At 64.0% G+C, this 54471-nt stretch carries 57 protein-coding genes and 3 pseudogenes (2 of these 60 cut by a window edge); 40 read left to right on the forward strand and 20 right to left on the reverse strand.

Annotated elements, in window-relative coordinates:
• Positions 1 to 163 carry the final stretch of a tyrosine-type recombinase/integrase gene (locus ACVMIM_RS15390; RefSeq protein ID WP_476112963.1) on the forward strand. Its footprint begins 914 nt before the window's first position, so the window shows 163 of its 1077 coding nt (coding positions 915-1077); the start codon falls outside the window, past its left edge; the stop codon is at positions 161 to 163.
• Between the two features lie 77 nt (positions 164 to 240).
• On the opposite strand, the gene ACVMIM_RS15395 is transcribed toward ACVMIM_RS15390, so the two are convergent.
• Together ACVMIM_RS15395 and ACVMIM_RS15400 are read right to left on the reverse strand one after the other, a co-directional pair.
• On the reverse strand, positions 241 to 1137 hold the full coding sequence (locus tag ACVMIM_RS15395; protein ID WP_476112965.1) for an alpha/beta fold hydrolase: 897 nt from the start codon (positions 1135 to 1137) through the stop codon (positions 241 to 243).
• A gap of 231 nt (positions 1138 to 1368) precedes the next feature.
• Positions 1369 to 3402 (reverse strand): lytic transglycosylase domain-containing protein, encoded by a 2034-nt coding sequence (locus tag ACVMIM_RS15400; RefSeq protein WP_476112966.1) that lies wholly within the window; start codon positions 3400 to 3402, stop codon positions 1369 to 1371.
• A 293-nt stretch (positions 3403 to 3695) separates the two neighbouring features.
• On the opposite strand from ACVMIM_RS15400, the gene dapA reads away from it, so the two are divergent.
• From dapA to ACVMIM_RS15415, 3 genes are all read left to right on the forward strand, one after another.
• On the forward strand, positions 3696 to 4577 hold the full coding sequence (gene dapA / locus ACVMIM_RS15405; protein ID WP_476112967.1) for a 4-hydroxy-tetrahydrodipicolinate synthase: 882 nt from the start codon (positions 3696 to 3698) through the stop codon (positions 4575 to 4577).
• Between the two features lie 25 nt (positions 4578 to 4602).
• Positions 4603 to 5082 carry an SsrA-binding protein SmpB gene (smpB, locus tag ACVMIM_RS15410; RefSeq protein WP_041002108.1) on the forward strand — a complete coding sequence of 160 codons (480 nt, stop codon included), beginning with the start codon at positions 4603 to 4605 and terminating at the stop codon, positions 5080 to 5082.
• An 85-nt stretch (positions 5083 to 5167) separates the two neighbouring features.
• On the forward strand, positions 5168 to 5911 hold the full coding sequence (locus ACVMIM_RS15415; RefSeq protein WP_476112971.1) for a glycoside hydrolase family 25 protein: 744 nt from the start codon (positions 5168 to 5170) through the stop codon (positions 5909 to 5911).
• Here the strand turns inward: ACVMIM_RS15415 and ACVMIM_RS15420 are convergent.
• Both ACVMIM_RS15420 and ACVMIM_RS15425 read right to left on the reverse strand, forming a co-directional pair.
• Positions 5880 to 6536, reverse strand: coding sequence for a uracil-DNA glycosylase (locus ACVMIM_RS15420; protein WP_476112973.1), 657 nt, complete (start codon positions 6534 to 6536; stop codon positions 5880 to 5882). The genes ACVMIM_RS15415 and ACVMIM_RS15420 overlap by 32 nt on opposite strands.
• 12 nt (positions 6537 to 6548) lie before the next feature.
• On the reverse strand, positions 6549 to 7130 hold the full coding sequence (locus ACVMIM_RS15425; RefSeq protein ID WP_040984251.1) for a LabA-like NYN domain-containing protein: 582 nt from the start codon (positions 7128 to 7130) through the stop codon (positions 6549 to 6551).
• A 303-nt stretch (positions 7131 to 7433) separates the two neighbouring features.
• Between ACVMIM_RS15425 and rpoZ the strand changes: the two genes are divergently transcribed.
• The 4 genes from rpoZ (at position 7434) to ACVMIM_RS15445 (ending at position 11368) form a co-directional block, all read left to right on the forward strand.
• Entirely contained in the window at positions 7434 to 7835 is a 402-nt protein-coding gene (gene rpoZ / locus ACVMIM_RS15430) for a DNA-directed RNA polymerase subunit omega (protein ID WP_041002102.1), read from the forward strand.
• Positions 7836 to 8002: 167 nt separating this feature from the next.
• Positions 8003 to 10237 carry a RelA/SpoT family protein gene (locus tag ACVMIM_RS15435; RefSeq protein ID WP_278052374.1) on the forward strand — a complete coding sequence of 745 codons (2235 nt, stop codon included), beginning with the start codon at positions 8003 to 8005 and terminating at the stop codon, positions 10235 to 10237.
• 99 nt (positions 10238 to 10336) lie between these two features.
• Positions 10337 to 10915 carry an orotate phosphoribosyltransferase gene (gene pyrE, locus ACVMIM_RS15440; RefSeq protein ID WP_476112974.1) on the forward strand — a complete coding sequence of 193 codons (579 nt, stop codon included), beginning with the start codon at positions 10337 to 10339 and terminating at the stop codon, positions 10913 to 10915.
• 69 nt (positions 10916 to 10984) lie between these two features.
• Entirely contained in the window at positions 10985 to 11368 is a 384-nt protein-coding gene (locus ACVMIM_RS15445) for a VOC family protein (RefSeq protein ID WP_476112975.1), read from the forward strand.
• On the opposite strand, the gene ACVMIM_RS15450 is transcribed toward ACVMIM_RS15445, so the two are convergent.
• Positions 11361 to 11876 carry a GNAT family N-acetyltransferase gene (locus tag ACVMIM_RS15450; protein ID WP_476112977.1) on the reverse strand — a complete coding sequence of 172 codons (516 nt, stop codon included), beginning with the start codon at positions 11874 to 11876 and terminating at the stop codon, positions 11361 to 11363. The genes ACVMIM_RS15445 and ACVMIM_RS15450 overlap by 8 nt on opposite strands.
• A 216-nt stretch (positions 11877 to 12092) precedes the next feature.
• On the opposite strand from ACVMIM_RS15450, the gene ACVMIM_RS15455 reads away from it, so the two are divergent.
• From ACVMIM_RS15455 to recO, 7 genes and pseudogenes are all read left to right on the forward strand, one after another.
• The gene (locus ACVMIM_RS15455) at positions 12093 to 12680 is read left to right on the forward strand and encodes a DUF2062 domain-containing protein (protein WP_476112979.1); all 588 of its coding nucleotides are present in this window, start codon (positions 12093 to 12095) and stop codon (positions 12678 to 12680) included.
• Entirely contained in the window at positions 12677 to 13090 is a 414-nt protein-coding gene (gene acpS / locus ACVMIM_RS15460; RefSeq protein WP_041002090.1) for a holo-ACP synthase, read from the forward strand. The genes ACVMIM_RS15455 and acpS overlap by 4 nt, the downstream gene beginning before the upstream one ends.
• A 79-nt stretch (positions 13091 to 13169) precedes the next feature.
• The gene (gene lepB / locus ACVMIM_RS15465) at positions 13170 to 13919 is read left to right on the forward strand and encodes a signal peptidase I (protein ID WP_041002088.1); all 750 of its coding nucleotides are present in this window, start codon (positions 13170 to 13172) and stop codon (positions 13917 to 13919) included.
• Positions 13906 to 14640, forward strand: coding sequence for a ribonuclease III (rnc, locus tag ACVMIM_RS15470; RefSeq protein WP_442920280.1), 735 nt, complete (start codon positions 13906 to 13908; stop codon positions 14638 to 14640). Before lepB ends, rnc begins: the two co-directional genes overlap by 14 nt.
• A complete protein-coding gene (gene era, locus ACVMIM_RS15475; protein ID WP_476112981.1) occupies positions 14625 to 15557 on the forward strand; it encodes a GTPase Era in 933 nt (310 codons plus the stop codon). Before rnc ends, era begins: the two co-directional genes overlap by 16 nt.
• A gap of 42 nt (positions 15558 to 15599) precedes the next feature.
• Positions 15600 to 16493: pseudogene (locus ACVMIM_RS15480) on the forward strand (aminoglycoside phosphotransferase family protein).
• 85 nt (positions 16494 to 16578) lie between these two features.
• Positions 16579 to 17337 (forward strand): DNA repair protein RecO, encoded by a 759-nt coding sequence (recO, locus tag ACVMIM_RS15485; RefSeq protein WP_476112982.1) that lies wholly within the window; start codon positions 16579 to 16581, stop codon positions 17335 to 17337.
• Positions 17338 to 17352: 15 nt separating this feature from the next.
• Here the strand turns inward: recO and ACVMIM_RS15490 are convergent, their stop codons facing one another.
• A complete protein-coding gene (locus ACVMIM_RS15490) occupies positions 17353 to 17817 on the reverse strand; it encodes an NUDIX hydrolase (protein ID WP_476112984.1) in 465 nt (154 codons plus the stop codon).
• Positions 17818 to 18061: 244 nt separating this feature from the next.
• Between ACVMIM_RS15490 and ACVMIM_RS15495 the strand changes: the two genes are divergently transcribed.
• From ACVMIM_RS15495 to ACVMIM_RS15530, 8 genes and pseudogenes are all read left to right on the forward strand, one after another.
• A complete protein-coding gene (locus tag ACVMIM_RS15495) occupies positions 18062 to 20848 on the forward strand; it encodes a DUF2339 domain-containing protein (RefSeq protein ID WP_476112986.1) in 2787 nt (928 codons plus the stop codon).
• A 49-nt stretch (positions 20849 to 20897) separates the two neighbouring features.
• Positions 20898 to 21140 (forward strand): type II toxin-antitoxin system VapB family antitoxin, encoded by a 243-nt coding sequence (locus tag ACVMIM_RS15500; RefSeq protein ID WP_041002074.1) that lies wholly within the window; start codon positions 20898 to 20900, stop codon positions 21138 to 21140.
• Positions 21140 to 21553, forward strand: a complete 414-nt coding sequence (locus ACVMIM_RS15505) for a type II toxin-antitoxin system VapC family toxin (protein WP_041002072.1) — start codon at positions 21140 to 21142, stop codon at positions 21551 to 21553. Before ACVMIM_RS15500 ends, ACVMIM_RS15505 begins: the two co-directional genes overlap by 1 nt.
• 158 nt (positions 21554 to 21711) lie before the next feature.
• Positions 21712 to 22230, forward strand: a complete 519-nt coding sequence (locus ACVMIM_RS15510) for an RNA polymerase sigma factor (protein WP_040984221.1) — start codon at positions 21712 to 21714, stop codon at positions 22228 to 22230.
• Entirely contained in the window at positions 22227 to 23018 is a 792-nt protein-coding gene (locus ACVMIM_RS15515; protein WP_476112989.1) for an anti-sigma factor family protein, read from the forward strand. The genes ACVMIM_RS15510 and ACVMIM_RS15515 overlap by 4 nt, the downstream gene beginning before the upstream one ends.
• 208 nt (positions 23019 to 23226) lie before the next feature.
• Positions 23227 to 24324: a peptidase C39 family protein gene (locus ACVMIM_RS15520; RefSeq protein WP_476112991.1), complete on the forward strand. Its 1098-nt coding sequence runs from the start codon at positions 23227 to 23229 to the stop codon at positions 24322 to 24324.
• A 4-nt stretch (positions 24325 to 24328) separates the two neighbouring features.
• Entirely contained in the window at positions 24329 to 25792 is a 1464-nt protein-coding gene (locus tag ACVMIM_RS15525; RefSeq protein ID WP_476112993.1) for a RimK family protein, read from the forward strand.
• A gap of 186 nt (positions 25793 to 25978) precedes the next feature.
• Positions 25979 to 26251, forward strand: a pseudogene (locus ACVMIM_RS15530) (DUF3303 domain-containing protein).
• A gap of 34 nt (positions 26252 to 26285) precedes the next feature.
• Here ACVMIM_RS15530 and ACVMIM_RS15535 read toward each other — a convergent pair.
• Both ACVMIM_RS15535 and ACVMIM_RS15540 read right to left on the reverse strand, forming a co-directional pair.
• Positions 26286 to 26678 carry a RidA family protein gene (locus tag ACVMIM_RS15535; RefSeq protein WP_476112995.1) on the reverse strand — a complete coding sequence of 131 codons (393 nt, stop codon included), beginning with the start codon at positions 26676 to 26678 and terminating at the stop codon, positions 26286 to 26288.
• A gap of 83 nt (positions 26679 to 26761) precedes the next feature.
• The gene (locus tag ACVMIM_RS15540) at positions 26762 to 27691 is read right to left on the reverse strand and encodes a LysR substrate-binding domain-containing protein (protein ID WP_476112997.1); all 930 of its coding nucleotides are present in this window, start codon (positions 27689 to 27691) and stop codon (positions 26762 to 26764) included.
• Between the two features lie 84 nt (positions 27692 to 27775).
• On the opposite strand from ACVMIM_RS15540, the gene ACVMIM_RS15545 reads away from it, so the two are divergent.
• On the forward strand, positions 27776 to 28693 hold the full coding sequence (locus tag ACVMIM_RS15545) for a fatty acid desaturase family protein (protein WP_476112998.1): 918 nt from the start codon (positions 27776 to 27778) through the stop codon (positions 28691 to 28693).
• A gap of 13 nt (positions 28694 to 28706) precedes the next feature.
• Here ACVMIM_RS15545 and ACVMIM_RS15550 read toward each other — a convergent pair whose 3' ends face one another.
• The 3 genes from ACVMIM_RS15550 to ygfZ all read right to left on the reverse strand — a co-directional run bounded on the left by ACVMIM_RS15550 (position 28707) and on the right by ygfZ (position 32413).
• A complete protein-coding gene (locus ACVMIM_RS15550; protein ID WP_476113000.1) occupies positions 28707 to 30848 on the reverse strand; it encodes a putative bifunctional diguanylate cyclase/phosphodiesterase in 2142 nt (713 codons plus the stop codon).
• Positions 30849 to 30911: 63 nt separating this feature from the next.
• The gene (locus ACVMIM_RS15555; protein ID WP_476113002.1) at positions 30912 to 31550 is read right to left on the reverse strand and encodes a YfbR-like 5'-deoxynucleotidase; all 639 of its coding nucleotides are present in this window, start codon (positions 31548 to 31550) and stop codon (positions 30912 to 30914) included.
• Positions 31550 to 32413, reverse strand: coding sequence for a CAF17-like 4Fe-4S cluster assembly/insertion protein YgfZ (ygfZ, locus tag ACVMIM_RS15560; RefSeq protein WP_476113004.1), 864 nt, complete (start codon positions 32411 to 32413; stop codon positions 31550 to 31552). The genes ACVMIM_RS15555 and ygfZ overlap by 1 nt, the downstream gene beginning before the upstream one ends.
• A gap of 85 nt (positions 32414 to 32498) precedes the next feature.
• Here ygfZ and ACVMIM_RS15565 point away from each other — a divergent pair, with 85 nt between their 5' ends.
• The 3 genes from ACVMIM_RS15565 (at position 32499) to ACVMIM_RS15575 (ending at position 34887) form a co-directional block, all read left to right on the forward strand.
• On the forward strand, positions 32499 to 33830 hold the full coding sequence (locus tag ACVMIM_RS15565; protein ID WP_476113006.1) for a dihydroorotase: 1332 nt from the start codon (positions 32499 to 32501) through the stop codon (positions 33828 to 33830).
• Positions 33831 to 33881: 51 nt separating this feature from the next.
• A complete protein-coding gene (locus ACVMIM_RS15570; RefSeq protein WP_476113007.1) occupies positions 33882 to 34106 on the forward strand; it encodes a hypothetical protein in 225 nt (74 codons plus the stop codon).
• A gap of 121 nt (positions 34107 to 34227) precedes the next feature.
• Complete coding sequence (locus tag ACVMIM_RS15575; RefSeq protein WP_476117242.1) at positions 34228 to 34887, forward strand: nucleotidyl transferase AbiEii/AbiGii toxin family protein; 660 nt, start codon at positions 34228 to 34230, stop codon at positions 34885 to 34887.
• Between the two features lie 10 nt (positions 34888 to 34897).
• Here the strand turns inward: ACVMIM_RS15575 and ACVMIM_RS15580 are convergent, their stop codons facing one another.
• From ACVMIM_RS15580 to ACVMIM_RS15595, 4 genes are all read right to left on the reverse strand, one after another.
• Positions 34898 to 35689 (reverse strand): hypothetical protein, encoded by a 792-nt coding sequence (locus ACVMIM_RS15580; RefSeq protein WP_476113009.1) that lies wholly within the window; start codon positions 35687 to 35689, stop codon positions 34898 to 34900.
• A gap of 132 nt (positions 35690 to 35821) precedes the next feature.
• A complete protein-coding gene (locus tag ACVMIM_RS15585; protein ID WP_041002042.1) occupies positions 35822 to 36079 on the reverse strand; it encodes a hypothetical protein in 258 nt (85 codons plus the stop codon).
• A 376-nt stretch (positions 36080 to 36455) separates the two neighbouring features.
• Positions 36456 to 36833 carry a TIGR02301 family protein gene (locus tag ACVMIM_RS15590; RefSeq protein WP_278052417.1) on the reverse strand — a complete coding sequence of 126 codons (378 nt, stop codon included), beginning with the start codon at positions 36831 to 36833 and terminating at the stop codon, positions 36456 to 36458.
• A gap of 71 nt (positions 36834 to 36904) precedes the next feature.
• Positions 36905 to 37330: an NUDIX hydrolase gene (locus ACVMIM_RS15595; protein ID WP_476113011.1), complete on the reverse strand. Its 426-nt coding sequence runs from the start codon at positions 37328 to 37330 to the stop codon at positions 36905 to 36907.
• A gap of 117 nt (positions 37331 to 37447) precedes the next feature.
• On the opposite strand from ACVMIM_RS15595, the gene ACVMIM_RS15600 reads away from it, so the two are divergent.
• Entirely contained in the window at positions 37448 to 38209 is a 762-nt protein-coding gene (locus ACVMIM_RS15600; RefSeq protein WP_476113012.1) for an SOS response-associated peptidase, read from the forward strand.
• A 111-nt stretch (positions 38210 to 38320) separates the two neighbouring features.
• Here the strand turns inward: ACVMIM_RS15600 and ACVMIM_RS15605 are convergent, their stop codons facing one another.
• Positions 38321 to 38476 (reverse strand): hypothetical protein, encoded by a 156-nt coding sequence (locus tag ACVMIM_RS15605; RefSeq protein ID WP_476113014.1) that lies wholly within the window; start codon positions 38474 to 38476, stop codon positions 38321 to 38323.
• Between the two features lie 391 nt (positions 38477 to 38867).
• On the opposite strand from ACVMIM_RS15605, the gene cysS reads away from it, so the two are divergent.
• From cysS to ACVMIM_RS15650, 9 genes and pseudogenes are all read left to right on the forward strand, one after another.
• On the forward strand, positions 38868 to 40319 hold the full coding sequence (gene cysS, locus ACVMIM_RS15610; RefSeq protein ID WP_476113016.1) for a cysteine--tRNA ligase: 1452 nt from the start codon (positions 38868 to 38870) through the stop codon (positions 40317 to 40319).
• Positions 40316 to 40435: pseudogene (locus ACVMIM_RS15615) on the forward strand (endonuclease domain-containing protein); the annotation flags it as partial. The gene cysS and the pseudogene ACVMIM_RS15615, both read left to right, overlap by 4 nt.
• Complete coding sequence (locus ACVMIM_RS15620; RefSeq protein WP_278052408.1) at positions 40432 to 40818, forward strand: VOC family protein; 387 nt, start codon at positions 40432 to 40434, stop codon at positions 40816 to 40818. The pseudogene ACVMIM_RS15615 and the gene ACVMIM_RS15620, both read left to right, overlap by 4 nt.
• 21 nt (positions 40819 to 40839) lie before the next feature.
• Positions 40840 to 41331 (forward strand): GFA family protein, encoded by a 492-nt coding sequence (locus ACVMIM_RS15625; RefSeq protein ID WP_476113018.1) that lies wholly within the window; start codon positions 40840 to 40842, stop codon positions 41329 to 41331.
• The gene (locus ACVMIM_RS15630; protein ID WP_278052411.1) at positions 41328 to 41804 is read left to right on the forward strand and encodes a GFA family protein; all 477 of its coding nucleotides are present in this window, start codon (positions 41328 to 41330) and stop codon (positions 41802 to 41804) included. The genes ACVMIM_RS15625 and ACVMIM_RS15630 overlap by 4 nt, the downstream gene beginning before the upstream one ends.
• Complete coding sequence (gene pip / locus ACVMIM_RS15635; protein WP_476113021.1) at positions 41801 to 42766, forward strand: prolyl aminopeptidase; 966 nt, start codon at positions 41801 to 41803, stop codon at positions 42764 to 42766. Before ACVMIM_RS15630 ends, pip begins: the two co-directional genes overlap by 4 nt.
• Before the next feature lie 53 nt (positions 42767 to 42819).
• Positions 42820 to 44436, forward strand: a complete 1617-nt coding sequence (cimA, locus tag ACVMIM_RS15640) for a citramalate synthase (RefSeq protein ID WP_476113023.1) — start codon at positions 42820 to 42822, stop codon at positions 44434 to 44436.
• Positions 44437 to 44889: 453 nt separating this feature from the next.
• A complete protein-coding gene (gene rarD, locus ACVMIM_RS15645; protein WP_476113025.1) occupies positions 44890 to 45819 on the forward strand; it encodes an EamA family transporter RarD in 930 nt (309 codons plus the stop codon).
• Between the two features lie 56 nt (positions 45820 to 45875).
• Positions 45876 to 46562 carry a glutathione S-transferase gene (locus ACVMIM_RS15650; RefSeq protein WP_476113027.1) on the forward strand — a complete coding sequence of 229 codons (687 nt, stop codon included), beginning with the start codon at positions 45876 to 45878 and terminating at the stop codon, positions 46560 to 46562.
• Between the two features lie 3 nt (positions 46563 to 46565).
• Here the strand turns inward: ACVMIM_RS15650 and ACVMIM_RS15655 are convergent, their stop codons facing one another.
• Both ACVMIM_RS15655 and ACVMIM_RS15660 read right to left on the reverse strand, forming a co-directional pair.
• On the reverse strand, positions 46566 to 47561 hold the full coding sequence (locus tag ACVMIM_RS15655; RefSeq protein ID WP_476113029.1) for a transporter: 996 nt from the start codon (positions 47559 to 47561) through the stop codon (positions 46566 to 46568).
• A 148-nt stretch (positions 47562 to 47709) separates the two neighbouring features.
• Positions 47710 to 50343 (reverse strand): bifunctional diguanylate cyclase/phosphodiesterase, encoded by a 2634-nt coding sequence (locus ACVMIM_RS15660; RefSeq protein ID WP_476113031.1) that lies wholly within the window; start codon positions 50341 to 50343, stop codon positions 47710 to 47712.
• 339 nt (positions 50344 to 50682) lie between these two features.
• Between ACVMIM_RS15660 and ACVMIM_RS15665 the strand changes: the two genes are divergently transcribed.
• The 3 genes from ACVMIM_RS15665 (at position 50683) to ACVMIM_RS15675 (ending at position 52887) form a co-directional block, all read left to right on the forward strand.
• Complete coding sequence (locus ACVMIM_RS15665; protein ID WP_476113033.1) at positions 50683 to 51654, forward strand: MBL fold metallo-hydrolase; 972 nt, start codon at positions 50683 to 50685, stop codon at positions 51652 to 51654.
• A 37-nt stretch (positions 51655 to 51691) separates the two neighbouring features.
• Positions 51692 to 52153 (forward strand): tetratricopeptide repeat protein, encoded by a 462-nt coding sequence (locus tag ACVMIM_RS15670; RefSeq protein WP_476113035.1) that lies wholly within the window; start codon positions 51692 to 51694, stop codon positions 52151 to 52153.
• 251 nt (positions 52154 to 52404) lie between these two features.
• Positions 52405 to 52887 carry a DoxX family protein gene (locus tag ACVMIM_RS15675; protein ID WP_476113037.1) on the forward strand — a complete coding sequence of 161 codons (483 nt, stop codon included), beginning with the start codon at positions 52405 to 52407 and terminating at the stop codon, positions 52885 to 52887.
• 28 nt (positions 52888 to 52915) lie between these two features.
• Here ACVMIM_RS15675 and ACVMIM_RS15680 read toward each other — a convergent pair whose 3' ends face one another.
• Positions 52916 to 53698 (reverse strand): glucose 1-dehydrogenase, encoded by a 783-nt coding sequence (locus ACVMIM_RS15680; RefSeq protein ID WP_476113039.1) that lies wholly within the window; start codon positions 53696 to 53698, stop codon positions 52916 to 52918.
• Positions 53699 to 53879: 181 nt separating this feature from the next.
• Positions 53880 to 54471, reverse strand: partial view of an isopenicillin N synthase family dioxygenase gene (locus tag ACVMIM_RS15685; RefSeq protein ID WP_476113041.1) — the 3' portion only. Its footprint extends 437 nt past the window's final position; only the last 592 of its 1029 coding nucleotides appear in the window; its start codon lies beyond the right edge, outside the window; it ends in the stop codon at positions 53880 to 53882.

Here is a 54471-nt window from a genome sequence, read left to right on the forward strand (position 1 = left end):
CGTCGTTCTGGAGAAGCCGCGCGGCGATGAAGCCCCGCCGCGGCCGGCGGAGAACTCCGTGTTCGCGTCGCCCCTGACCACGCCGACCCCCGCCCGATCGTCTCGGAAAGCGAAAGGATCGGAACCGGTCAAGGTGTCCCGCAAGCGCTCGAAAGGCGAATAGGCCGGTCGCATCCGCCTCGCCGGCCGGCAGAAATCTATATTTCGTGATAAAGCTCGAGGCCGATATAGTCTCGGGCTTTACTTTTGTTTGACTTGATTTTCTTCCCGATCGAGAAATACGGCGATCTTCTCGGGCAGGTCTCCGATTTCGAGGAAAGGGGCGTGGCCCTGGCCTTCGGCGGTGATCGATTGCATACCAGGATGCCGCTCCTGCATCTCCTTGAGCGTCGCCGTGGAAAGCAGTTTCGAGTTTGCGCCGCGAATGGCAAGCAGCGGGATGGGGGTAAGAGCGTCGAACTGCGGCCACAGGTCCGGCAGCGGCTTGCCGAAGTCGATGCCGGCCAGCGTGTCGATCAGGGCCGGATCGAAATCCGGCACCCAGCCGGCCTCCGTCTGGCGGCAGATCGCCCGGACCATCCGCGCCAAGTCGGCATCGGTGAGTGCCCGAAAGTCGGCGCCATGCACACGGCGCTGAGCATCCACCGCCTCGGTGAAAGTCTTCGCTTTCGGCGCGCGGTCGAGATAGGAGCGGATATGGGCGAGGCCCTCCGCTTCGATCACCGGGCCGATGTCGTTCAGCACGATGGCTTTCAGTGCGGCCGGCTTCAATGCCCCGAGCACATGAATGATCAGGCCGCCGCGCGAGGTGCCGATGAAGGCGGCCTGCTCGATGCCGAGCGCAGACAGTCCGGCAAGCACATCGCCGGCTTCGACCCCGACATTATAGTGGCCGATATCGGGGTCGTGGTCGGATTGTCCGCGGCCGCGATAGTCGAAGGCGATGATCTTGCGCCGGCTCTTCGTCTTGCTTGAAAGGTAGAGGGCCAGTTCATGGAAGTCGCGGGCATTGCGGGTGAGGCCAGGCAGGCAGACGACCGGCCAGCCGCTGTTGCCCTCGCCATAGATCCGGGCATGGAGCTTCAGGCCGTCAGGTGCGGCGTAGAAAAAGTCGGAAAAGCCTTCGTCGCTCGCCATCGGAATACTGCTCCTCGCTTGGGGGTGGCCGACAGCTACAGGCGAGGGCAGGGATCGTCAAATGGGAGGCTCTTTTCCTTCTCCCCTTGTGGGAGAAGGTGTCGCCGAACGGATGAGGGGTGTTCCAGCGGAGTGAGACGTTGGTGTTCCCTGGAACACCCCTCATCCGTCTCGGCGCTACGCGCCGATCCATGCTTCTCCCACAACAACGGGAGAAGAGAAGGACGCTGCTCAGTTCCGTCCGTTCACAAGGTCCCCCACGATGTCGTATTTCCCCGAAATACGCATCTTGTAGACCTCGTAATTTTCCATCACGCGTTGCACGTAACTTCTTGTTTCTGTGTAGGGAATCCGCTCGATCCAATCGACGACCGCGTCCACGTCCTTGCCGCGCGGGTCGCCGTATTTCGCCACCCATTGGGCGGCGCGGTTCGGGCCGGCATTGTAGCCGGCGAAGGTCAGCACATAGGAGCCGCTGAAGCGGTCGAGCTGCTCGCCGAGAAAGGCCGAGCCCAGCGTCGCGTTGTAGCCGGCGTCGGTGGTCAGCCGCGCCTGCGAGAAGGTCATGCCGGCCTTCTTCGCCAACTGCTTGGCGGTGCCCGGCATCAGTTGCAGCAGGCCGCGCGCGCCGGCGCTGGAGACGGCGCTGACGTTGAACTCGCTTTCCTGGCGGGCGATGGCATAGGCAAGCGCCTTGCCGGACCCCGAAACATTGGCCGAATCGGGAATGACACCCAGCGGGTGCGACAGCGCACCGACATCGATGCCGCGCTGCGCGGCGATCTTGCCGACCTTCAGCGCCATGAAATGGTTCCCCTGCTTTTCGGCCAGCAGCGCAAGCAGCGCCAGTTCGCCCGGGCTGGTCAGTTGCCCGGCAAGGTCGCGGTAGAGCGTTTCGGCGTAGCGGTCATAGCCCGCCTCCTGCAGCCGCTTGATCGCGTTCACCGCCTCGCGGCCGTCGAAGCTCTGGCGGTCGGCCGCACTCGGTTTCGGATAGGCGATGTTGAGCGTCCTCAAGCCCACGCGCTCGCCCGCGAGCTGGCCGTAGAAGGTCGTGCCGTAGCTGGCCGCGCGTGTGAAATAGTCCTTGGCGCTGCCTGGGCCGCCGACTTCCGCCGCGCGGCCGAGCCAATAATAGGCGCGCGACAGCGACACCGGTCCCTGCGCGAGCTCGGCGATGCGCGAAAAATGTTTGGCCGCCGTCGCCGGGTCGTTGAGGCCGCGCAGCGCATACCAGCCAGCGTGGAACTCGGCCTCGGCGGCATTGGCCGGGCTTTCGGCCGCATGCATGGAGACGATTTTGTAGGCGGTCTTCATGTCCCCCTGGTCGACCAGCTCGCGCGACAGCACGCGGCGCTCGACCCACCAGGCATCGGGGTCGACCAGCGAATCGCGGTTCGTCGGCGCCTTCATCACGACAGCAGCGGCATCGGCGAATTTCCGCTGCTTGCGCAGATATTCCGCCTCGGCGAAGAAATAGCCCGCCGAGCGCTGCGCCGCGGGCACCGCCTTCAACAGCTTGGCGGCGTTCTTGTCGCCCTTGCCGGCGGCCGCCCAGGCATCCGCCAGCGGCTGTGCCCCAGCGAGGCCGGCGACCCGCAGCGCCGAGGCTGGCCGGTCGGCATAGAACATGCGCTCCATGCGGTAGCGATGGTCGGCCGCCGGAATCAGCGTGCCGAACTCTTTGATAATGGCATTCTCATCCTTGGCTTCCAGCTTTTCGCTGCGCCAGAACGGCACCAGCACTGCGCGCGCCGCCGCCTGGTTGCCAAGCGCCACCTGCGAGCGGGCAAGGATGATGACGCCCTCCGGCGTCAGTGGCTGGCTGCGGCCGAAGGCCTGCACCACCACTTGCGGCGGCGGGTTCTCGCGATAGAGCGCGCGCTCGCTGTTCTTGCGTAGCGCGATCGTACCCGGCCATCCGGGAAGCATCTTGGCGGCATCGGCGATCTCGCCGCTCGGCACCTGGTCGCCGCCGTAGAGAGCGATCGCCCAGGCCAGGATGTGCCGGGCGAGCGAAATGGCGGGCAGTGTGTCGCGCGCATTGCGCGCGCCGGCAATGTTGTTGGCTGCAAGCGCGTCGAGGCCGCTCTTGAGGTGCGCTATGTCGGTTGACGGCGCGGCGGGGCCGGGCGGTTGCGGGGACTTGGGAGCCGGGATCGAGGCCGTCATGCGCGCGTCGACGCTGCCGCCGATCGCCATGCCTGGCGTCAGCGCGACGATCGCGCCCAAAAGCGCGAAGAGATGAGGCCGCCTCGTCGGCATTTTACGATCCTAGCACATTGTCAGCAGGCGCGGGCACTTGAGAACCCGATGCGAAGCCTAAACTTAGGTCGTGAAGGGCTCGTAAACAAAAGGTTATCGAGGCCGTTCGAATTGCGCGTGCTGGCACCATGGTGATCCTTGCCGCTGAACAATGTCGAGACTATGGTGCGCGGCTTCGCTTTCGGTTAAAAGGCGCGCAAATAAGATGCCGACGCATGTCGCCCAAAACTGGGGAACCGGCTTGGGGGTAACGACTTGCACAAACGAACAAAGTTCCAAGGAGTTTGGACGATATGCTGAGAGGCTCGCTCACCGCGCTCGTGACACCGTTCGAAAAGAGCGGGCGCTTCGACGAGAAAGCCTTTCGCGCTTTCGTCGAATGGCAGATCGCCGAGGGCACCAAGGGTCTCGTTCCCGTCGGCACCACCGGCGAGTCGCCGACGCTCTCGCATGAGGAGCACCGCCATGTCGTGAAGGTCACCATCGAGGTGGCCAAGGGCAGGGTGCCGGTCGTGGCCGGCGCAGGCTCCAACAACACCGAGGAAGCGGTCGGCTTGGTGAAGTATGCCGAACAGGCCGGCGCCGACGCCGCCCTTGTAGTGACGCCTTATTACAACAAGCCCACGCAGCGCGGCCTTTATGAGCATTTCGCCGCCGTTGCCCGCGCGACCAGCCTGCCGATCATCATCTACAATATCCCGCCGCGCTCGGTGATCGACATGACGCCCGAGACGATGGGCAGGCTGCGCCACGACTTCAAGAACATCGCCGGCGTCAAGGACGCCACCGGCAAGGTCGAACGTGTTTCCGAGCAGCGCATGACCTGCGGCAAGGATTTCATCCAGCTCTCCGGCGAGGATGCTTCCGCGCTTGGCTTCAACGCCCATGGCGGTGTCGGCTGCATCTCGGTGACGTCCAACGTCGCGCCGCGGCTCTGCGCCGAGTTCCAGGAAGCGACGCTCTCGGGCGACAGTGCCAAGGCGCTCGAGCTGCAGGATCGTCTCCTGCCGCTGCACAAGGCGATCTTCATGGAGCCTGGCGTGTCCGGCGCCAAATACGCGCTGTCGAAGCTGGGCAAGATCGAGAACGTGGTCCGCTCGCCGCTGGTGACGGTCGAAGCTTCGACCGCCGAGAGGCTCGACGCGGCGCTGAAGCACGCCGGCTTGATTAATTAGGGATGAGGCGCCACCTCTCCGCATTATGAATCAAGTCAAGAAAGCCGACCCCAACAACAGGACGGTCGCCGAAAACCGCAAGGCGCGCTTTTCCTATGAGGTGCTCGACACGATCGAGACCGGCTTGGTGCTGACCGGCACCGAGGTCAAGTCGCTGCGCCAGGGCCAGGCCAACATCCAGGAGAGCTACGCTTCGGCCGAGGGCGGCGAGATCTGGCTGATCAATTCCTATCTGCCGGAGTATCTGCAGGCCAACCGCTTCAACCACGAGCCGCGCCGGCGCCGCAAATTGCTGGTCTCCAAGCGCGAGATGGCCAAACTCTCGCAAAGCGTCGAGCGCGAGGGCATGACGCTGGTGCCGCTGAAAATCTACTTCAACGATCGCGGCCGCGCCAAGCTGCTGCTCGCGATTGCCCGGGGCAAGAAACTGCACGACAAGCGCGAGACCGAAAAGCAGCGCGACTGGTCGCGCGAAAAGGGTCGGCTGCTGAAGGAGCGCGGCTGAGCTTCCGAGCTCGCCGCACCCGATCGCCTGAAAAAAGCCGCCGGCCGGTTCTCCGGTCCGGCGCGTACGCGCCTTCCGACGGGGGATGGTCTTGGGCAAGCGGATTGTGTTCTGGGGCCTCGCCGGCGTGGTTGTCGCCTGTGCAGTGGCGGCGGGTGCCTTCTTCTGGTTCCGTGGCTTTTCGCCCGATCGCGAGGAATTCCCGATCCGGGGCATCGACGTCTCCCACCATCAGGGAAAGATCGATTGGCCGCGCGTCGCGGCCGACGATGTCGCCTTCGCCATCATCAAGGCGACCGAAGGCGGCACCCATGTCGACACCCTGTTCGCGACGAACCTGCGCGAGGCGCGCGCCGCGGGCCTCGCGGTCGGCGCCTATCACTTCTTCACCTTCTGCCGCCCAGGCGCCGATCAGGCGAGGAACTTCATTGCGGTGGTGCCGCGCGGCGAGCCGCTCTTGCCGCCGGTGGTCGACATCGAATTCGGCGGCAATTGTCCGCAGCGTCCATCGCCCGAGCAGTTGAACGCCGAGCTTGCCGCTTTCCTCGGCCCGGTCGAGGCAGCATTCGGCAAACAGGCGATCTTCTATTTGACCGACGAAGCGGCCGTTGCCTATTCCGGCAGCATCATGACCCGTCAGCGCTGGCTGCGTTCGCTGGCGATGAGGCCACGCGAGAACGGCTGGGTTTACTGGCAGTATCACAATATGGGCCGCGTCGACGGTATCGAAGGCGATGTCGACCTGAACGTTCTGAAGGGCAGCCGCGAGACGCTGGCCGAATTGTTCGCGCCTGAATCTAGCTCTTCAGGAACGCCGCGATCTCCCTGAACACGTTGACGAACATTTCCTCCGTCAGCACGCCCGTATTGGTGTTGTAGCGCGAGCAGTGATAGCTGGAAAACAGCGCGACGCCGCCGGCTTCCTGCCGCCCGCCATGGCGGAACGGAAAGGCTGCGACGCGCTCGCCCAGCGCCCGCACTGTCGACTGGTGCGCGATCGAACCCAGCGTCAGTATGGCGCGAAGGTTAGAGAAGCGCGCGATGGTGGGTTTCAAAAAAGTCCTGCAGGTCGCGATTTCGGCGCCCACCGGCTTGTTCTCCGGCGGCACGCAGCGCACCGCGTTGGTGATCGCCGTGCCGACAAGCTCGAGCCCGTCATCCGGCCTTGCCTTGAACTCGCCGCGCGCCAGGCCATGCGCGATCATCGTGCCGTAGAGCAGGTCGCCGGCATAGTCGCCGGTGAAGGGGCGTCCCGTGCGGTTGGCGCCACGCAGGCCGGGCGCCAACCCGACGATCAGGAGTTTGACGGAATTCTCCCCTTCCGGTGGCAGGAATGTCGGCACCGGCGCGTTGAACCAGCCCGGCTCACGCTCGCGCCATGCGGCGATAAAATCATGCAGCCGGGGACAGAGCGGGCAGTCACGGCTGGGTTCCGGGGAGGGAGCGGCGCTCAAGGCCGCAGTCCGTCAATAATCGTCCTCGTCGACTTCGGCGGGTTCCGGCCGGCGCACCGGCCGCTCGGACGGATCGCGGCCGACCTCGCTCTTCAGCGTCATCAGGTCGATGAAATGATCGGCCTGGCGGCGCAGATCGTCGGAGATCATCGGCGGCTGGGAAGCCATGGTCGAAATGATCGACACTTTGCGGCCGCGCCGCTGCAGCGCCTCGACAAGCGTGCGGAAGTCGCCGTCGCCGGAGAAGATCACATAATGGTCGACGACATCGGCGAGCTCCAGCGCATCGACGGTCAGCTCGATGTCCATATTGCCCTTGATCTTGCGGCGGCCGGTCGAGTCGGTGAATTCCTTGGCGGGCTTCGTCACCACCTTGAAGCCATTGTAGTCCAGCCAGTCGATCAACGGCCGGATCGAGGAATATTCCTGATCCTCGACCAGCGCGGTGTAGTAGTAAGCGCGCAGCAGATAGCCGCGCTTTTGGAAGCTCGAAAGAAGCTTGCGGTAGTCTATGTCGAAGCCCAGCGCGCGGGACGTGGCGTAGAGGTTGGCGCCGTCGATGAAAAGAGCGATCTTTTCACGGGGATCGAACATTGAAAAACATCCCTTTCGAAAATTTCTGTCGTCTAAAAGCGTGTGACGAATAGGTCCGACAAATGGACCTCGCTGCCGTCACATTCGAGATAACGCGCAATTTGTGGATATCCAAGGGCAGGGCCGGCATTGCAAGCAATTGTGATCGCGACTATGTGAGCGCCATCATCGCGCGCTCCGATGGTGAGCCGGGCAACAGGCCGCAAAGCCGGCGCCGGCGCCATAAAGCTTGTATTTCGCCCGCGCCCGCGTTATGGAGCGCGTCAGCTTTCCATCAAATCCATCGCATGAAAGGGGCAGTCCATGGCCCGCGTAACCGTTGAAGATTGCATCGACAAGGTCGACAACCGTTTTGAACTCGTGCTGCTCGCCGGCCATCGCGCCCGCCAGATCAGCCAGGGCGCGCAGATCACCGTTCCGCGCGACAATGACAAAAACCCGGTCATCGCACTGCGCGAGATCGCCGAAGAGACGCTGTCGCCCGACGACCTCAAGGAAGACCTGATCCACTCGCTGCAGAAGCATGTCGAGGTCGACGAGCCGGAGGCCGAGGGCGAGGCGATCACCGACCAGACCGGCGCGACCGCTGTCGCGGCCGACGCCGACGACGCCGAGGAAAACATCGCTTTCGATCGCATGAGCGAGGAAGACCTGCTCGCGGGCATCGAAGGTCTGGTGCCGCCGGAAAAGAGCGACGACTACTAAGAGCTTTTGACAATTCTGCTCAGCTGGTTGTTGAGCGGTTCTGAAAAGCTTCCGGGTTCGCCTGGATCAAGCATCCGGTACTTCCGTCTCGTAACTTTCGTGGCTATCTATGGGATGCGTCGCACGTCGGTGCGGCGCAATCATTTCAGCACCGCGAGATCCCGCCCATGATGCGTCAGTATGAGCTTGTCGAGCGCGTGCAGCGCTACAAGCCTGACGTCAACGAGGCGCTGCTTAACAAGGCTTACGTCTATGCCATGCAGAAGCATGGCCATCAGAAGCGCGCCTCGGGCGATCCCTATTTCTCGCATCCCCTCGAAGTCGCTGCCATCCTCACCGACATGCACATGGACGAGGCGACCATTGCCGTTGCCCTGCTGCACGACACGATCGAGGACACGACGGCGACCCGTGCCGAGATCGACGAGCTGTTCGGCCCCGAAATGGGCAAGCTGGTCGAGGGCCTCACCAAGCTGAAGAAGCTCGATCTGGTCTCCAAGAAGGCCGAGCAGGCGGAGAATTTGCGCAAGCTTCTGCTCGCGATCTCCGAGGATATTCGCGTTCTTCTGGTCAAGCTCGCCGACCGCCTGCACAACATGCGCACGCTCGACCATATGCCGGAATCCAAGCGCCTGCGCATTGCCGAGGAGACGATGGATATCTATGCGCCGCTGGCCGGGCGCATGGGCATGCAAGGCATGCGCGAGGAGCTGGAGGAAATCGCCTTCCGCTACATCAATCCGGAGGCTTATCGTGCCGTCACCGCAAGGCTTGCCGAGATTTTCGAGCGCAACAAGGGCGTCCTGCAGGAGATCGAGACGGCGCTGTCCGGCCTGTTCGAAAAACATGCCATCAAGGCGAGCGTGAAGAGCAGGCAGAAGAAGCCCTGGTCGGTGTTCCGCAAGATGGAGGCCAAGGCGCTCTCCTTCGAGCAGCTCTCCGACATTTTCGGCTTCCGTGTCGTCGTCGATACGGTCGACGACTGCTACCGCGCGCTTGGGGCCATCCACACCACCTGGTCGATGGTGCCCGGCCGCTTCAAGGACTACATCTCGACGCCGAAGCAGAACGACTACCGTTCCATCCACACCACCATCGTCGGCCCGTCGCGCCAGCGCGTCGAATTGCAGATCCGCACCAAGGAGATGAACAAGATAGCCGAATATGGCGTCGCAGCGCATTCGATCTACAAGGATACCGGCGGCAAGATGAACGGCACGGCCCATGCGATCTCGCGGGAGACCAACGCCTATGCCTGGCTGCGGCGCACCATCGAGCAACTGGCCGAAGGCGACAATCCGGAGGATTTCCTCGAGAACACCAAGCTGGAGCTTTTCCAGGACCAGGTGTTCTGCTTCACGCCCAAGGGCATGCTGATCGCGCTGCCGCGCGGCGCCACCCCGATCGATTTCGCCTACGCCGTCCACACCGATGTCGGCGACACCTGCGTCGGCGCCAAGGTCAATGGCCGCATCATGCCGCTGATGACGGAACTGAAGAATGGCGACGAGGTCGAGATCATCCGCTCCAAGGCGCAGGTGCCCCCCGCCGCCTGGGAGTCGGTCGTGGTCACCGGCAAGGCGCGCGCCGCCATCCGCCGCGCCACCAAGAATGCGATCCGCAAGCAATATTCCGGCCTCGGCGCCCGCATCCTCGAACGCGCCTTCGAGCGCGCCGGCAAGACGTTCGCCAAGGAGAGCCTGAAGCCGGTGCTGCACCGGCTGGCGCGCAAGGACATCGAGGACGTGCTGGCTTCCGTCGGCCGCGGCGAGCTGAGCTCGACCGATGTCATGAAGGCGGTCTTCCCCGACTATAAGGACGAGCGCGTCACCGTCGCCCCGCCCAAGCCGCGCGAGGAAGGCTGGTCGAAGATCCGCAACGCCGCCGGCATGCTGTTCCAGATGCCCGGCACCCGCGCCGCGCGCAAGGACAGCAAGAACCAGCAACGCGACGGCGCGGTGCCGATCCGCGGCGTGCGCGGCGACCTGCCGGTGCGTTTCGCGCCGGAGGGCGCCGTGCCCGGCGACCGCATCGTCGGCATTATCCAGCCGGGGACCGGCATCACCATCTACCCGATCCAGTCGCCGGCCCTGCAGGCCTTCGACGACCAGCCCGAGCGCTGGATCGACGTGCGCTGGGACATCGACGAGCGCACCAAGGAGCGGTTCCCGGCGCGCATCTCGGTCACCGCCATCAATGCGCCGGGTTCGCTGGCCGACATCGCCCAGGTGGTGGCATCCAACGACGCCAATATCCACACGCTGTCGATGGTGCGCACCGCGCCCGATTTCACCGAGATGCTGATCGACCTCGAGGTCTGGGATTTGAAGCACCTCAACCGGCTGCTGTCGCAGCTCAAGGACAATTCGAGCGTCAGCGATGCGCGGCGCGTCAACGGGTGAAGTGAATAGTGAATAGTGAATAGCGAATAGCGAATAGTGAAAGAAGGCGCTCTCACCACCATTCACCATTCACCACTCGCCAAAGGCATGGAGCGAACAATGAACACCGACGAAGTGCTGGGCATTTTCCGCGAGGCCGGCGCCGTTCTCGAAGGTCATTTCATTCTGACGTCGGGCCTGCGCAGTCCGGTCTTCCTTCAGAAGGCGCGGGTCTTCATGCATGCCGACAAGACCGAGCGCCTCTGCAAAGCGCTGGCCGAGAAGATTCGCAAGGAGGTGCCCGGCAGGATCGACTATGTCGTCGGCCCGGCCATCGGTGGCCTGATCCCGGCCTATGAAACATCGCGCCATCTCGGTGCCCCGGCGATCTGGGTCGAGCGGGAAGGGGGCGAATTCAGGCTGCGTCGCTTCGAGATCGCCAAGGGCGCGCGTGTCGTTATCGTCGAGGACATCGTCACCACGGGCCTGTCGATCCGCGAGACCATCGATTGCTTGCGCGAGCTTGGCGCCGAAGTCGTGGCTGCGGCCTGCATCATCGACCGCTCGGCCGGCAAGACCGATGTCGGCGTGCCGCTGATCGCCCTTGCCGAATATGAAGTGCCCGCCTATCCCGCCGACCGCCTGCCGCCGGAACTTGCCGGCATTCCAGCCGTTAAGCCGGGAAGCCGCAACATCTGACTCTCTAATGCAGGAAAACAAGCGCTTGGGCGCGTCGCTTGAATCTCTCCGGCAGCCGCTGGGGTTGCAATGATCGCCGGCATCGACCATTTCGTGCTGACGGTCCGCTCGGTCGAGGCGACCTGCGAGTTCTACCAGCGCGTGCTAGGCATGCGGCGGCTGGATGAGCCAAACCGGCCGACCGCACTGTTGTTCGGCTCGCAGAAGATCAACCTGCACGAATCCGGCCGCACTTTCGAGCCGAAGGCGAAGGCGCCGACTCCGGGCTCCGGCGATTTCTGCCTCGTGGCGGCGGTGCCGCTTGCGGAAGTCCAGGCGAGCCTCGAAGCCAATAACGTGACGATCGAGGTCGGTCCGGTCGGGCGCACCGGCGCGCGGGGCGCGATGATGTCAGTCTATTTCCGCGATCCGGACGGCAATCTGGTCGAGGTCAGCGAGTATCCGCTCACCTGAGATCGAGCCGCATGGCACAGCGCTGGTCCAAAGCCATGCCGTGCTCGGCCTCATCGCCGAGCAGGCTGTCCAGCCGTCCATCGATCTCGGCATCTTCCAGAATGCGAAATCCGAACTTGCGGTAGAAGGGCGCGTTCCAGTGCACGGTGCGAAACGTGGTCAGCGTCACCGCAGCCAGGCCGCGCCGCCTGGCGTCCGCGACCGCCCGTTCGAGCAACGCGCGGCCGATGCCCTGCCCCTGCCGATCGAGGTGCACGTCCAACTCCCAGACATGCAGCGCATCGCCCTCCATCCCGGCGCTCAGGAATCCGACCGGCCGGTCCTTCTCGTCTGCGGCAACCCAGCATGCGCCCGCGGCGATCAGCACGCTGTGTCGCTCGACGCTGACATTGTCTCCATCGGCGAGCCACGCCAGTTCCGCGATGGCGCGGAACGCCAGTCCGGCGGACTGTTCGATCTGCGGCAGTGCCTCGGCGTCCTCGGCCCGCGCCGGTCGAATGGTGATCATTTGGCTCCGCATCCCGATTGTCTTCCTCAGTTTCGCCAGAATGACGGCCTTGTTACAGCCTGCGGCAGACGATCGCGGCGGCGTTTCGTTGTCGCGCGGCTCAGTCGTCGCTATATCAAAGTTTTGTTGCCTTTCTGCGCCCTCGGAGCGCAAGATAGTTTGGCGCGACCCGGTGGTGGCAGGGGCAGCGCGTGTTGGACCGGGAACTGGAACAGAGTGCTTTTTCGACGCCGAGAGCCTGATGGCCTCCTTGAGCGGGTGCGTACTTATCTATGGCCGCGCCGCTCGTTCTCACGTTCCGTGCAGTATTTCTCCAAACGCATCCTGCGGCTGAAGGCGACGCCGCATTCGGTCGCCGCCGGCGTCGCCGCGGGTGTTTTTGCTTCCTTCTTCCCGCTTGGCTTCCACTTCATCGTCGCCGCTGTGCTGTGCTGGATCATCGCCGGCAATCTGGTCGCGGCGGCGCTCGGCGCCGTGTTTTTCGGCAATCCGCTGACATTCCCGCTTTTGTGGGGCGCATCCTGGGAAACCGGCAAGCTGCTCCTGCATGAGCATCTCCCGAGGCACGGGCCGCCCGAGCATCTGGGCGAGATGATGCACAAGCTCTCCTTCGCCAAGCTCTGGCACCCTGTTCTGGAGCCGATGTTGGTTGGCGCGGTGCCGCTCGGCCTCGTCTTCGGGCTCGTGTTTTACGGCATCACGCGCTGGGGCATGATCGCGTTTCGCGCGCAGCGCAGGAAGCGCATGGCCGAGCGCGCCGCGAAGAAGTCGCGGCAGGGCGGACGGGAAGTGCCGGCGGAATGATCATCGGCATCGGCAGCGACCTGATCGACATCAGACGCATCGAAAAATCGCTGGAGCGGCACGGCCAGCGCTTCGTCCAGCGCATCTACACGGAGGTCGAGCAGGCCAAGTCGGAAATGCGCGCGGCACGCGCGGCTTCCTACGCCAAGCGCTTCGCCGCCAAGGAGGCCTGCGCCAAGGCGTTGGGCACCGGCATGGCCGAGGGCGTGTTCTGGCGTGACATGGGCGTGGTCAACCTGCCGAGCGGCGCGCCGACCATGGCGCTGACCGGCGGCGCCGCGGCCAGGCTGGAGAAAATCCTGCCGAAAGGCCACCGCGCGGTGATCCATCTCACCATCACCGACGATTTCCCGCTTGCTCAAGCCTTTGTGATCATCGAGGCGGTGCCCGCCGAACAAGCGCCACATTGATTCCATCTGACCACCAGCGGCATGACGTTGCCCAGCGCGCGCCAAGACTCTATACCAACATCGCACAATCGAGGACGACATGAGCGTGGCTGAAAAATCGCAGAAGAAATCCGGCGGGCTTGGTGAAACCTTCTCCGTCATCATCCAGGCTCTGCTGCTCGCGCTCGTAATCCGCACGTTGCTCTTCCAGCCCTTCTCCATTCCGTCCGGCTCGATGCGGCCGACGCTGCTCGAAGGCGATTATCTCTTCGTCACCAAATGGGCCTATGGCTATTCGCGCTACTCGCTGCCTTTCGGTCCCGATCTCTTCTCCGGCCGCATCTGGGGCTCGGAGCCCAAGCGCGGCGACGTGGTGGTGTTCAAGTTCCCGCCGGATCCGTCGATCGACTACATCAAGCGTGTCGTCGGCCTGCCCGGCGACAAGATCCAGATGAAGAACGGCCAGCTTTTCATTAATGACGTCGGCGTGCCGCGTGTGAAGACCGGCCAGATCGACAATCCCGACGTCACCGAGGAAAACCGGCCGATCGACGTCTATCGTGAAACGCTGCCGAACGGTGTCAGTTACGACACGCTCGACATCAATTCCGATTCGATCGGCGACAACACACGCGAATTCGTCGTGCCGCCTGGCCACTATTTCATGATGGGCGACAATCGCGACAATTCTTCCGACAGCCGCTTCGCCGTCGGCTATGTGCCGGCCGAGAACCTTGTCGGCCGCGCCAACCTCATCTTCTTCTCGATCGCCGGCAAGGCAAGCCCGCTCGAGATCTGGAAGTGGCCGTCGCTGATGCGCGCCGGACGCCTGTTCCATTTCGTCCACTAGAGCGATGGCGGCCAGCAAGCGTTTGACCGCCGATGCTCTGGCCGAAGCGCTTGTCGAGCGTACCGGCCACGCCTTCGCCGACCGCCAGCGCCTGCAGCGGGCGCTGACCCATGCCAGCGCCCGTTCGACCCATGCCGGCGTCGACTACGAGCGCTTCGAGTTCCTGGGCGACCGTGTTCTCGGCCTCGTCGTCGCCGACATGCTGCTCGCGACCTTTCCCGATGCCGCCGAGGGCGAGCTGTCGCTGCGCCTCAACGCGCTGGTCAATGCCGAGGCGCTGTCCGAGATCGCCGAGGAGATCGGGCTGCCGGAGCTGATCCGCGCCGGCTCCGACGTGCGCAATCTCGACGGGCGCAAGCGCACCAATCTGCGCGCCGATGCGCTGGAATCGCTGATTGCCGTGCTTTACCTGGATGGTGGCCTTGAGGCTGCCCGCGCATTCATCCACCGTTATTGGCAGCCGCGCTCGCAAGCGATCGGCGCTGCGCGGCGCGACGCCAAGACCGAATTGCAGGAATGGGCGCACCAGGCGGCCGCCGGCGCCGTGCCGGCCTACCGCGTAGACGGCCGCGAGGGGCCGGATCACGATCCGCTGTTCACCGTCAGCGTCAAGGTCGGCTCTTTCGCGCCGGCGACCGGCAGCGGCCGCTCCAAACGCGAGGCCGAGCAGGCTGCCGCGGCTACTCTTTTGCTGCGCGAAGGCGTATGGAGCGCGGCATGAGCGATACGCAAACCCCTGAAGCCTCCGCGACGCGCTCCGGCTTCGTCGCGCTGATCGGCGCGCCCAATGCCGGCAAGTCGACCTTGGTCAACCAGCTGGTCGGCGCCAAGGTATCGATCGTCACGCACAAGGTGCAGACCACCCGCGCCATCGTGCGCGGCATCGCCACGCATGACAACGCGCAGATCGTCTTCGTCGACACGCCCGGCATCTTCAAGCCGAAGCGGCGGCTGGACACCGCTATGGTGGCGACCGCCTGGGGCGGCGCCAAGGATGCCGATGTCGTCGTGCTTTTGATCGACGCGGAGCGCGGCATCAAGGGCGACGCCGATGCCATCCTCGACCGGCTGAAGGACGTTAAGCAGCCGATGCTGCTCGTCCTCAACAAGGTCGATCGCGTCAAGCCGGAGACGCTTCTCGCCCTGGCAGCGACCGCGAACGAACGCGTGCCGTTCAAGCGCACTTTCATGGTGTCGGCGCTCACCGGTTCCGGCTGCAAGGACCTGCTCGATTATCTCGCCGAGACGTTGCCCTTGGGTCCCTGGTACTATCCGGAAGACCAGATCTCCGACCTGCCGATGCGCCAGCTCGCGGCCGAGATCACGCGCGAAAAACTTTATCTGCGGCTGCATCAGGAGCTTCCCTATTCCTCGCATATCGAAACCGAGAAATGGGAGGAGAAGAAGGACGGCTCGGTACGCATCGAGCAGGTGATCTATGTCGAGCGCGACAGCCAGAAGAAGATCGTGCTCGGCCACAAGGGCGAGACGATCCGCGCCATAGGCCAAGCCGCGCGGACCGAGATCGCCGAAATCCTCGAGCAGAAGGTGCACCTCTTCCTGTTCGTGAAGGTGCGCGAGAACTGGGGCGACGACCCCGAGCGCTACCGCGAGATGGGACTGGAGTTTCCCCATTGATGTTTGCCGCCCAAAAGCGCTTATCGGCTTTGGGACGACGGCATGGATGACCCGCAACCGACCATCGATACCGATCTCGTGCGCCGGCTGGTCGGCGCGCAGTTTCCGCGATGGCGGCATCTGCCGGTGAGCCCGGTCGCGTCCGGCGGCTGGGACAACCGCACTTTTCATCTTGGCGACGAGATGACCGTCAGGCTGCCGAGTGCCGCTCACTACTCGCTGCAGGTTGAAAAGGAACATCGCTGGCTGCCGAAGCTCGCCCCGCATTTGCCGCTGCCGATCCCGGAGCCGCTCGCCATGGGCGAGCCCGCTGAAGGCTATCCTTGGCACTGGTCCGTCTACCGCTGGATCGAAGGCGAGACGGCGAAAACCGCACGCATCGCCGACCTTCGCACGTTCGCGGTCACACTCGCCGGGTTCCTCGTCGCTTAGAAGCAGATCGATCCGACCGGCGGGCCTGCGCCCGGCCAGCACAATTTCTATCGCGGCGGGCTGCTGACCGTCTATGACGGCGAGGCGAGGCAAGCGATCGCAGCACTCGACGGTAAGATCGATACACAGGCCGCCAGCGCGGTCTGGGAAGCAGCCCTGGCCGCCACCTGGTCTGGCTCGCCCGTCTGGTTCCACGGCGATGTCGCGTCGGGCAATCTGCTGGTCGAGGACGGTCGCCTGAGCGCTGTCATCGATCTCGGCACCTCCGGCGTCGGCGACCCGTCCTGCGATCTGGCGATCGCCTGGACCTTCTTCGAAGGCGCCAGCCGCGAGGCCTTCCGCGCCCGCATCGCCGTCGACGACGCCACCTGGGCGCGCGGCCGCGGCTGGGCTTTGTGGAAGGCGCTGATCACCGTCGCCGGCCACGACGCCAATCAGACGGAGGTGGAAAGGCAGCGCCGCGTGATCGACGAGGTGCTTGCCGATCATCAAAGATGGGCGTGAAACGACGCCTGCGAATGTCAGTACAGATCGAGCACAGCGTGCCGTAATCTTGATTTCGCCATCCAACAGGTGAAAAGCTCTGGCTATGGAATGGCGCGACGAGGGAATCGTTCTCGGCACCCGCAAGCATGGCGAAACCAGCGCCATCCTCGAGGTGATGACCCGCGCGCATGGCCGCCATCTCGGCCTGGTGCGGGGAGGGCGCTCGCGCAAGCAGCAGCCGGTGCTGCAGCCTGGCAACCGTGTCGATCTTTTGTGGCGGGCGCGGCTCGACGAGCATCTCGGTGTCTTCCAGGCCGAGGCGATCGAGATGAACGCCGCGCGGCTCATGGACAGCGCCGTCGCGGTCTACGGCCTGCAGACCATGGCCGCGCATCTAAGGCTCCTGCCAGAACGCGATGCCCATGGCGGGCTTTACGAGGCGCTTGCCGTGATGATCTCGCATCTCAGCGACGCCGATGCGGCGGGCGAGCTGGTGGCGCGCTTCGAGCTGCTCATCCTCGATGAACTGGGCTTCGGCCTCGATCTCAGCCAATGCGCGGCAACCGGCACCAGGCAGGATCTCGCCTATGTCTCGCCGAAATCCGGACGTGCCGTCTCGCGCGCGGCCGGCGCGCCCTGGCACGACAAGATGCTGGCGCTACCCGCTTTCCTTCAGCGCGGCTCCGGCCTGCGCGCCGATGCGGCAGCGCTTGAGGACGCCTTCCGGCTGAGCGGCTTCTTCTTCACCCGCCATGTCTATGAGCCGCGCGGCCTCGAGCCGCCCGACGCTCGCGCCGGCTTCCTCGCCGCGCTGCGCCGGCATCATGCGGCGGTGAAGGCGGTTGCGGGCGGGGCAGGATAGCAAAGGCGAGCGCGCCTAATCCGCGCTCCGCTGCTCCAGGAAATCATCGAGCATGGCGCGCTGGCCCTTGAGGATTTTGAGCCCCGCTTCGGGCAGCGAAAACCAGCCGGCCTTGTCGACTTCCGGAAACTCCTTCATGCGTCCCGATTTCGGCGGCCATTCCATGGTGAACATATTGCTCCTGACGGCATCCGCGTCGATGTCCGCTTCGACGCTCCACGCGATGACGATCTTGCCGCTCGGTTGCTTGTAGCTGCCGAGCGGCCGGAAATCGCCTTCGATGGCGACGCCGAGTTCCTCTTCGGCTTCCCGTTTGGCGGCCTGGAGCTCGTCTTCAGTGTCGCCGATCAGTCCCTTCGGGATCGACCACGCGCCTTCATCCTTGCTGGCCCAGAACGGGCCGCCCGGGTGGACGAGCAGGAATTCGAACACACCAGCGATGCGCCTGTGGATCAGCAGGCCCGCGCTCTTCTGCGGCATCGGTCACCTCGCGACATTTTCTTCGCCGCACGAGAATAGCACGAGTATTTCGCGGCAGAGGTCACGCAATGTCGCCGGCAAAAGTGGCGGCGCAGCCGGCCAGGCTTGGGAAAAACCGGCAAGTTGCTGGCAATCGGCGATGAAACATGCTCGATCTTGTTAGCCGGCGAGCCGCTGATTTCGACCAGCCGTCTCATTGCCGCATTTATTGGCCACGACTGGTCTGGTTTTGAGGGAAACCGCCATGTTTTTCAGCCTGATCGCCATTGCCGCCGTCATAGCTCTTTTCGTCATCGTTTCACGACAACAGAACCGTATCGCGCTGGTCGAGCGCGAGCTCGGAGTCCTTCGCGCGCTGGTGCAATCGGGCGCTTCGGTGTCCGCGGCCGAGCCGGACGCCGAGCAGGAACGTCTTCCCGAGGAGGTCAAGGCAGCCGCGGCGCCTGCCGCGCCATTGGCTGACGGCACGACTGTGGCCGAGGAGGTCGTCGCGACGCCCGAGGACGCCGAGGGCGAGGCCGTGGCCGGTCCCTGGACGAGGACCCAGGCGGCCGCGGTGCAATCCGCCGGGCCGTCCGAACCGGCGCAACCCGCTGCCGTGGCCGAGACGCCTGCGGCAGGCTCGCCGGCGCCTGCAATGGCGGCGCGCCAAACCGATGTCGAGACGGCGCTGGGAACGCGCTGGGCGGTCTGGGTCGGCGGCATCGCGTTGGCGCTAGGCGGCCTGTTCCTGATCCGCTACACCATCGAGGCTGGTATTTTCGGTCCGGGCGTGCGCCTGACGATGGCCGGCATCCTCGGCCTGGCTCTGATTGCCGGTGCCGAATTCATCCGCCGCACCGGCTTCAAGGTGCCCGTGCAGGGCGCCGCCGGCGCCTATATCCCATCGATCCTAACGGCGGCCGGCGCCTTCATCCTGTTCGGCACGGTCTATGCGGCGCACGGCATCTATGGCTTCATCGGTGCGGCGGCGGCCTTTGTGCTGCTGGGCGTCATCGGCGTTGCGACCATTGGCGCTTCGCTGGCGCACGGCCTGGCGCTGGCCGGCATCGGCCTTGTCGGCGCGATGGTCACGCCGGCGCTGGTCGCCTCGCAGGCGCCCAATCCCTGGGCCTTGTTCGTCTATCTGGCGATCGTGCTTGCGGCGACCGCGGCAACCGCCCGCATCCGCGACTGGAAGGCGCTCGTGGCGGCTGCCTTCGCCGGCACCGGCATCTGGACCGTTCTCTACATGGTCGACGCGCCGGAGGTGAACCTCGCCGCCGTCCTGTTCATCAGCCTGGCGACGCTTGCCGTGCTTGCCTTCGTCTGGCTCGGCCTTTTCTCGGCCGATGGCCGCGACGCACAGGCGCGCGGCTTCGACTGGCCATCGATCGTGCCCGGCTTCTTCATCGCCCTGAGCGCGCTGGGCCTGTCCGTCGATCCGGCTTTTGCCAGCGCCGGCGATGCTCTGCATGGCGCCGTCCTGCTGGTTGCGCTGGTCGCGGCGGCGCTCTATCGGCCGAGCGCGCTTCCGCTGGTCTTTGCCGCCGGCATCGCGACCGTGCTGATCTATCTCGGCATCATTCCGCCCGCCACGATCGGCGCCAATGCGCTCGATGTCGGGTTGGACGCCCAGCCCTTGGCGTCACCCGACACGCCGACTTTCCGCATCGGCATCGCGCTTGGCCTGATCTTCATCGCCGCCGGCTTCTGGGCCGCGCGCCGCTTTGCCGCGACCGCTCCGCTGCGCGCGGCCTGCGGGGCGGCCTGGGGTGTCATCGTCCCGCTGGTGGTGCTCACCGCGCTGTGGCTCACCTTCGGCGATATCGACCGCGACCTCGGCTACGCGCTGCCGGCGCTGTTGCTGGCGCTCGCCTTTGCCGCCGGCGGCGAATGGATCGCACGCGCCGAGCAGCCGCCGATGGTGGGCCGCCCGGCCGTGTCCTTCGCGCTGGGCGGCGCCGGCGTCGCCGGCCTGCTGATGCTGCATATGGCGTTCGGTTCAGGCTGGACGACAGTGCTGCTGGGCGCCGCCGCAATCGTCCCGGCGCTGGCGACGCGCTGGCGGTCGTATCCCGTGCTGGGCTGGATCGCGGTGGGCGCGGCGGTCGCCGTGCTCTGCCGTATCGCCTTCGATCCGACCATCGTCGGCGCGGCGTTTCTCGCCAGGACACCGGTCTTCAACTGGCTGCTGCCTGGCTATGGCGTGCCGGCACTCGCCTTCGGCTTCTCCGCCTGGCAGCTCGCCCGCACCACCGACGGCAGGCCGCGCCTTGCCATGGAGGCGGCCTCGGCGCTGTTCGCGCTGCTCACCATTGCCATGCTGGTGCGCCACGCCATGCATGGCGGCGTGATCGACACCGGCACGGTGACGCTTGCCGAACAGGCGATCTACACGCTGGTCGCGCTCGGCGGCGGCGCGATCCTCGTCGCCATCGACATACGCTCGCCAAGCTCGGTGCTGCGCTATGGCTCGATGGCCGCCGGCGTGGTTTCGGCGGCCATGATCGCCGTCCAGCATTTCGTCGTGCTGAACCCGCTGCTAACGGATGAGTCGACCGGCACGATCCCGGTCTTCAACCTTCTCTTCCTTGCCTATCTGTTGCCGGCAGTCGCAGCCGGCGCGTTGGCGCTCTATGTCCGCAATAAGCGCCCGCGATGGTATGCGGCGATGCTGGCGCTGATCGCTGCCTTGCTTGCCTTCGCCTACGCCACGCTGTCGGTGCGGCGCCTGTTCAAAGGCGAGTTCATCGCCTTGTGGAGCGGGCTCGGCCAGTTCGAGACCTACACGTACTCGGCGCTCTGGCTGGTCATCGGCGTGGCGCTGCTCACCGCCGGCGTCCGGCTGAAATCGCAGGTGCTGCGCATCGCCTCCGCGGTGCTGATCGCGATCGCGGTCGTGAAGGTCTTCCTCTTCGACATGTCGGAGCTGGAAGGCGTGTTGCGCGCGCTCTCCTTCATCGGCCTCGGCGCCGTGCTGATCGGCATCGGCTTGTTCTATCAGCGGCTGCTGACGCGGGCAGCGAGAGCAGTGAAGGAGGCTTCTTGAAGGAATATCCAATCTGGGATATCTGGAATATTCATAAAGGGATATTTCAATGCCGCTCTACATACGTGACGATGAAGTGGACGCGCTGGCCGCCAAATTGCAGCGCGAGACGAACGCGCCCAGCAAGACCGAAGCGGTGCGGACAGCTCTTATGCACGAACTGGAACGCAATCGTGCCAAGGTGCCGCTGCGCGATCGGATCGTCAGGCTTCAAGCGGAGGCGAAGAAGATCGGTCTGCCCAATCCCGACTTCGATATGAAGAAATTCACTGACGAGATGTGGGAAGACTGATGTTTGTCGACGCTTCGGTGATCGTCGCAATTCTCAACCAGGAACCGGGCTGGGAGGAATTGTCCAAACAACTCTCCCGATCTGTCGACTTCCACATCTCTGCCATGGTCCGTTTTGAGGCGACGCAGGCTCTGGCGCGAGCCGGCGCACGTTCCCGCAAGCCGACCGCCGAAGCGCTCCTCAAAGCTCGCGATCTGGTAGATCAACTCATTGTGGAAATTGGCGGGGAAAATGTCCCGATCGGCGACGAGATCGGTTCGCGCGCTATCGATGCCAGCGCTCATTATGGCAAGGCCGTTGGTCATCAAGCCGACCTGAACTTGGGTGACTGTTTTGCCTATGCTTGCGCGAAAGCTCTCGGCACTCCGCTGCTCTACAAAGGCAATGATTTCCTGCTCACCGATTTGAGATAGTTAGGCTTTCCCGCCGATTGCCAGGAATAAACCGGCCCGCGCCATCGTTTTGCATGTGCTTGGGTAACGCAGCGGTTCGGCCGCTCGCGCTGACTGCTTGCACCGCGCCCGCAACGCGCGTTCTATCGGGATGGAAAGCGACCTCGAAACAAGCGGTCATGGACGACAAGAAGGCAGCGATCCTGAGCGAAATACCGCGGCTGCGGCGCTATGCGCGCTCGCTGCTGCGCGAGCGCGATTCCGCCGACGATCTCGTCCAGGATTGCCTGGAGCGGGCGCTTGTGCGGCTCGACAACTGGCAGACTGGAGAGAGCCCCCGGAGGTGGCTGTTTACGATCATGCATCACTTGTTCATCGACCAGATGCGCAAGGTCAACCGGCGCGGCGAGGCGGCGATGCTGCCTCTCGAAGCCGGTGAGGCCCAAGCCGCGCCCGCCGATCAGGTCGAGACCATCGCCTCGCGCGAGATCATGGATGCCTTGCAGGCGATCAGCCCCGATCGCCGCGCGGCATTGGTGATGGTCGCCATCGAGGGCTTTTCCTATGCCGAGGCCGCCAACATCCTTGGCGTGCCGGCCGGTACGCTGATGTCGCGTATCGCACGCGGCCGCGAGGAACTGCGAGGATTGCTCGACGACACATCGCGCCGCCGCTCGATAAGGATCGTCGAGAAATGACCCGCCGCGATTTTTCCGAACGCGATATCCATATGGCCCTCGATGGCGAACTGCCGGGCGAGGAGCGCATGGCTTACGACGCCTGGCTCGAGGCCAATCCCGAGATGAAGGCGAAGTCCGCGCGCTACATTGCCGACCGCGCCGCCATGCGCGCCGCCTTGGCAGGGGTGATGGACGAGCCGGTGCCGGCGAGGCTGCGGCAGGTCGTGCTTGGCGAGGCACCTGCAAAAGCGTCGGCCTGGCGCTCGCGCTGGTGGCTGTCGGCTGCCGCGGCCGTGATGCTCGCGCTCGGCGGGCTCGGCGGCTATGTCGCGGGCATCGACGGCATTGCCCGCGGCGACGGCGACGACCAGCTCGCCGAGCAGGCGATCGCCGCCCATGTCATCTACGCCGCCGAGAAGCGCCATGCCGTCGAGGTTCCCGCAAGCGACAAGGATCATCTCCAGACCTGGCTGTCGAACCGTGTCGGACTGAAGTTGGTCGCGCCCGATCTGGCGGCCGAGGGCTTCGATCTCGTCGGCGGCCGGCTGCTGCCGGCCGGTGGGCAGGGCAAGGCGGCGATGCTGCTTTATGAAGACGCCAAGGGCGAGCGCATCTCGCTCTACGTCACCGCCGAATCGTCGGAGACGTCCAAAGGCACCTACACGGCCGCGGCGGGCGGGCCTGAGGCTGTCTACTGGCTGGACAAAGGCTATGCCTGCGCGGTCGTCGGCTCGTTGCCGCCGGAGCGGCTGTCTGACGTTGCAAAGAGCGCTTACGGTCAGCTCGTCGCCGGCATATCGAGCTGAACCGGCTGCATTTTTTCGGCAACCGGCAGTCCTTTGAACGGCAATTCTGTTCAAGTGCTCGGCCCTTTTCTGCCATGGCGGAAACTGTCACAATTCGGCCCTAATCAAGGAGCGATAGCGCTTGATGAATACTGGCGCTTCGGCCAGTATTCGCGACGCATCCACCGGGGCCGTTTCTTAAACCCAATCGAGGTTCTCCCAAGCCCGCATGCCTGCCGAGATCCGCAAGGCCCGCGCGTCAGACGTCGATGACCTCGCCGCCATCGAGAAGGCTGTTTTTCCGGGCGACAGGCTCTCGCGCCGCTCCTTCCGCCAGTTCATCGAGCGGGAAACCGCCGAGATGCTGGTGGCCGAGAACGAGGGCCGCGTCGCCGGCTATGCAGTGGTGCTGTTTCGCAAGGGCAGCGGCGTCGCGCGGCTTTATTCCATCGCCGTCGGACCTTTCTTCGGCCATCTCGGCATTGGCCGGCTTCTGCTGGCGGCTGCCGAGGAGGCGGCCTTCGAGCACGAACGGCTGCTGCTGCGCCTCGAAGTGCGCGAGGACAATCAGCGCGCCATCCGCATCTACGAACAGGCCGGCTATCGGAAATTGGGCCGCGAGCCCGACTATTACGAGGATGGCGCGACCGCGCTGCGCTATGAAAAGACGCTGCGCGGCGACACGCCGACCGCGACCAAGGTGCCGTTCTACCAGCAGACCTGCGAGTTCACCTGCGGCCCTTGCTGCCTGATGATGGCGATGGCCAATTTCGACGGTGGCTTCGTGCCCGATCCGGTCATGGAAATCCGCCTGTGGCGCGAGGCGACCACGGTCTTCATGATGTCGGGTCCCGGCGGCTGCGAGCCCTTCGGTCTGGCGGTCGCCGGATATGAGAGCGGGCTCGCCGCCGAAATATTCGTCTCCTTCTATGGCGCGCTGTTCCTGCAGTCGGTGCGAAGCGAGGACAAGCGCCGGGTGATGGAGCTCGCCCAGGTCGATTTCCGCCGTCGCGCCGAGCTATACGGCATTCCCGTCAATTACCGTCCGTTCGGCATCGGCGACATCCGTGACGCCCTAGCCGAGGGGAAGCTGGTTATCGTGCTGGTCAGCGGCTTCCTGATGTTCGGCAAGAAGGTGCCGCATTGGGTGCTGGCCATCGGCGACGATGGCGACCATATCCTCATCCACGACCCTTGGGTCGAGGATGAAAGGCAGGAAACGATCCTTGATGCCGCTAACATTCCGGTGCCCTACGATATCTTCATGAACATGGCGCAGTTCGGCCGCGACGGCTTGCGCGCGGCCATCACTCTGGGAAAACGCTGAGACAATGACCTGGGTTATCCTGACAGGCAGGCAGAACGACATCGATCAGGTGGCCACACCCCACAAGATCATCACCAACCGCGACTATCTCGCGCATCCGGCGCTGTTCCGGGGCCAGCGGCCGAAGGTGATCAACCTGTCGAACAATTACGGCTACCAGAGCCGCGGCTACTACGCCTCGCTGCTGGCCGGCTCGCGCGGCCACAGGGTCATCCCGACGGTCGAGACCATGATCGACCTTTCGGAGCGCAAGCTCTACGAGCACGCGCTGCCGGAGCTCGAGCTTGCCTTGAACAAATGCCGCAAGGACCTTGGCGGGACGTTTCCGGCCAAGGTGGCGATCTTCTTCGGCATCGGTCCGTCGAAAGTGTGGGACCGTTTCGCCAAGCTGTTGTTCGACTGGTTCCGCGCGCCGGCGCTCGAAGTCCACATCAAGGACAGCGCCGAATGGGCCTCGATCCGCAAGATCGGCTTCCTGCCGCTCGCCCGCATGAGCGAGGACGAAGAACAGGTCTTCCTGCAATGCCTGGACACCTACACCAACCGCGAATGGCGCGACACCAAGGGCCGCACGCCGGCCCGCTATACGTTCGCGACGCTGGTCGATCCGCATGAGGAATTGCCGCCGTCGGAAATCTCCTCGCTGCGTTACTGGGCGAGGATCGCCGAGAAGATGGGCGTCGAGGTCGAGCCGATCACCAGGAAGGACCTCGCCAAGCTTGCCAATTACGACGCGCTGTTCATCCGCGAGACCACGTCGATCTCCAACCACACCTACCGCTTCGCGCGCCGCGCCCAGCAGGAAGGCATGCCGGTGATCGACGATCCGTTGTCGATGATCCGCTGCACCAACAAGGTCTATCTCAATGAGCTGATGACCTACAACAAGGTGCCGGTGCCGCCGACGGTGATGATCGCCGGCACATCCGACTTCGAGGTGGCGGCGCAAACGCTGGGCTTTCCGCTGGTGCTGAAGATCCCGGATTCGTCCTTCTCGCGCGGCGTCAAGAAATGCGAGAACATGGCGGAGCTGACCAAGCTCGCGACCGAGTGGCTGGAAGATTCCGACCTGCTGATCGCACAGAAATTCATCCCGACCGAATATGACTGGCGGGTCGGCGTGCTCGGCGGCCAGCCGCTGTTTGCCGTGCATTATCTGATGGCGAAGAAGCACTGGCAGATCGTCAACCACAAGGCCAGCGGCAAGCCCGACCAGGGCGGAATAAAAACGTTCACGCTGAAGCAGACGCCGCCGCATGTCGTCGAGACGGCGGTGAAGGCGGCAAAATGCATCGGCGACGGGCTCTACGGCGTCGACCTCAAGGAGACCAAGGACGGCGTCTTCGTCATCGAGGTCAACGACAATCCCAATCTCGACCATGGCTGGGAGGATTCGGGCGAGAAGGACGAGCTTTGGGTGCGTCTGACGCAATGGTTCCTGGAACGCCTGGAGAGGCCGGATAAGTAGCAGTGGGAGAAAAAGGAACTGGGGAATTGAGGAACTGAAGAACCGGGGAATTGAGGAATTGAAGAACGGGTGTCTGGCGGAGCCATCCGCCTTCGCTTTCTCAGCTCCTCGTCCTAGTCTCCTCAGTTCTTCAGTTCTTCAGTTCACCAGTTCCTCAATTCCCAATCATTCAAACCGAGGGAAAGAATGCTGTTCTTCGTGATCGAGGATTTTCACGGTGCGAACCGCAAGGAGATCTACCGCCGCTTCCGGGACAAGGGCCGGCTGAAGCCGGAGGAGCTTGTCGTGCATCACAGCTAGATCGCAGGCGACATGAGCCGCTGCTTCATGCTGGTGGAAGCCGATGACGTGACGGTCCTGCAGCGCTGGGCCATCGAATGGAACGACCTGGTCGAGTTCGAGATCGTGCCGGTCGCCACCAGCAAGGACATGGTCGCGGCGCTGGCGGCGCATCTTTAAAAGGCGTCAGGGCGCGTAGCGTCCGGCCCCCTGGTCAAATGACCGCTATCGCGTCGACCTCTATGAGGTAGCCAGGGGACATTATCGCCACGCCGACAATCACATTCGCTGGCTTGTGATCTCCAAACAGCGAAATCTGCGCGGCTTCGATGATCGGAACGTGCTCATCGCGGTTGTAGTCGACGATGTAGACCGTGATTTTGGAGACTTGGTCCGGCCTTGCACCCGCCGCATTAAGCGCTCGGCCGAGATTGCCGAACGCCAGGCGCGCTTGCGCCGCAAAATCACCATGCCCGACAAGCTTGCCATGTATGTCTTCGGGCTGCTGACCCGAGATGAAAACCAGCTTGGATCCCGTCGCGACGACAACCTGCGTGTACATCTCTGGAACCGGCAGATCAGATGGATTGATGAGTTCGAGCGGCATCAAAAATCTCCTACTACTTCGTTCGACGGAAAAGCGGGGCAGGGGCGCAGGAAATGGGTGCTCCGTCACCATAATTCCCTGAATTAGCCCGTGGATGACTGGGCGCTGAGTGCCGGCGATTTGACGGCGCGCACGCATTCCCCGACCAGCCATTCGCGGAACGCGCCCACGACATCGCGCCTTGTGCTGCGTTCGGGGATCGTCAGGCAATAGGGCTGGCGCAGTTCCAGGAATGGCGCGGCGGCTCGCACCAGCTTGCCATTCTCCAGCGCCTGGGCGCAATAGATGCCTTGCGCCAGCGCCACGCCCAACCCTGAAATGGCAAGGTCGAGCGCCGCTCGCGACGAGTTGGCCGACAGGCCGCGCTGCGCGGTCCGGCCGGGCTCGATGCCTGCCGCTTCGAACCAGTTGCGCCAGGACGGAAAGGACGCGCCGGTCGGTCCCCAGTCGGTGTGAATGAGCGGCAGGCCGGCAAGACGTTCGGATCCGTTCGAGCTGGCCAGCGCCGGCGCGCAGACGGGATAGACAGCGTCCCTGACGATCTCCTCGGTCGGATGCTCCCGATAGTGCGGGCCGTAGGAGAGGCGAATATCGATCAATTCATGATCGAACGGCACCGGATCGTCGTCGCCTCTCAGCGATATGTCCGCGGCGCCATGGGACGCGATAAAGCGGACGATGCGTTCCGAAAGCCAGCCCATCGCCATCGAAGGCGGTACGGAAACGATGAGCCTCGGCCGGAATGCATCGCCGCCGACATCGCGCGCGACGCTGCCGATTTCCCGGAAGGCCATGGTAAGCCTTGGCAGCATCTCCACCCCGGCCTCGGTCAGCACGGCGCGCCTGTTGACCCTATGGAACAGTTTGCGCCCCATCTGCTCCTCGACGGTTCGGATGAGCTGGCTGACGGCCGCGGCCGAAATCGACAGTTCCTCCGCCGCGGCCGCAAAGCTGCCTGTGCGCGCCGCCGCTTCGAAGGCTTGAAGTCCGCGCAAGGAGGGAAGGGCGACCATGGCAATTAGAAAGATAAGGTGACCTTATCTATTTCGCAGAAATCCTCGGTTTTCGAAAGGTTTATTTCTGCCTATCGTGGTCTCATGAACGCAATCGACCACGACGCAACCGTCGACCATCGCTCGGTCATAGCCTCGCTGACGAATGAGGAGCGCAACCGGCTGACCGGCAAATCGGATGGGCCGGGTCTTGTCCAGTTCGCGCTCCATCTCGGCGCGATCATCGTCCTGGGCGCGCTGATCGGAGCACGAGTGCCGTTCTGGCCGGTCCTGATGCTGCCGCAGGGGATCCTGATCGTCTTCCTGTTCACGCTGCTGCATGAGACCGTGCACAGGACGGCGTTCGAAACGCAGTGGCTGAACGATGCCGTCGCGCGCTTCTGCAGCCTGGCGATCGCGCTGCCGGCCGACTGGTTCCGCTACTTCCATTTCGCCCATCACCGTTTCACCCAGGACCCCGAAAACGATCCGGAGCTCGCCTTTCCGAAGCCCGAGACGATGCGGCAGTATATCGTCCACGTGTCCGGCCTGCCGGTGTGGTGGGGGCATTTCAAGACGCTCTACACCAATGCAATGGGGCGCTGCCGCGACAGCTACGTGCCGCCGAAGGGCTTGCCGAAGGTGAAGGCCGAGGCGCGGGCGATGATCGCGTCTTATGTCGTCCTGCTGGCGCTTGCGGTCTGGTTCAAGGCGTTGGTGCTGCTCCATGTCTGGATCGTGCCGGCGCTGCTCGGCCAGCCCTTTCTCAGGCTTTATCTGCTGGCCGAGCACGGCCGCTGTCCCTTCGTCGCCAACATGCTGGAAAACACCCGCACGACGCTGACCAACTGGTTCGTGCGCAAGCTCGCCTGGAACATGCCTTACCATGCGGAGCACCACGCTTATCCCGGCGTGCCGTTCCATCAGCTGCCCGAATTCCACCGGTTGATCGAGCGGCATCTCAAAGTGGTCGAGCCCGGCTATGTGAGCTTCCACGAGAAATATATCGGGGCGCTACGCTGACGGACGGCGTCACTCAGCCCGACTGGCGCTGCAGCGCCTGCGAACGCAGCAGCCGGCCGATGTCGGACGCCTTGCTCGGCACGCCGATCAGATAGCCTTGCGCCTCGCCGCAGCCGGCCTTACGCAGCATGTCGAGCTGCGCTTCGGTCTCGACACCCTCCGCGGTGACGGTGATGCCGAGCTCGGCGCCGAGGCCGATCACCGTGCGCACGATCGCCGCCGTGTCGCGCTTGTCGAGGTCGTGGATGAAGGAGCGGTCGATCTTGATCTTGTCGACGGGGAAGCGTCGCAGATAGCCGAGCGAGGAATAGCCGGTGCCGAAATCGTCGAGCGCGATGCGCACGCCGAGGCCGCGCAACTGGCTCAGCGTCCTTAGCACCGCGTCGCTCTCGTCCATCATCACCGTTTCGGTGATTTCGAGCTCAAGGCGGTCGGCCGGCAGGCCGGAAAAGGCGAGCGCCGAGATCACGCTGCGGGCGAAGCCGCCGCTCTTGATCTGCGCGGCCGAGACGTTGACGGCCATGCGCATGTCCCGGGGCCAATTGGCGGCGACGTTGCATGCTTTGCGCAGCGCCCAGTCGCCCAGTTGCACAATCAATCCTGTCTCCTCGGCGGCGGCAACGAAGTTTTCCGGCGATACCAGGCCGCGCGAGGGCGAGCGCCAGCGCATCAGGGCTTCCGCGCCGACGATTTTGCCGGAGGCGATGTCCAGGATCGGCTGGAAATCCAGCTCGAATTCGCGCTTGGAGAGTGCTGCTTCGAGATCGGCCTCGAGCGCCCGGCGCTCCCGCATCAGCGCATCCATGCCTGGCTCGAAGAAGCGATAGACGTTGCGCCCTTCGCTCTTGCCCCGGTAAAGCGCCATGTCGGCGTTGGCGAGCAGCGTGTCGGCATCGTGTCCATCGGCGGGGTAAAGTGCGATGCCGAGGCTCACGCCCACATGCATTTCGCGCCCCTTGCCGCGATAGGGCTTGCCGACGATCTCGACGACGCGCTTGGCGAGCTTTTCGGCGTCGGCGGCGCTCTTGATGCCAGACTGGATGATGGCGAACTCATCGCCGCCGAAGCGCGCCACCACGTCCTTGCTGCCGCGCACGGCATGTTGCAGCCGCTTGGCGACGCATTTCAGCAGCCAGTCTCCGGCCGGGTGACCGAACGTGTCGTTGATGGCCTTGAATCGGTCGAGATCGAGCGAGAGGATCGCCAGCGGCTTGGCCTTGGCCTCGCCGAGCGCCTGATCCAGCTTTTCGCGAAACATCGATCGGTTGGGCAGATTGGTCAGCGTGTCGTGATGCGCAAGATGCGTCATGCGCTCTTCGACCCGGCGCCGTTCGGTCACGTCCTCGAAGGTTGCCACCCAGCCGCCGCCGGCGAGCGGCCGGCGGGAGACAAACAGCGTGCGGCCGTCGACGAGTTCGCGATAACTCGAGCGCGACTCGCCCGCGTCCAGGGCAGCCTTCGTCTTTGACACCTCGTTGTCGACTTCAACGGGTACGAAGATGCCGAGAGCCACGAGTTTCTTCAGCATCTGACTGTGCGTCATACCGAGCGCGAAATCCGCGGCTTTCGCGTTGCAAAGATCCAGGAAGCGCTGGTTGCGAACGATCAGGCGGCCCTCGGCGTTGTACATCAGCAGGCCTTGCGACATGTTGGCCAAAGCAGCGTCGAAGCGGCGGTATTGCTCTTTCAATTCGGCTTCTGCGCGCCGCTGCTCCGTCACATCCTCGTAGATCGACACCCAGCCGCCAACGGCGATCGGCCGGTGCGAAATGACGATGATGCGTCCGTCCGACAGAATTTCCTCATAGGTCGAAGGCTTGGCGCCGTCGATGTAAGGCTTGCGGATGGCATAAAGCTCGTCGGCGCTCTGCGCGGCGATGCCGATGTCGACACTGTGCTGCAGGATGTTGAAGAACCGAATGCCCGGCTTCACCACTTTGGCGTCCAGGCGGAAGATGTCGATGTAGTTGCGGTTGCAGATGATCATCCGCTCATCGGCGTCGAACATGCACAGCCCATGCGACATGTTCTCGACAGCCGCCGCGAAGCGCTCGTTCTGGGCACGAAGTTCTTCCGCTATTCGTCGAACCGGGCCAATAGCGGCCGCTCTTCGCTTGCCGGCGACCGAACCAGTCTTGACATGAGCGCCAGGCATGAGCACGCCTTCGGACCGTGACCGAACGCAATACTGTCAGGGTTGCCGGTTAATTTAGCGTTCTTATGGGACTGAATTTACCGCAAGCGAAGACTGGCGCCTGGCTTCCAGCATCTTGAAACGCTTCAGAAAAGCCGTTTGCGCCCAGGTCACGGATTTTGGCGTGAAGTCGAAACGGTCGGCGGAGAAGCCGCGCGGCCGGCCGAAATACTCGGTCGCCTCCGCCGTCGAGAAGCCGGCCAGCAGCGTGGCCTCGTAATAGGCGGCGATCTGGTCGGCGCGCTTGATGTCCTTGCGCAAGGCCGCACTAAGCTCCGCCGGCAGCGAGAAACGCAGGTGGATGGCGCGCTGCAGGCGCACCTCACAGTCCTTGTAGGAGCCGCCCATCACCGATTTGAACGGCGAGATCATGTCGCCGATGACATATTCCGGCGCGTCGTGCAGCAGCGCCGCAAGCCGCGCCTCGGCGGTGGCCTCCGGCACCAGCTCGCCGTAAAGCGCTTCGACCAGCAGCGAGTGCTGCGCGACGGAAAAGGCATGGTCGCCGCTGGTCTGGCCGTTCCAGCGGGCGACGCGGGCAAGCCCATGCGCGATGTCGGCGATCTCGATGTCGAGCGGCGAGGGGTCGAGCAGGTCGAGCCGCCGGCCGGACAGCATGCGTTGCCAGGCGCGTGGCGGCGCGCCGGCCCGGTCGGCCGCCATCAGGCCTCCTCCGCGCTTACCGCATCCTGCGGGAAGGTGAATTTCGCCCAGGCGGGGATGGCAAGTGTCACAGGAACATCGCCGGCCATAATGGTTTCACCTGCATCGACCGCGGCCTTGACGCGATCTATGCGGGCAATCGCAAGACCGGTCCGGCCGCCGACAGAGCCGAGCGTGCCTACGGGCCGCCCGGCGACGGTGAGCTCGGTTCCCGGAACGGGCAGGAGGGTGTCGGCCGAAGCGATCAGGACACGGCGTCTGGCCGTGCCGCGATGCTGCATGCGCGAGACCACTTCCTGGCCGATATAGCAGCCCTTCTTGAAGCCGACGCCGCCGGTCTCGTCGAGCAGAACGTCATGCGGGAAAGCGTCACCGAGTTGGTAGTCGGAACTGCCTTCTGCAATGCCGTAGCCAATGCGCATGTTCAGCCAGCCATTCGGGTCGCCGCCGTCCCGTGCTTCGCCGCCATAACTGCGCCTGACCGTGATATCTTGGAACCGCGTGTCGGCAAGCGCGCTTGAATCGGAAAGTGAGCCGGTTGAATCACCCTCCCATTCGACGGTGACAAGCACCTGATCCTGCTTGACAATCTCAGCCTTTGCTCTGAGCCGGTAAAGCATCAGCCGGCGCACGAAGTCGTCGGCGATGTCGGCCCGGCATTCCAGTTGGAAGCCGTTGTCGCCGGCGCGCGAGATCAGGAAATCGAACAGGATCTTGCCCTGCGGCGAAAGCAGCGCGCCGGGCTTTGCCTCGCCGGGCTTCAGCGTATCGAGATCGGTGGTGAGGATGTTCTGCAGGAAATGCTCGGCATCCGGGCCTGACACGGAAATGAGCGCACGATCTTTGAGGCGGGCAAAGGGCATGGGTGTGAAATCGGCCTGATCTTGCAAAACGTTCGCTCATTACGTAAGCCGGCCGCACTCCCCCCGCAAGAGATTGGACCTGCCCATGGCGACCACCTTCGACCTCATCCTGACAGGCGGCACGGTGGTCAATCATGACGGCGAGGGCCGGCGCGACATCGGCGTGAAGGACGGCCGCATCGCGCGGATCGGCGATCTCGGCCAAGCTTCGGCCGGCGAAACCATCGACTGCACGGGCCTGCACATCCTGCCGGGCGTCGTCGACAGCCAGGTGCATTTCCGCGAACCGGGTCTGGAGCACAAGGAAGACCTGGAGACCGGCTCCCGCGCCGCGGTGCTGGGCGGCGTGACCGCCGTCTTCGAAATGCCCAACACCAATCCGCTCACCACCAGCGAGGCAGCGCTGGCCGACAAGTTGCGGCGTGCCACGAACCGCATGCATTGCGACTTCGCCTTCTGGGTCGGCGGCACGCGCGACAATGCCCGTGATGTCGGCGAATTGGAGCGGCTGCCGGGCGCCGCCGGCATAAAAGTGTTCATGGGCTCGTCCACCGGCGATCTTCTGGTCGAGGACGACGAGGGCGTCGCTTCGATCCTGCGCAACACCCGCCGCCGCGCAGCCTTCCATTCGGAGGACGAGTTCCGCCTACGCGAACGGCTCGGCGAGCGCATCGAGAGCGATCCGTCGTCGCATCCGGTCTGGCGCGACGAGGTCGCGGCGCTGCGCTGCACGGAGCGGCTGGTGCGCATCGCCAGGCAGGCGCGCGCGCGCATTCATGTGCTGCACATCTCGACGGCCGAGGAGATCGACTTCCTCGAAAAGCACAAGGACGTCGCGACCTGTGAGGCCACGCCCCACCATCTGACGCTGAGCGCCGACGACTATGCCAGGCTTGGCACGCTGATCCAGATGAACCCGCCGGTGCGCGCCGCCCGCCACCGCGACGGCGTCTGGCACGGCATTTCCCAAGGCATCGTCGACGTGCTGGGGTCGGACCATGCGCCGCATACGTTGGCCGAGAAGGCAAAGCCCTATCCGGCCTCGCCGTCGGGCATGACAGGGGTGCAGACCCTGGTGCCGATCATGCTGGACCATGTGAATGCCGGCCGGCTCACCTTGCAGCGCTTCGTCGACCTTTCCAGCCATGGTCCGCAGCGCATTTTCGGCATGGCCAGGAAAGGCCGCATCGCGGCCGGCTACGATGCCGATTTCACGGTCGTCGACCTGAAACGGCGCGAGACCATCACCAACGCGCAGGCCGGCTCCAAGGCCGGCTGGACGCCCTATGACGGCAAGGAGGTTACCGGCTGGCCGGTCGGCACCATCCTGCGCGGCACGCGCGTCATGTGGGATGGTGAGATCGTCACGTTCGGCCAGGGCAAGGCCGTGGAGTTTTCCGAAGCGCTGCCGGTCTAGTCTCCGCCAGCATTGGATTTGTTAAGCGCTCTGCACTATCTTGAGCGCACTATGACCGCGAATATTGCGCCGATCATTCCTGCAGACTTTCCCGAGCTCCAGGCTCTCACCTGGAACCGCGATGTCGCGCGCCCCATCCCCGCGAAAGAGGCCTTTGCCCTTTACGAGCGCAATTGGCGTTTTGTCGATCAAAAGCGCCTTACGGCACGTGAGAAGCTGCTTATCATGAGGTTGGCTGACGAATTTGGCCACGGCATCCTTCTGACCACATCGTGACAATCCATCTTTCTATCCTCGACGCGCGCAACCGCTGCGCCGGAAGGGATTACGGCGGGCAGAGATCGTGAAGGCGTTCGGAAAGCCGGAACACAGGATAATTGCCGAAGCCCTCGGGCTGATGGATCGTGACTTTCTGACGGCCACCCAATGCTGGTTTGGCGGGGGCACGGCCATTGTCATGAAACTCGGCGAGTATCGTCGGTCACTGGATCTGGATTTCCTTTGCGCCGATGCCGGCGGCTACCGCGAGCTGCGGACACGAGCCTCGGAACTTGGCGTTCGGGCCTTTTTCCCCGAACCCGTCGAAGCCATCCGGGATTTCCAGATCGATCAATATGGCCTGAGGACCGTTGTACGCCTCAAAGGCCAACCGATCCGGTTTGAAGTCGTCCGGGAAGGCCGAATCGACTTGCGCGGTCACTTCGACGAGGATTTGAGGATACCGGCTCTCGTGCCTGCAGACATGTTTGCCGAGAAGCTGCTGGCGAATGCCGACCGATGCCAGGATCGTGCAATAGCATACCGAGACGCCTTCGATCTGGGTATGCTTGTCACGGCCTATGGGCAAATCCCAACTGAGGCCCTCGACAAGGCGCAAACCGCTTATGGCCCCGACATCGAACGCAAAGTCGTTTGGGTCGTTGGCAAGCTCCGGGACAAAGGCGAACTACGCGACGCAGCCGACATTCTCCAAATGGATGTTACGGTGGGAACCGACGCTATTTCGGCCTTGCGGAAGGAAGCGGTTCGCCTATGGCCGGAGGCCGCCAAAAGATGAAGTTCTTGGCTCAGTCCCCCGCGACGAAAAACAGCCACTGTCCCGTCGGCGTGATGCCGACACGGTAGAAGATGTAGGCGCCGAACTGCTTCATGTCGCCATAGTCGCTGGCCGTGACCAACTTGAACAATTCGACGCGTTGCCGGGGATCAAGCTTGTCGAGCGGCAGCGCGAAGAAATACGGCCAGACATAGAGTTCCTGCGGCGTGCCGGTGTCGACATGCACATAGCCGGCCGAAAGTACCTCTTCAAGGATGGCGAGGATCTCCTGGCCGTCGCCGTCGCCCGAGAGGCCCTTGAGGAAGGTGACCGGGTCGCCGTCAATGTCGCCCAGCGACAATTGCGTCATGGCATCGCCTTTGCCGATCAGCGGCCTCAGCTTCTCGATGTCGCCGCTTTTGCAGGCCTCGATGATCAGCCCATGCATGCGCTTTACTGGTTCGGGAAGCGTGTTGAGGTCGTAAACGACCGCGGGCGGCCGCGCGTCGGGATCGGCGCGCGGGCTGGTGATGCCGCCATTGGCGGGCGGCGTTTCCGGCTCCGACTTGTCGGTGTCGTCGGCCGGTTGGCCGCTGTCCGTAGGTTTGGTGCCGGGCGCCTCCGGCACCGGCACTGTGGCGCCGGGCGCGCCGCTGTCCTCATTGGCGGGCGGGGTGACCGGGGAGGGCAGGTCCTCGCGCTGGATCTCGCTCAGCGCGTAGGAAGGCGTGCTGGCGAGGCACAGCGGCAGCGCAAGGCAGGAAGCGGCGATCAGGATGTTGAGGGCCTGCCCGTGCGGCCGGCCTGACATCAAAAGTTTCACCGCTTACCTCTCCATTGTTACCTGGCCCGATCCGAGCGGCGCTCTGAGTAATCAAGAGCATGGGCATGATGCCCAACCGGCGCGCCGCCGTCAAAAGTCGCTCGCAAAAAAGTCGCTATCGAAAAGGGGGAACTAGTGCTTCAGCCGTCCAGGCTCGAAGGCGCCGGCGATCACTTTCTCACGCATGCGGTCGAGCAAGGCGAGCGCCGAGGTCTCGCCATTGGCGCGCAGCATCTCGCCGAAAGCCGTCTCCAGTGCTGCTTCGGCGATGATTTCCGGCTCAATGCCAGCCGACAGGCCTTCCGCCCAGGCTTCGCTGTGGCTCTCCACCGCAGTCAGGCGCTTTTCTTCCCTGACCAACGCGTCGATGTCGCTGACACCATGTTCCATTGCGATGTCCACCTTCTGCAAGCAGCGATCCGACCGATGGATCCGGCTTGGTCTGCCAGTTCGTCGGCAGTCTTTACTAAGTCGTTGTAAATACGACATTTTTAGGGTCGAAATCTACATTGTCGGAGAGACTGCCCTCAATCGATGCCGAGCTTAGCCGATTACACCGGCTTGCGGCATCAAAACCTTCAGTTTGAGTTAATTCCACAATTGCGCACTAACGTTTCATTAACGCTGTTGCGCAGGTGCAACACATGATTGCCCCAGAGCGGGACAGGAGGCAATAAGGGACGTCACATTGACGCGGATCGCCGCAAAAAAATGCTTATGACATTGCCGCCGGACGAGCCGGGCTCAATTGCCGTACGAGCGGGGCTCAATTGCCGTAGCGGGAGGCGATATCGCGCGACAGCGTCTCGCCTTCCTTCATGTAGCGGGCGATGGCCTCGGTCGCCGAAGGGGTGCATTGCGTGTAGGTGCCGCTGAAGGAGCGGTAGCCGCGGTTGAACGAGGCGATGAAGCGGGCGCGCCGGTCGGGATCGGGATTTTCCGACTCCAGCAGCTTTTCCATCTCGACCCGCCACTGGTCGCCTTTTTCGCCACAGAGATTGCGCAGGAAATGCAGCGAGCCGAGCACTTCGGCCAGCCGCATCAATCCAGGCTCGAAAGGCGCCTCGGCGGCGAGCGCCGGCGGTGCCGGTACAGCCATGCTGACGGCGAGGCACGCGGCGAGATAAGCGGAAGCGCGGGTCATCAAAGCCTTGCAATGAAAGGGCAGGGCTTTGTGGCGAAACATTTTGTCGCCGGCAAGGCCATTCTGGATGCTCACCGCCTGGCGCCTTGCGCGGGGCCGAGCAACTCCTCGGCGACCGAGAACACGTCGCCGGCAAGCGGCATCCCTGCCATTTCCGCCAGCGTGTAGAACCCCGCGGTCTCGGCGTCGTCGTTTGCCACGGGCTCGCCGCCTGCATAGGCGGCGCCGAACACCGTCAGCAGGTAATCGACCGCGTGATTCTCAGCACGTCCGTCGATATGAATGTCGCGCAGCGGGCGATAGCCTGTCGCCTCCAGCCCGGTTTCTTCCAGCAATTCGCGCGCCGCCGCTTCCGCCAGCGTTTCGCCCGGCTCGACCTTGCCGCCGGGATAGGCGTAGAGCCCTTGCGACGGCGCCCGCGCACGCTTGACCAGAAGCACGGTGCCGCCGCACACTACGGCGACGGAAACGGCCGGTACGATCTTGCGCTGTTCCATGCGTGCCGATCTTTCTGCAGCCTTTTGTGGACCGATTGGGCGAATCCAGCTTTAGCCGTTGCGGCCTGGCGGTTCCATCGCCACTTTCATGGCGCATCAACCGATGAGCCCAGATCCATGTGCGGACGCTTTGCCCTGACCGCCACGCCGGACCAGACCGCCGCCTTCCTCGGCCTTGCTGAGCTCGAGGAATTTCCGGCCCGCTGCAACATCGCGCCGACACAGCCGGTGCTGATGGCGCTTGCCAGCCCGCCGCGGGAACCCGGCTCGAACCTGCCGGACCGCCAGGCGATGCTGGTGCGCTGGGGCCTGATCCCGGCCTGGGCCGAGGACACCAAAGCGTTTCCGCTGCTCATCAACGCCCGCTCCGAAGGCGTGCTGCAAAAGGCCTCGTTCAAGGCAGCCATGCGCCATCGTCGCGCTCTTGTGCCGGCATCTGGCTTCTACGAGTGGCGGCAGTCGGGTTCGGCTAAGGGCCAGCCTTACTGGATCCGCCCGCGGCGCGGCGGCGTTCTCGCCTTCGCCGGCCTGATCGAGACTTACTCCGAGCCTGGCGGTTCCGAGATGGACACCGGCGCGATCATCACGACCGAGGCGAATGCCGGCATCGCCCATATCCATGACCGCATGCCTGTGGTGATCGAGGAGCGCGACTTCGCCCGCTGGCTCGATTGCCGCACGCAAGAGCCGCGCGACGTGCTCGATCTGCTGAAGCCCGCCGAGCCCGATTTCTTCGAGGCTATCCCGGTTTCCGACCTTGTCAACAAGGTCGCCAACACCGGGCCGGAGATCCAGGAGCGCGGCATCGTTTCGCCGCAAGCCGAAAAGCCCAGGCGCCCGAAGCCGGGCGCGGACGAAAACCAGATGAGCTTGTTCTAGCGAAGGTTATCAGCCTTGAGGCTGCTTCCGGAGGCCTTCATCTCCAGGGGCGCTCCAGCGCCCTCATCGCCGGCGTTCCCATCGTTGGGGACCGTGCCGGTCGTGCCGTTTTCAGGCAGCGCGCGGCGAAACGATCTTCTGCGCGGGCTTCTTCTTCTTCGCAGTGTGAAGGAGGGCCGCGACGATTGCCGCAGGGCCGATTGCGCGGTAGTGGCTGGCGAGAGCCGGCTGCGTTTGTCGGTTCTGTTCCTGCTTGTTGCGACCCATGTTTCTCTTCCCTGGTAACAGTTTCGTGCTCAGCGTTTGGCGGCTGATTCCGTCCAAATCGTGACATCTGGCGGTCTAGCCAGCGAATGTTTCATCACTGTGCCGACATGTTTAATAAAATGTTTCGCCCCGTCTTTACCTGTGATCCAGCGACATCTTTCCTAAGCCGAGCGACTTGACGGCAACACCCGCCGGCGCGATAAAGCCGGCCATGAAAACGTCTTTCGCCATTTGTGGCATTTGCATTATTGGCTAGCCTCGCGCTGGTCCGGACGTTTTCGCCTTATCTTTCCCTAGATTGGACAAACGCCCCGGCCAGCAGGCTGGAGCCCGATCTGCGCCTTTGGCGCAGAGCTGGTTTCAGCGAATCCAAATCAAGGACCGGGACCGCATGTCGGACGCAACAAAGGGCCTCAGCCTCTACAACACGCTAACGCGGACCAAGGGACCATTCGTCCCGATCGATCCGCAAAATGTGCGCATGTATGTCTGCGGCCCGACCGTCTACGACTTTGCCCATATCGGCAATGCGCGCCCGGCGATCGTCTTCGACGTTCTCTTCCGTCTGTTGCGCCATCTCTACGGCGAAAGCCACGTCACGTATGTGCGCAACATCACGGATGTCGACGACAAGATTAATGCTCGCGCGCTGCGCGACTTCGGCGGCGACATCGCGGCCGGAAAGCTCTCGCTCAACGATGCCATCCGCAAGGTCACCGAAAAGACGGCCGACCAGTACCACAAGGACGTCGCGGCGCTCGGCTGCCTGCCGCCGACCTACGAGCCGCGCGCGACCGAGTTCGTCGCGCCCCGTGCCGACGGCAAGGCCGACATGCTGTCGCTGATCCGCCAACTGATCGAGCGCGGCCACGCCTATGTTGCCGGCGGCGAGGTGCTGTTCGACACAGCCTCGATGCCCGACTATGGCGAATTGTCGAAGCGCAATCTCGACGAGCAGCAGGCGGGCGCCCGCATCGCGGTCGACGCGCACAAGAAGAATCCCGGCGATTTCGTGCTGTGGAAATTGTCGAGCCCGGAAGAGCCCGGCTGGGAAAGCCCGTGGGGTAGGGGCCGGCCCGGCTGGCACATCGAATGCTCGGCCATGTCCGCCGCCTATCTCGGCGAGGTCTTCGACATCCATGGCGGCGGGCTGGACCTGATCTTCCCGCACCACGAGAACGAGATCGCCCAGTCGCGCTGCGCCCACGGCACCAAGGTCATGGCCAATGTATGGATGCACAACGGCTTCCTGCAGGTCGAAGGCCAGAAGATGTCGAAGAGCCTCGGCAATTTCTTCTCGATCCATGAGCTGCTGGAGACCGGGACTTTCGGCGGCCGCACCTGGCCGGGCGAGGTGCTCAGACTGGCGATGCTGATGACGCATTACCGCGAGCCGATCGACTTTTCCGTGCGCAAGCTGGAGGAGGCGGAGAACACGCTGCGCAAATGGAAGCGGGCGGCGGACCTCGCGTCTCAGGCGGCCAAGGAATTGCCGGCCGAAGTGGTGGAGGCGCTGTCGGACGACCTCGCCACCTACACTGCCTTCCAGCGGCTGACGCAGCTCGCCGGCGAGGCCATCGAGTTCAGCGGCGACGGTCAGAACGCCGCCGCTGCTTCGCTGAAGGCGGCACTCGCCTTCCTCGGCTTCGACGTGGGCGCGGCCAAGGTGGACGAAGCCGCGATCGCCGAGGCGATCGCCCGGCGCCTGAAGTTCATTGCCGACAAGAATTGGGCCGAAGCCGACCGCATCCGCGAAGAACTCCTGGCGCAGGGCGTGCAGCTCAAGGACGGCAAGGACCCCGCCACCGGCGAACGCGTGACGACATGGGAGATCAGGCGGTGAGGCGCTTCTGGAACGACGACGTGATCCGCGATATCGACAATGTCTGCCAGCACATCGTCATCGTGGCCGGCTTGGCCGATGTGCCCGCGCCCCCAACGGAGGAGCTCGTTACATGATCGATCATCTCGGCATCACCGTTTCCGATTTCGACGCATCGAAGGCCTTCTACGACAAGGCGATGGCCCCGCTGGGGGCTTCGCTGCTCTACATGGTGCCTGAGCAATATACCGGCGGCGCCAAGGTCGGCGGCTATGGCCGCGACCGGCCGGTGTTTTGGCTGAGCGCCGGCAAGGACAAGCCGAAGGACCACCAGCATGTCGCCTTCACCGCGCGCAGCCGCGCCGAGGTCGACGCCTTCCATGCGGCAGCGCTTGCCGCCGGCGGCAGGGACAATGGCGCGCCGGGCCTGCGTCCGCATTATCATCCCAATTATTACGGCGCCTTCGTCTTCGATCCTGACGGCAACAATGTCGAGGCGGTTTGCCATGAGCCGGAGTGAACCGATGATTGGAGGTGTGTCATGAGCCTCGACAATAGGCCGGTCTACACCGGCGGCTGCCAGTGCGGCGCCGTGCGCTTCCGCGTCGAGGGGGCGTTGGGTGACGCCTCGGTCTGCCATTGCCGCATGTGCCAGAAGGCGAGCGGAAATTTCTACCTTCCGCTGGTCTCGGTGCGCGGCGCCAGGCTCGAGTGGACGCGTGGCGAGCCGAAGCGCTTCCGCTCGTCCAACGCGGCCCGGCGCGGCTTCTGTGCCGAATGCGGCACGCCGCTGACCTTCGAGGCGCCGGACGGCGTGGCGCTGGCGATCGCCGCCTTCGACGATCCGCCCGGCATCGCGCCCACCATCCAGTGGGGCGTCGAGGCGAAGCTTCCCTATGTCGACGGCATTGCAAAACTGCCATCCGAGGAGACGATGGGCGATGTCTCGTCGGCGCCTTATCTTGCCGAGCTCGTCTCGTATCAGCATCCAGACCACGACACCGACCAATGGCCGCCGGAGGAAAAACCATGACCGATGAAGTTAGAACCGGCGGCTGCCAATGCGGCGCCGTACGCTTCCGCATCCACGGCAAGCTCGGGCGCCCGTCCATCTGCCATTGCCGCATGTGCCAAAAGCAGTTCGGCAATTTCTTCGGCGCTCTTGTGACGGTGCCGAAGGACGGCGTCGAATGGACCCATGAGGAACCGAGCTATTTCCAATCCTCGGTCAACATCGATCGCGGCTTCTGCCCCCGCTGCGGCACGCCGCTGACCTATCGCCAGCCGGGCGGGCTGGAAATCGCCATCGGCGCCTTCGACGACCGCTCCGACCTCGCGCCGCAAATCCAGGTCAACTACGCCGTGCGGCTGCCCTGGGTGGAGAAGATCTTCGAGGCGCCGATCCATGACGACCCCGATTACTACCGGCGGCAGGAGCAGATCATCTCGTTCCAGCATCCCGATCACGAGACGGCCAACTGGCCGCAGCAGGGCCTGAAACTATGACGATCCACGGCAGTTCGTTGCGCACGCTCTATCCCGAAATCGAGCCCTTCGAGTCGGGCATGCTCGATGTCGGCGACGGCCACATTGTTTACTGGGAACGCTGCGGCACCAGGGGCGCCAAGCCCGCCGTGTTCCTGCATGGCGGCCCGGGCGGCACCATCTCGCCGAAACACCGGCGGCTGTTCGATCCGAAGCTCTATGATGTCGTCCTGTTCGACCAGCGCGGCTGCGGCAAGTCGACGCCCAACGCCTCGCTGGAGGCCAACACAACCTGGCATCTGGTCGCCGATATCGAGCGGTTGCGCACAATGTGCGGCTTCGACAAATGGCTTGTCTTCGGCGGCTCCTGGGGCTCGACGCTGGCGCTAGCCTATGCCGAAACCCATCCCGAGCGCGTCAGCGAGCTCGTCGTGCGCGGCATCTATACGCTGACCCGCGCCGAGCTCGAATGGTATTATCAGTTCGGCGTCTCGGAAATGTTTCCCGACAAATGGGAGCGGTTCCTGGCGCCGATCCCCGAGGCCGAGCGCGGCGACATGATGGCCGCGTACCGCAAGCGGCTGGTCGGCTCCGACCGCAAGGCACGGGTCGAGGCCGCCCGCGCCTGGAGCATCTGGGAAGGCGAGACGATCACGCTGCTTCCCGAACCCGAGACCAGCGACCCGTTCGCCCAGGACGACTATGCTGTCGCCTTCGCCCGCATCGAGAACCACTATTTCGTCCATGCCGGCTGGCTGGAGGAGGGGCAGCTTTTGCGCGATGCCTGGAAGCTGAAGGACATCCCCGGCACCATCGTCCACGGCCGCTACGACATGCCGTGCCCGGCGAAATATGCCTGGGCGCTGCACAAGGCCTGGCCGAAGGCGGATTTCCACCTCATCGAGGGCGCCGGCCACGCCTATTCGGAGCCCGGGATTCTGGACCGGCTGATCCGGGCGACGGATCGGTTCGCGGGGAAATAGTGATGCACGTTCGCGCTCCACGGTGAGGGAGCGCGGCATTTCGAGCTACTGCCATGACAAAGCAACGCCTCTACCTCTTCGACACGACCCTCCGCGACGGCCAGCAGACGCCGGGCATCGACTTTTCGGTCGAGGACAAGATCGCGATCGCCAAGCTGCTCGATGAGTTCGGCATCGACTATGTCGAGGGCGGCTATCCGGGCGCCAACCCGACCGACACCGCGTTCTTCCAGAAGAAGCGGACCGAGAGCGCGAAATTCGTCGCCTTCGGCATGACCAAGCGGGCAGGGGTGTCGGCCTCCAACGACCCGGGGCTGGCGGCGCTCGTGCAGTCGAAGTCCGACGCCATCTGCTTCGTCGCCAAGAGCTGGGACTATCATGTCCGCGTCGCGCTCGGCTGCAGCAACGAGGAGAACCTGGAGTCGATCAAGAGCTCGGTCGAGACGGCCGTCGCCGCCGGCAAGGAAGCGATGGTCGACTGCGAGCATTTCTTCGACGGCTTCAAGGCCAATCCCGATTACGCGCTGGCCTGCGCCAAAACCGCTTACGAAGCCGGCGCGCGCTGGGTGGTGCTGTGCGACACCAATGGCGGCACACAGCCTTCGGAAGTGCGCGCCATCGTCGAAAAGGTGATCGCCGGCGGCATTCCCGGCGACCATGTCGGCATCCACGCCCATGACGACACCGGCCAGGCGGTGGCGAATTCCCTTGCCGCCGTCGAGGCCGGGGTGCGCCAGATCCAGGGCACGCTGAACGGCATCGGCGAGCGCTGCGGCAATGCCAACCTGATCACCATCATTCCGACGCTTGCGCTGAAGCCGGCCTTCGCCGACACCTTCGAAACCGGCATTTCGGCCGAAGATCTGACAGGAATATCCAGGCTTTCGCGGGCCTTCGACGAATTGCTCAACCGCGCGCCGGAAGCGCAGGCGCCCTATGTCGGGTCCTCCGCCTTCGCGACCAAGGCCGGCATCCATGCCTCGGCTCTGGCCAAGGAGCCGGCGACCTACGAACATGTGCCCCCGGAAGCCGTCGGCAACCGCCGCCGGGTCATGGTTTCCGACCAGGGCGGCAAGGCCAACTTCCTTGCCGAGCTGAAGCGGCGCGGCATCGACGTGCCCAGGGACGATCACCGGCTCGACTCCCTGATCGCGGTCGTCAAGGAGCGCGAGGCCGAAGGCTATGCCTATGAAGGCGCCGACGCCTCCTTCGAGCTCTTGGCGCGCAAGATGCTGCACGGCCTGCCGGAGTTCTTCAGCGTCACCGCCTTCCGCTGCATGGTCGAGCGCCGCTTCGACGCCAACGGCAATCTGAAGACCGTCTCCGAAGCGATCGTGAAAGTCGAGATCGACGGCGAGGAGAAGATGTCGGTGGCCGAAGGCCACGGCCCGGTCAATGCGCTCGACATCGCGCTGCGCAAGGACCTCGGCAAATACCAGAGCGAGATCGTCGACCTCGAGCTTGCCGACTTCAAGGTGCGTATCCTCAACGGCGGCACCGAGGCCATCACCCGCGTCCTGGTCGAATCGCACGATTCCACCGGCGCCCGCTGGTGGACGGTCGGCGTGTCGGAAAACATTATCGACGCCTCCTTCCAGGCGCTGATGGATTCGATCGTCTACAAGTTGATGAAGAACCGCGAGATGGCCGGACTGGTGGCGGCGGAGTGACCTAAGGCGCCCCTCCCACTTCGGCTGCGGTATGCACACATTTCCAGGCGGCTGGCCTGTGGCGATAGCGTGCATGGCAGCTTGGCGCATGCATTGTCCAATGTAGCGCTGGTCGACCCCCACTCCGTCTCGGCAGCCACCTCTCTCCCCCGATCGACGGGGTAGAGGAAAGGCGCCAAGCCTTTTGCCGCCAACGCTCGTCCAGCAGCGCTTCCTTCCTTTCCCTCCGGAGGGGGGAAAGGTGGCGCTGCGAAGCAGCGACGGATTGGGGGAACCACGTGCCAATCAAGCCGAGGCTCGATCAGTCGCGCCAGCCACAGAAGATCTGTGCATAGCGTGGCCCACTGCGTGGGGCGAGGAAGCAGCGCCCGCTTGAACCATCACCAAAAGTCCGTTGATCCATCATAATTTTGTGATGGTCTTGAGCGGTCCGCTGGGCCATAGCGTTAGGCCATGGTGACCGCTACAGCCGATCTCGATCACGATGCCAGGGCCCGGCGCGGCTTCCTCCTGGCGCTTGGCGCCTATTTCCTTTGGGGATTGCTGCCCTTCTACATGAAGGCGGTGGCGCATCTACCGCTTGCAGAGGTGATCGCCAACCGCGTCGTCTGGTCGGTGCCGATCGCGGCGGCAGTGCTCATCTGGGCCGGCCGCACCGCCGACTTCAAGGCGGCGATCCGCTCGCCCAAAAGCCTTGCCATGGCCGCGCTCACGGCGGTGCTGATCTCGATCAACTGGGGCATCTATGTCTGGGCGATCTCGGTCGGCCGCACGGTCGAGACGGCGCTTGGCTACTACATCAATCCGCTGGTGGTCATCGTCGTCGGGGCAGTGCTGCTTGGCGAGCGGCTCGACCGCTTGCAGATCGTCGCGGTGGCGCTGGCCGCGATCGCAGTGACGGTGCTCACCGTCGAGGCGGGCAAGCTGCCTTGGGTGTCGCTGGCGCTGGCCTTCTCCTTCGCCGCCTATGGCTTTTTCCGCAAGACGCTGCCGATCGGCCCGAGCCAGGGTTTCCTGCTCGAAGTGCTTTTGCTTTCAGTGCCGGCGCTTTGCTACATTGTCTACCTGATCGCCACCGGCCAGGATCATTTCATCTCCAGCACGGGTGCCGACACGGCGCTGCTGATCGGCTGCGGCCCGATCACCGCGGTGCCACTGCTGCTGTTTGCCTTCGGCGCCAGGCTGCTGCGCCTGTCCACCATCGGCATCATGCAATATATCGCGCCGACCATGGTGTTCCTGATCGCGGTGCTCGTCTTCGACGAACCGTTCGGCGCTACGCAGGCGATCGCTTTCGCGCTGATCTGGACGGCCCTGGCTATGTATAGCTGGTCGATGTTCAGGGGCCGTGAGGTTCGCCCGCCGGCGCCCGCAACAAGATAGAGATGCGCGCAACGCTTTTGCGTCTGGAATTGCGTTGAACAGGAAAGAGGCGCCCGATGTACGTTCTGCATATCGGCAACAAGAACTATTCGTCCTGGTCGTTGCGGCCATGGCTGCTGATGCGTGTCCTCGGCATTCCTTTCGAGGAGCGGCTGACGCCGTTTCCGAGCGGACCGAGTTTCGACCTCTACCGGTCGTTCTCGCCGAATGGCCGCGTCCCGTGCCTTGTGGATGACGGCTGGGCGGTGTGGGATTCGCTCTCGATCGTCGAATATCTGGCCGAGCGTCACGAGGGCGTGTGGCCGTCGGACGCCAGGGCGCGCGCCTGGGCACGGTCGGCCGCCGCCGAAATGCATTCGAGCTTCACCGCGATGCGCAATCTCTGCCCGATGAGCTGCGGCGTGCGGGTCGAGCCGTTGCCGATGTCCGGTGCGCTGAAGCACGACATCTTCCGCATGGGAGACTTGTGGAACGATGGCCTTGCGCGTTTCGGCGGACCGTTCCTGGCCGGCGACCGTTTTGGTGCCGTCGATGCCTTCTTCGCCCCCATCGCATTCAGGGCGCAATCCTATGGCCTGACGTTCGAAGGCGAAGCGGCTGCCTACCCGCGGCGGCTGCTCGACCTGCAGGCCATGCGCGAGTGGTACGCGGCCGGACTTGCCGAGACGTGGCGCGAACCGGGCCACGAAGCCGAAGTCCAGGCCGCCGGCACGATCGTCGAGGATCTGCGGGCAACCGGGTAGGCCTCAGACCCGCCCCAGCCGTCGCACGGCCATATAGACGATGGCGGCGATGACGACCGAGATCGCCGTCACCACCCAGAATCCGGACGGCATGTCGACCAGCGGCACTCCGCCGACATTCATGCCGAACAGGCCGGAGATGATGGTCATCGGCAGCAGCACCGCCGTCATGACGGAGAGGATATAGAGCAGCTGGTTCGACTGCTCGGTGAGCTTCGCCATCAGCTCGTCCTGCAGCAGCCTTGTGCGGGCCTGCAATTGCTCGCCGTCATGATGGAGCGTATGGGCCCGGTGCGAAAGCCTCGTCGCCATGTCGTTGATCGGGTCCGGAAGCTCGTTGCGATGCGAATGGTCGAGGTGGCGGAAAAGGTTGGTGAGCGTCGCCATCTGCCGGTGGATGAGCACCAGCTGCCGGCGCGCGTCGACCAGCGCCTGGCGTTCATTGTGCCACGCATCGCACACGATACGATCCTCGATGCCGTCGAGCGTGTCGCCCATCTTGTCGAGCTCGGCCGCCATGCCGTCGAGTGACTGGCCCATTACCGCCTCGATCAGCTCGGCCGGCGTGCGGAATTTTCGCGCGCCGCTCTCCACCAGCTTGCGGATCTTGTCGACCGATTCCAGCGGCTGCTTGCGGGCGCCGACCAGCATCCTTTCGTTGAAGGCGAAGCGGAAATGAGTGAGACCGCGCGCCTCGGCGAAATCGTGCCTGAGGTCGGGCAGGTCGCCATAGAGGAAGTCGTCCTCGAAATCGATCTGGCAGCCATGGCTGGGCGATAGGAAGGCATCGCGCACCGCCCCCGGCAGGGCCTGCTCGGCGCCGATCTCCTGGCGGGCGCGCATGTCGGTGATCTGGTAGCTGCGCCAGCTCCAATGCGCCTCGGCGGGGTCCTGGGTGCGGGAGCCGTCGGCCCTGAAATGGTAGATGAAGAACAAGCCGTGCTCGTCCGGCAAATAGGGCGAGAGGTCGGTGCCTTCGGCAGGGAGGGCGATGTTCATGGCGGGTTCGCCGGCTCTTGGGGCGGTCGGGGTCGCGGGGGGCGGCCAGCCATGTTTCTAGCACGCGCCACCCGTTTGGGTGTGACAGTTCGATGACGTCGATCGCAGCGTTTCTGTGCGGCAGAACGCAACTGGGATGAGTCTGGCGTCAGCCCGCCGCCAGCCATTTGCGGGATTGAGCGAAGGCTCTGAAGGCCTCGCTGTCCATCGGACGGCCGAAAGCGAAGCCCTGCAGTATGTCGCAGCCGAGTTCCTTGAGGATGCGCGCATGCTCCATCGTTTCGACGCCTTCGGCCACAACCTCGATACCGAGCGACTTGCCGATCTCGATGATCGACGACACGAGCCGGCGCTGAGCCCTCGAGGCCGTGATAGGCGTGATGAGCTGGCGATCGATCTTAAGGCGGCGCGGCTGCAGCTTGAGCAGGCTGACGACCGACGCATGGCCTGTGCCGAAATCGTCGATCTCGATGTCGATGCCGAGTTCCTTGATCTGTTCGATGTTCCAGGAGACCAGGTCGTCGTTCTCGTCGAGGAAAATCGATTCCACCAGCTCGAACGACACGGTTCCTTCCCTGATAGCGAGCTGGCGCAGGCTATCGATCAGGTCCTTGTCCTCCAAGCGTCTTGCCGAGACGTTGACGGACACACGGGGAATGTTGAGACCGTCGAGCGACCAGCGCCGGAAATTCTCCAGTGCCTGCCCGAGGACCGCCCGGTCGATAAGCGAGACGACGTTCAGTTCCTCCGCCACCCTCAGAAAGAGGTCTGGGGTGAGGGTGCCGCGTCGTGGATGCAGCCAGCGCGACAGAGCCTCGACGCCGACGATCTCCAGCGTGTTGGCGTCGAACTGCGGCTGATAAAAGGCAACGAACTCGTTGGCTTCGAGCCCGCTGAGGATCTCGTCGGCTGTCTGCTTGGTCTTCACGATCTCGCTTTGCAGCTCTTCGTTGAAGAACTCGTAGCGATTGCGGCCGCGGCTCTTTGCCCGGTAGAGGGCAAGGTCCGCATTGACCAGCAGCTGCCTTGCATCGACGCCCTTATTGGCCGCGATGCCGATGCTCACGCCGAACCGGCACTGGTGGCCCTGATAGTCGACCGGCTGGCGCATTTCCTCGATGATGCGATCGGCGAGCGAGGCGAGCTTCTCTTCGCCGCGCCCATGGCTCACCACAACGAATTCATCGCCGCCGATGCGCGCCACGAAATCGGATGCCCCGGCATTGGCTTTGATGACCTTCGAAGCATGCATCAGCATGGCGTCGCCCGCCGCGTGGCCCAGCGTGTCGTTGATGTGCTTGAAGCGGTCGAGGTCCAGATGCAATAGCGCGGCGTTGCCGTCGAGCGGGCTACTTTCGGCCAGCATCTGGTCGAGATAGCGGCGGTTCGGCAAGCCGGTCAGCGAATCGTGCAGCGCCACGTGCTCGATCCGAGCATTGGCCATTTCCAGCTCGGCGTTCTTCGACTCGGAAAGCTGGCGTTCCCGCACCAGGGTTTCGTTGAGCAGCACGTCGCTGGTCACGTCCCATTCTGCGCCGATCATTTTCGGCGTGCCGTCGCTGTCCTGGAAATAGCTTGCACGCGCGCGGACGTGGCGCACGGTGCCGTCCGGGCGAAGCAGCCGGTACTGCGAGGAGTAGGGACCCTTTGCGGCCACGGCGAGGTCGAACTCGCGCTGCGCCCGTGCGATATCCTCTGGGTGGACCGCCAGTGCCCAGTCGTCGTAGCCGCGCGATTTTCCGTCGGCAGGCTTGCTGTAGATCTCGTGGACGCGATCGTCCCACAGCAGCTCGTCAGTGACGAGGTCTTGCTCCCATACGCCGATGCCCGAGGCCTCCAGCGCCAGTTCCAGCCTTCCCGACAGGCGCCTCAGTTCCGCGTAGTTTTTCTGCCTTTCGCCGAACAGCCGCCCGGCCACCAGGATGGGCAGCACTACCAGCGCGGCGGCGAGTCCCATGAGAGCCTGCAAGACCCGCTCGTTCTTCGGCACGGTCGGCCAACCGCCCTTGGGGATTGCCGATATCTGCCAGGAACCGAACGGCAGCTGCACTTCTGCCTTCACCGGATTGTTCTTGACGATATCGGCGCCACCGAAGAAGCGCTGGCCGTCACCGCCAAGCGCATCCTTTCCGGTAAGTGCCACGTCTATGTCGAGATCGGGATCGCTGAGGCCGCTTGCGGCGTAGAGCCGGTCGATATCGATAGCCGCCGAGACAAGGCCCCAGAACCGATCGCCGCCGCCCGCTGTCGGCACGAAAACAGGGATCCGGCCGATGAAGGCGCGCCCGCCCTGTCTCAGGTCGACGGGGCCGGCAAGCACGGATATGCGTTGGTCGCGCGCCCTAAGCGCCGCCACGCGTTGCGCCTCGTTCTTTCGGTAGTCGAGCCCGATCGCCTTCTCGTTGCCCTCCATCGGATACATCAGCGAAATGACAAGGTCGGGCGCGCCGCCAATATTGCGCAGCTGCGATTTTTGCTTGAAGAGATTGGCGGCGAGGGAGGCAAACCTCTGCTGCCCCATATAGGGCTCGGTGACGATGGCCGAGACAAGGCCCTGAACCAGCTGGAGATTGCCGTTGATGTTGCCTTCCAGCTTGGCGCGGATGATGTTGACCTTGTAGAGGACGTCGGCGCGCGTGAGTTGGTCCGAGACCCTTTTGTTCTGCTGGTCGAGGAAGATCGCGCAGATCAGGAGCACGACGAAGGCAATCGCCGCCGGCAAATTGGCGGACGAAAAAACGGCCTCTCTGACGCGGCCGAGACTGAAACCCGCTCTGATCAAGTCGACCCGAATGCCTTTCCTGGACGGCGATCCATCGGCCGAACCTAGTAGAAAGTGCTTAAATCAACACTTCCGCGGCTGCCGAAAGTCTCAGCATCGCGGCCTCCATCCCGCATTCGATCCACAAATTGAAGCCATGCTTAACGCCGCCTAACTGACGGTTTCATTCTTCCGAACTTTTTTCGCCGGCCCGGGAATAAAGGGCGGACCTTCCCGGTCTTGCTGTGTAGCGAGGCCGGCATCCCAGCCACGCGCGCCCGGAAGGAATGCTGCGATGACCAGGAGGTCCCGGGAAAACAGGAAAATTGCCGTCGGCAAGCCATGAAGAGGAGATTTCCGATGTTCAATATGACACGCCGAATGGTGCTCGGTTCCGCCGCCGCCGCTGCCGCCTTCGGCATTGCCGGCAAGCTGGAATTCGTGCCCGCCGCTTACGCTGAAACCCCGGTCGAGCCGCTGGTCGGCTTCTATAAATACAAGGTCGGCTCGCTCGAGGTCACCGCCGTCTATGACGGCATCTGGCGCAAGCCCCACGATCCGGCCTTCATCAAGGACGTGTCGGTCGACGACACCAAGGCGGCGCTCGCAAAAGCGGGGCTGACTACCGAGTTCATGCCGATCCCGCTCACCGTCGTGGTGCTTAAGATGAACGGCCGCACCATCATGATGGACGCCGGCTCCGGCGTCGGCCAGTGGCAGGCCAACGCCACGCATCTGCCGGCCAACATGAAAGCCGCCGGCATCGACTACAAGGCGATAGACACTATTCTGATCTCGCATTTCCATCCGGACCATGTCTGGGGCCTGATGGAGAAGGGCACCAGCGCACCAGTGTTCCCGAATGCCGAGCTGATCGTCAACGCCACCGAATACAATTGGTGGACCGATCCGAGCCGCCTCGCCAAGCTGCCCGAGGGCCGCAAGCCGGCGGGCAAACGCATCGCCGAGAACTTCCCGAAATGGAAGAACTGGAAGCTGGTCGAGGACGGCGCAGAAGTCGTGCCCGGCATCCGCATCATGGCGGCGCCCGGCCACACGCCTGGACACTCAGTCTATCATGTCGATGCCGGCTCCGAGCAGTTCCTCGTCTCGGCCGATACCATGTATGTCCCAGCGCTGCTCGCTCCGCATCCCGACTGGCAGGGCAGCTACGACCAGGACGGGCCGATGGCGATCACCACGCGCCACAAGATCATCGACCAGGTGATCGCCGACAAGGTTCGCATCTGCGGCTCGCACTTCCCGTTCCCCGGCACAGGCAGCTTCGTCAAGGACGGCAACGCCTATGCCTTCACCCCAACTGAGATCTGATCTCAAATCGGATCCTGAACAGAAAGCGACAGCTCTCATGAAACACGCACTTTTCGCGGTGCTCGGCGCCATTGCCGTGCTGACCGCGGCCCCCATCGCCATCGCCATTCCGGCCTATGCCGTGGACGACATCGAAGGAGCCGACGCGCCGGACCTGACGGCCGTGAAGGCCAAGATCGAGGCCAAGGACTATAAGGGCGCGCTGGCCGACCTGCGCGACCTCGCGCAGGATACCCAGCAGGCCGACGTCTACAATCTGCTCGGCTTCACGCTGCGCAAGACCGGCGACTACCAAACCTCGCTCACCTACTACACCAAGGCGCTGGAGCTTAAGCCCGACCACAAGGCCGCGCATGAATATCTGGGCGAGCTTTATGTCGAGACCGGCGACATGGCAAAGGCGAACGAGCAGCTCGCCTCGCTGCAAAAACTCTGCCCGTCGGGATGCGAGGAGCTTTCCGACCTCAAGCAGGCCATCGATACGAAGGTGACGAAGTAAGACGTCTATTTCCTCGCCCCGCAAAGCGGGAGCGGTGGCCGCGAAGCGGCCGGAGAGGGGCCCGGCACGGACCTTGCCCCTACGAGCGCCGACTTTTGGGCGCCACGGCGGTAGCGCCCGAAAACCGGAGCCGACGTTCCTCTCCCTCGCGCCAGCTCCGACCTTTTCAACCCGATTCAACCCGAGCACGTGCGACAGCGCGTCCATCAGCCTGGCGCGCGCACGCATGTTTGCAAAGATTGGAGCCGACGATGATCCGGACCGAACTAGCCCAAAAGCTTCACGCCAGGGACGTGGTCCTGCTTGCCGGCCGTCTGCTTCTATCGCTGATCTTCGTGCATGAGGGTCTGCAGCTGGCGACGCATTTCGAGGGCGCCGAGAAGGCGATGGCCGCGCTCGGCGTCGGCACGCCGCTGCTTTTGGCCACCATTGCGCTGCAGCTCGGCGCGGGCCTTTCGGTCGCGCTCGGCATTCTGGCGCGGCTGGGCGCGATCGGGCTCGGCCTGTTCTGCCTGATGACGGCCGGCCTCTTCCACACCAATTTCGCCAGCCAGAACGAATTGCTGCATTTCGAGAAGGATTTGGCGATTGCCGGCGGCATGTTCATCTTGGCGCTCGCCGGTTCCGGCAGGCTGTCGGTGGACAGGGTGCTGGCTGGGTTCGCGAAAGGGCCCAAGATCGATCCGCCTGTCGAGCAGCATCTGTCGGCGGGGGAGAGGAGCCTGCCGGTCTGAGGCTGGGCCTGTGCGAGGTGAGGGACCTCTACAGCACGCTCGTGATCCCGCCATCCACCAGCAGCGTCTGTCCCGTCACAAAACTTGCCGCATCCGACGCCAGGAACACCGCCGCGCCCGCCAGTTCCTCGACGTCGCCCCAGCGCCGCATCGGCGTGCGGCCGGTGAGCCAGGTCGAGAATTTCTCGTCAGCAACCAAGGCGGCGTTGAGTTCCGTCTTGAAGTAACCGGGCGCAATCGCGTTGACACGCACGCCGTGCTGACCCCATTCGCCGGCCATCGATTTGGTCAGCATGGTAATCGCGCCTTTGCTCGCCGCGTAGGGCGCGATCGAGGGGCGGGCGAGCGCGCTCTGCACCGAGGAGACGTTGATAATGACGCCTTTGCGGCGCGCGATCATGCCCTTGACCGCGGCGCGGCTCACCTTGAACACGCCATCGAGATTGGTCGCCATCAGCGCGTCCCAGTCGGTGTCGGAAAAAGTCTCGAGCGGTGCGCGGCGCTGGATGCCGGCATTGTTGACCAGAATGTCGATCGGCCCGGTGCCGCTTTCGCTTGCCGCGATCGCCGCGTCGACCGACTGCGTGTCGGTAACGTCGATTATCGCTTCCGCCACCGAATAGCCGTCGGCGCGCAGACGGTCGCCGGCAGTCTTGAGTTCGTCTGCCTTGCGGCCGCCGATGGTGACGCGCGCGCCGGCAGCCGCAAGCGCTTGGGCGAAGGCAAGACCCAGCCCGCGGCTGGCACCGGTGATGAAGGCATGCCGGCCTTCGAGGCCGAAGAGACGGCCGAGATAATCAGTCGAACGCAATTTGCACCTTCATCGATCTGTCGCCGGCAAGCCCCGGCTGGCACCAGCGTGCCGCGCAGTTTGATGAAGCGCAAGGCGGCAGCCATTGTTTCCTTGGAGGCAGTCTCGAAGTTGAGATCCTTCGCAGCGTAGCCGGTGATCGTCTTCCCACTGTGTCGCCGTCCGATGTGCGCGCAGGTCTCTAGGCGGCGGCCGGTCGCCTTGGCTTGCGCAGGGGCTTCACACCGGCCATCTCGACGAAATTGGTCGCCGACTCCCAGAGGTAGTCGCCATAGAGGAAGGGCGCGAAGTCGCTGGCGCCCTTGATCGGCAGCGGCGCGATCTCGGCGTCGACGCGCGGCTCGTAGAAGAAGGGGATCGAATAGCGCACCGTCTTCGGCGCGATCACGCGGTGACGCGTCGCCTGAACCACGCCGCCCGTCCAGCGTTCCAGCAACTGGCCGAAATTGACCGCCAGCGTGCCGTCGGCGGGCGGCACATCGATCCATTCGCCGGTATGGTTCCTGGCCTGGAGGCCTTCCACGCCGTCCTGCGCCAAAAGCGTCACGAAGCCGGAATCGGCATGCTCGCGGCCGATCACCAGCCGCCGCTCGCCCTTGTGCACGACCGAATATTCAGGTTTCGACAGGTCGACCGCGCCCTCCTCGGTGCGCAGCGGATAGCGGATCAGCCTGAGCGTCGAGATGCCGCCCCGGAAATGGCCGTCGAAAATGTCGTCCTCGAGCCCGAGGCTGCGCGCGATCGAGGCCATCAGCGCCGCACCGACCTTTTCC

It is taken from the genome of Mesorhizobium sp. USDA 4413, assembly GCF_056280365.1.

Bases quoted from the DNA above. Each gene is read 5' to 3' on its own strand.
- ACVMIM_RS15395 (WP_476112965.1), bottom strand. From the start codon at position 1,137: ATGGCGAGCGACGAAGGCTTTTCCGACTTTTTCTACGCCGCACCTGAC.
- ACVMIM_RS15400 (WP_476112966.1), bottom strand. From the start codon at position 3,402: ATGCCGACGAGGCGGCCTCATCTCTTCGCGCTTTTGGGCGCGATCGTC.
- dapA (WP_476112967.1), top strand. From the start codon at position 3,696: ATGCTGAGAGGCTCGCTCACCGCGCTCGTGACACCGTTCGAAAAGAGC.
- smpB (WP_041002108.1), top strand. From the start codon at position 4,603: ATGAATCAAGTCAAGAAAGCCGACCCCAACAACAGGACGGTCGCCGAA.
- ACVMIM_RS15415 (WP_476112971.1), top strand. From the start codon at position 5,168: ATGGTCTTGGGCAAGCGGATTGTGTTCTGGGGCCTCGCCGGCGTGGTT.
- ACVMIM_RS15425 (WP_040984251.1), bottom strand. From the start codon at position 7,130: ATGTTCGATCCCCGTGAAAAGATCGCTCTTTTCATCGACGGCGCCAAC.
- rpoZ (WP_041002102.1), top strand. From the start codon at position 7,434: ATGGCCCGCGTAACCGTTGAAGATTGCATCGACAAGGTCGACAACCGT.
- ACVMIM_RS15435 (WP_278052374.1), top strand. From the start codon at position 8,003: ATGATGCGTCAGTATGAGCTTGTCGAGCGCGTGCAGCGCTACAAGCCT.
- pyrE (WP_476112974.1), top strand. From the start codon at position 10,337: ATGAACACCGACGAAGTGCTGGGCATTTTCCGCGAGGCCGGCGCCGTT.
- ACVMIM_RS15445 (WP_476112975.1), top strand. From the start codon at position 10,985: ATGATCGCCGGCATCGACCATTTCGTGCTGACGGTCCGCTCGGTCGAG.
- ACVMIM_RS15450 (WP_476112977.1), bottom strand. From the start codon at position 11,876: ATGATCACCATTCGACCGGCGCGGGCCGAGGACGCCGAGGCACTGCCG.
- acpS (WP_041002090.1), top strand. From the start codon at position 12,677: ATGATCATCGGCATCGGCAGCGACCTGATCGACATCAGACGCATCGAA.
- lepB (WP_041002088.1), top strand. From the start codon at position 13,170: ATGAGCGTGGCTGAAAAATCGCAGAAGAAATCCGGCGGGCTTGGTGAA.
- era (WP_476112981.1), top strand. From the start codon at position 14,625: ATGGAGCGCGGCATGAGCGATACGCAAACCCCTGAAGCCTCCGCGACG.
- recO (WP_476112982.1), top strand. From the start codon at position 16,579: ATGGAATGGCGCGACGAGGGAATCGTTCTCGGCACCCGCAAGCATGGC.
- ACVMIM_RS15490 (WP_476112984.1), bottom strand. From the start codon at position 17,817: ATGCCGCAGAAGAGCGCGGGCCTGCTGATCCACAGGCGCATCGCTGGT.
- ACVMIM_RS15495 (WP_476112986.1), top strand. From the start codon at position 18,062: ATGTTTTTCAGCCTGATCGCCATTGCCGCCGTCATAGCTCTTTTCGTC.
- ACVMIM_RS15500 (WP_041002074.1), top strand. From the start codon at position 20,898: ATGCCGCTCTACATACGTGACGATGAAGTGGACGCGCTGGCCGCCAAA.
- ACVMIM_RS15505 (WP_041002072.1), top strand. From the start codon at position 21,140: ATGTTTGTCGACGCTTCGGTGATCGTCGCAATTCTCAACCAGGAACCG.
- ACVMIM_RS15510 (WP_040984221.1), top strand. From the start codon at position 21,712: ATGGACGACAAGAAGGCAGCGATCCTGAGCGAAATACCGCGGCTGCGG.
- ACVMIM_RS15515 (WP_476112989.1), top strand. From the start codon at position 22,227: ATGACCCGCCGCGATTTTTCCGAACGCGATATCCATATGGCCCTCGAT.
- ACVMIM_RS15520 (WP_476112991.1), top strand. From the start codon at position 23,227: ATGCCTGCCGAGATCCGCAAGGCCCGCGCGTCAGACGTCGATGACCTC.
- ACVMIM_RS15525 (WP_476112993.1), top strand. From the start codon at position 24,329: ATGACCTGGGTTATCCTGACAGGCAGGCAGAACGACATCGATCAGGTG.
- ACVMIM_RS15535 (WP_476112995.1), bottom strand. From the start codon at position 26,678: ATGCCGCTCGAACTCATCAATCCATCTGATCTGCCGGTTCCAGAGATG.
- ACVMIM_RS15540 (WP_476112997.1), bottom strand. From the start codon at position 27,691: ATGGTCGCCCTTCCCTCCTTGCGCGGACTTCAAGCCTTCGAAGCGGCG.
- ACVMIM_RS15545 (WP_476112998.1), top strand. From the start codon at position 27,776: ATGAACGCAATCGACCACGACGCAACCGTCGACCATCGCTCGGTCATA.
- ACVMIM_RS15550 (WP_476113000.1), bottom strand. From the start codon at position 30,848: ATGCCTGGCGCTCATGTCAAGACTGGTTCGGTCGCCGGCAAGCGAAGA.
- ACVMIM_RS15555 (WP_476113002.1), bottom strand. From the start codon at position 31,550: ATGGCGGCCGACCGGGCCGGCGCGCCGCCACGCGCCTGGCAACGCATG.
- ygfZ (WP_476113004.1), bottom strand. From the start codon at position 32,413: ATGCCCTTTGCCCGCCTCAAAGATCGTGCGCTCATTTCCGTGTCAGGC.
- ACVMIM_RS15565 (WP_476113006.1), top strand. From the start codon at position 32,499: ATGGCGACCACCTTCGACCTCATCCTGACAGGCGGCACGGTGGTCAAT.
- ACVMIM_RS15570 (WP_476113007.1), top strand. From the start codon at position 33,882: ATGACCGCGAATATTGCGCCGATCATTCCTGCAGACTTTCCCGAGCTC.
- ACVMIM_RS15575 (WP_476117242.1), top strand. From the start codon at position 34,228: ATGGATCGTGACTTTCTGACGGCCACCCAATGCTGGTTTGGCGGGGGC.
- ACVMIM_RS15585 (WP_041002042.1), bottom strand. From the start codon at position 36,079: ATGGAACATGGTGTCAGCGACATCGACGCGTTGGTCAGGGAAGAAAAG.
- ACVMIM_RS15590 (WP_278052417.1), bottom strand. From the start codon at position 36,833: ATGACCCGCGCTTCCGCTTATCTCGCCGCGTGCCTCGCCGTCAGCATG.
- ACVMIM_RS15595 (WP_476113011.1), bottom strand. From the start codon at position 37,330: ATGGAACAGCGCAAGATCGTACCGGCCGTTTCCGTCGCCGTAGTGTGC.
- ACVMIM_RS15600 (WP_476113012.1), top strand. From the start codon at position 37,448: ATGTGCGGACGCTTTGCCCTGACCGCCACGCCGGACCAGACCGCCGCC.
- ACVMIM_RS15605 (WP_476113014.1), bottom strand. From the start codon at position 38,476: ATGGGTCGCAACAAGCAGGAACAGAACCGACAAACGCAGCCGGCTCTC.
- cysS (WP_476113016.1), top strand. From the start codon at position 38,868: ATGTCGGACGCAACAAAGGGCCTCAGCCTCTACAACACGCTAACGCGG.
- ACVMIM_RS15620 (WP_278052408.1), top strand. From the start codon at position 40,432: ATGATCGATCATCTCGGCATCACCGTTTCCGATTTCGACGCATCGAAG.
- ACVMIM_RS15625 (WP_476113018.1), top strand. From the start codon at position 40,840: ATGAGCCTCGACAATAGGCCGGTCTACACCGGCGGCTGCCAGTGCGGC.
- ACVMIM_RS15630 (WP_278052411.1), top strand. From the start codon at position 41,328: ATGACCGATGAAGTTAGAACCGGCGGCTGCCAATGCGGCGCCGTACGC.
- pip (WP_476113021.1), top strand. From the start codon at position 41,801: ATGACGATCCACGGCAGTTCGTTGCGCACGCTCTATCCCGAAATCGAG.
- cimA (WP_476113023.1), top strand. From the start codon at position 42,820: ATGACAAAGCAACGCCTCTACCTCTTCGACACGACCCTCCGCGACGGC.
- rarD (WP_476113025.1), top strand. From the start codon at position 44,890: ATGGTGACCGCTACAGCCGATCTCGATCACGATGCCAGGGCCCGGCGC.
- ACVMIM_RS15650 (WP_476113027.1), top strand. From the start codon at position 45,876: ATGTACGTTCTGCATATCGGCAACAAGAACTATTCGTCCTGGTCGTTG.
- ACVMIM_RS15655 (WP_476113029.1), bottom strand. From the start codon at position 47,561: ATGAACATCGCCCTCCCTGCCGAAGGCACCGACCTCTCGCCCTATTTG.
- ACVMIM_RS15665 (WP_476113033.1), top strand. From the start codon at position 50,683: ATGTTCAATATGACACGCCGAATGGTGCTCGGTTCCGCCGCCGCCGCT.
- ACVMIM_RS15670 (WP_476113035.1), top strand. From the start codon at position 51,692: ATGAAACACGCACTTTTCGCGGTGCTCGGCGCCATTGCCGTGCTGACC.
- ACVMIM_RS15675 (WP_476113037.1), top strand. From the start codon at position 52,405: ATGATCCGGACCGAACTAGCCCAAAAGCTTCACGCCAGGGACGTGGTC.